The organism is Thermanaeromonas toyohensis ToBE, assembly GCF_900176005.1.
Taxonomy (GTDB): Bacteria; Bacillota; DSM-521; order Neomoorellales; family Neomoorellaceae; genus Thermanaeromonas; species Thermanaeromonas toyohensis.
Genome location: NZ_LT838272.1, coordinates 1,706,437 through 1,763,872 on the forward strand (window position 1 = coordinate 1,706,437; position 57,436 = coordinate 1,763,872).

Annotated in this window: 56 protein-coding genes and 2 pseudogenes (2 of these 58 running past the window's edge); 49 read left to right on the forward strand and 9 right to left on the reverse strand. The window is 51.8% G+C overall.

The window, feature by feature from the left end; all coding sequences use genetic code 11:
- The 8 genes from B9A14_RS08830 to B9A14_RS08860 form a co-directional block, all read left to right on the forward strand.
- Positions 1–701, forward strand: the 3' portion of a protein-coding gene (locus B9A14_RS08830; protein ID WP_231967666.1) for a GGDEF domain-containing protein. The gene continues 265 nt to the left of window position 1, outside the view; the window shows 701 of its 966 coding nt (coding positions 266–966); its start codon lies off the left edge, out of view; its stop codon occupies positions 699–701.
- Positions 702–880: 179 nt separating this feature from the next.
- Positions 881–1,174 (forward strand): hypothetical protein, encoded by a 294-nt coding sequence (locus B9A14_RS08835; protein ID WP_084665349.1) that lies wholly within the window; start codon positions 881–883, stop codon positions 1,172–1,174.
- Positions 1,175–1,296: 122 nt separating this feature from the next.
- A complete protein-coding gene (locus B9A14_RS08840) occupies positions 1,297–2,259 on the forward strand; it encodes an ADP-ribosylglycohydrolase family protein (RefSeq protein ID WP_084665350.1) in 963 nt (320 codons plus the stop codon).
- Between the two features lie 94 nt (positions 2,260–2,353).
- Positions 2,354–2,530, forward strand: coding sequence for a hypothetical protein (locus B9A14_RS17160; protein WP_157109889.1), 177 nt, complete (start codon positions 2,354–2,356; stop codon positions 2,528–2,530).
- A gap of 26 nt (positions 2,531–2,556) precedes the next feature.
- Positions 2,557–2,736, forward strand: a complete 180-nt coding sequence (locus B9A14_RS08845; RefSeq protein ID WP_084665351.1) for a hypothetical protein — start codon at positions 2,557–2,559, stop codon at positions 2,734–2,736.
- A gap of 233 nt (positions 2,737–2,969) precedes the next feature.
- The gene (locus B9A14_RS08850; RefSeq protein WP_084665352.1) at positions 2,970–3,629 is read left to right on the forward strand and encodes an IS607 family transposase; all 660 of its coding nucleotides are present in this window, start codon (positions 2,970–2,972) and stop codon (positions 3,627–3,629) included.
- Between the two features lie 31 nt (positions 3,630–3,660).
- Entirely contained in the window at positions 3,661–5,121 is a 1,461-nt protein-coding gene (locus B9A14_RS08855; RefSeq protein ID WP_231967668.1) for a transposase, read from the forward strand.
- A gap of 508 nt (positions 5,122–5,629) precedes the next feature.
- On the forward strand, positions 5,630–6,745 hold the full coding sequence (locus B9A14_RS08860) for a radical SAM protein (protein WP_084665354.1): 1,116 nt from the start codon (positions 5,630–5,632) through the stop codon (positions 6,743–6,745).
- A gap of 353 nt (positions 6,746–7,098) precedes the next feature.
- Here B9A14_RS08860 and B9A14_RS08865 read toward each other — a convergent pair whose 3' ends face one another.
- From B9A14_RS08865 to B9A14_RS08880, 3 genes are all read right to left on the reverse strand, one after another.
- Entirely contained in the window at positions 7,099–7,929 is an 831-nt protein-coding gene (locus B9A14_RS08865) for a polysaccharide deacetylase family protein (RefSeq protein WP_172839118.1), read from the reverse strand.
- Between the two features lie 609 nt (positions 7,930–8,538).
- A complete protein-coding gene (locus tag B9A14_RS08870) occupies positions 8,539–8,724 on the reverse strand; it encodes a hypothetical protein (protein ID WP_084665356.1) in 186 nt (61 codons plus the stop codon).
- Between the two features lie 772 nt (positions 8,725–9,496).
- Complete coding sequence (locus tag B9A14_RS08880; RefSeq protein WP_084665358.1) at positions 9,497–10,135, reverse strand: PspA/IM30 family protein; 639 nt, start codon at positions 10,133–10,135, stop codon at positions 9,497–9,499.
- Between the two features lie 78 nt (positions 10,136–10,213).
- On the opposite strand from B9A14_RS08880, the gene B9A14_RS17980 reads away from it, so the two are divergent.
- On the forward strand, positions 10,214–10,348 hold the full coding sequence (locus tag B9A14_RS17980; RefSeq protein WP_269456731.1) for a hypothetical protein: 135 nt from the start codon (positions 10,214–10,216) through the stop codon (positions 10,346–10,348).
- An 80-nt stretch (positions 10,349–10,428) separates the two neighbouring features.
- Here the strand turns inward: B9A14_RS17980 and B9A14_RS18380 are convergent, their stop codons facing one another.
- Positions 10,429–10,575 (reverse strand): hypothetical protein, encoded by a 147-nt coding sequence (locus B9A14_RS18380; protein ID WP_487251165.1) that lies wholly within the window; start codon positions 10,573–10,575, stop codon positions 10,429–10,431.
- A gap of 205 nt (positions 10,576–10,780) precedes the next feature.
- Here B9A14_RS18380 and B9A14_RS08890 point away from each other — a divergent pair, with 205 nt between their 5' ends.
- The 6 genes from B9A14_RS08890 to B9A14_RS08915 all read left to right on the forward strand — a co-directional run bounded on the left by B9A14_RS08890 (position 10,781) and on the right by B9A14_RS08915 (position 18,142).
- Positions 10,781–11,275, forward strand: a complete 495-nt coding sequence (locus B9A14_RS08890) for a hypothetical protein (RefSeq protein ID WP_084665360.1) — start codon at positions 10,781–10,783, stop codon at positions 11,273–11,275.
- A complete protein-coding gene (locus B9A14_RS08895; RefSeq protein WP_084665361.1) occupies positions 11,242–11,517 on the forward strand; it encodes a retropepsin-like aspartic protease in 276 nt (91 codons plus the stop codon). Before B9A14_RS08890 ends, B9A14_RS08895 begins: the two co-directional genes overlap by 34 nt.
- Positions 11,518–11,538: 21 nt before the next feature.
- Positions 11,539–12,777, forward strand: coding sequence for an RNA-guided endonuclease InsQ/TnpB family protein (locus tag B9A14_RS08900; protein WP_084665362.1), 1,239 nt, complete (start codon positions 11,539–11,541; stop codon positions 12,775–12,777).
- A gap of 359 nt (positions 12,778–13,136) precedes the next feature.
- Positions 13,137–13,349, forward strand: a complete 213-nt coding sequence (locus tag B9A14_RS08905; protein WP_084665363.1) for a hypothetical protein — start codon at positions 13,137–13,139, stop codon at positions 13,347–13,349.
- Between the two features lie 62 nt (positions 13,350–13,411).
- Complete coding sequence (locus B9A14_RS08910; protein WP_084665364.1) at positions 13,412–14,386, forward strand: hypothetical protein; 975 nt, start codon at positions 13,412–13,414, stop codon at positions 14,384–14,386.
- A gap of 51 nt (positions 14,387–14,437) precedes the next feature.
- Positions 14,438–18,142: a helix-turn-helix domain-containing protein gene (locus tag B9A14_RS08915; protein ID WP_084665365.1), complete on the forward strand. Its 3,705-nt coding sequence runs from the start codon at positions 14,438–14,440 to the stop codon at positions 18,140–18,142.
- Here B9A14_RS08915 and B9A14_RS08920 read toward each other — a convergent pair.
- Genes B9A14_RS08920 through B9A14_RS08925 form a run of 3 tightly spaced genes read right to left on the reverse strand, consistent with a single transcriptional unit; the run spans position 18,051 to position 21,909 of the window.
- Entirely contained in the window at positions 18,051–21,185 is a 3,135-nt protein-coding gene (locus B9A14_RS08920; RefSeq protein ID WP_084665366.1) for a DNA polymerase III subunit alpha, read from the reverse strand. The two genes, B9A14_RS08915 and B9A14_RS08920, sit on opposite strands and share 92 nt — an antisense overlap.
- 21 nt (positions 21,186–21,206) lie before the next feature.
- On the reverse strand, positions 21,207–21,362 hold the full coding sequence (locus B9A14_RS17165) for a hypothetical protein (protein WP_157109890.1): 156 nt from the start codon (positions 21,360–21,362) through the stop codon (positions 21,207–21,209).
- Between the two features lie 22 nt (positions 21,363–21,384).
- Positions 21,385–21,909, reverse strand: a complete 525-nt coding sequence (locus B9A14_RS08925) for a hypothetical protein (RefSeq protein WP_172839119.1) — start codon at positions 21,907–21,909, stop codon at positions 21,385–21,387.
- A gap of 205 nt (positions 21,910–22,114) precedes the next feature.
- Here B9A14_RS08925 and B9A14_RS18280 point away from each other — a divergent pair.
- The 9 genes and pseudogenes from B9A14_RS18280 to B9A14_RS08960 all read left to right on the forward strand — a co-directional run.
- Positions 22,115–22,273, forward strand: a pseudogene (locus B9A14_RS18280) (helix-turn-helix domain-containing protein); the annotation flags it as partial.
- Positions 22,274–22,303: 30 nt separating this feature from the next.
- The gene (locus tag B9A14_RS08930) at positions 22,304–22,861 is read left to right on the forward strand and encodes a LexA family protein (RefSeq protein ID WP_172839120.1); all 558 of its coding nucleotides are present in this window, start codon (positions 22,304–22,306) and stop codon (positions 22,859–22,861) included.
- Between the two features lie 12 nt (positions 22,862–22,873).
- A complete protein-coding gene (locus B9A14_RS08935; protein ID WP_084665368.1) occupies positions 22,874–23,659 on the forward strand; it encodes a DUF72 domain-containing protein in 786 nt (261 codons plus the stop codon).
- A 453-nt stretch (positions 23,660–24,112) separates the two neighbouring features.
- Positions 24,113–24,778: a homing endonuclease associated repeat-containing protein gene (locus B9A14_RS08940; RefSeq protein WP_084665369.1), complete on the forward strand. Its 666-nt coding sequence runs from the start codon at positions 24,113–24,115 to the stop codon at positions 24,776–24,778.
- A gap of 120 nt (positions 24,779–24,898) precedes the next feature.
- Positions 24,899–27,166 carry a DEAD/DEAH box helicase gene (locus tag B9A14_RS08945; protein WP_172839121.1) on the forward strand — a complete coding sequence of 756 codons (2,268 nt, stop codon included), beginning with the start codon at positions 24,899–24,901 and terminating at the stop codon, positions 27,164–27,166.
- A gap of 135 nt (positions 27,167–27,301) precedes the next feature.
- Positions 27,302–27,754: a homing endonuclease associated repeat-containing protein gene (locus B9A14_RS18285; RefSeq protein ID WP_422938474.1), complete on the forward strand. Its 453-nt coding sequence runs from the start codon at positions 27,302–27,304 to the stop codon at positions 27,752–27,754.
- Complete coding sequence (locus B9A14_RS17170; protein WP_157109891.1) at positions 27,691–27,903, forward strand: hypothetical protein; 213 nt, start codon at positions 27,691–27,693, stop codon at positions 27,901–27,903. The genes B9A14_RS18285 and B9A14_RS17170 overlap by 64 nt, the downstream gene beginning before the upstream one ends.
- A gap of 267 nt (positions 27,904–28,170) precedes the next feature.
- Positions 28,171–29,733 carry an RNA-guided endonuclease IscB gene (gene iscB, locus B9A14_RS08955; RefSeq protein ID WP_084665372.1) on the forward strand — a complete coding sequence of 521 codons (1,563 nt, stop codon included), beginning with the start codon at positions 28,171–28,173 and terminating at the stop codon, positions 29,731–29,733.
- A 211-nt stretch (positions 29,734–29,944) separates the two neighbouring features.
- Complete coding sequence (locus B9A14_RS08960) at positions 29,945–30,667, forward strand: hypothetical protein (protein ID WP_084665373.1); 723 nt, start codon at positions 29,945–29,947, stop codon at positions 30,665–30,667.
- Here the strand turns inward: B9A14_RS08960 and B9A14_RS08965 are convergent.
- A complete protein-coding gene (locus tag B9A14_RS08965; RefSeq protein ID WP_197686498.1) occupies positions 30,664–31,533 on the reverse strand; it encodes a tyrosine-type recombinase/integrase in 870 nt (289 codons plus the stop codon). The genes B9A14_RS08960 and B9A14_RS08965 overlap by 4 nt on opposite strands.
- Before the next feature lie 305 nt (positions 31,534–31,838).
- Here B9A14_RS08965 and B9A14_RS08970 point away from each other — a divergent pair, with 305 nt between their 5' ends.
- The 14 genes and pseudogenes from B9A14_RS08970 (at position 31,839) to B9A14_RS09040 (ending at position 46,310) form a co-directional block, all read left to right on the forward strand.
- Complete coding sequence (locus B9A14_RS08970) at positions 31,839–32,087, forward strand: hypothetical protein (RefSeq protein WP_084665374.1); 249 nt, start codon at positions 31,839–31,841, stop codon at positions 32,085–32,087.
- Positions 32,026–33,726 (forward strand): recombinase family protein, encoded by a 1,701-nt coding sequence (locus B9A14_RS17580; RefSeq protein ID WP_157109892.1) that lies wholly within the window; start codon positions 32,026–32,028, stop codon positions 33,724–33,726. The genes B9A14_RS08970 and B9A14_RS17580 overlap by 62 nt, the downstream gene beginning before the upstream one ends.
- Positions 33,727–33,767: 41 nt before the next feature.
- Positions 33,768–34,133: pseudogene (locus B9A14_RS17180) on the forward strand (ClpP family protease); the annotation flags it as partial.
- 170 nt (positions 34,134–34,303) lie between these two features.
- Positions 34,304–34,528 carry a YlzJ-like family protein gene (locus B9A14_RS08990; RefSeq protein WP_084665375.1) on the forward strand — a complete coding sequence of 75 codons (225 nt, stop codon included), beginning with the start codon at positions 34,304–34,306 and terminating at the stop codon, positions 34,526–34,528.
- A 134-nt stretch (positions 34,529–34,662) separates the two neighbouring features.
- Entirely contained in the window at positions 34,663–36,936 is a 2,274-nt protein-coding gene (locus B9A14_RS08995; protein WP_084665376.1) for a DNA translocase FtsK, read from the forward strand.
- 99 nt (positions 36,937–37,035) lie between these two features.
- On the forward strand, positions 37,036–37,809 hold the full coding sequence (locus B9A14_RS09000; protein WP_157109893.1) for a helix-turn-helix domain-containing protein: 774 nt from the start codon (positions 37,036–37,038) through the stop codon (positions 37,807–37,809).
- Positions 37,810–37,858: 49 nt separating this feature from the next.
- On the forward strand, positions 37,859–39,199 hold the full coding sequence (gene rimO / locus B9A14_RS09005) for a 30S ribosomal protein S12 methylthiotransferase RimO (RefSeq protein WP_157109894.1): 1,341 nt from the start codon (positions 37,859–37,861) through the stop codon (positions 39,197–39,199).
- A 136-nt stretch (positions 39,200–39,335) separates the two neighbouring features.
- Positions 39,336–39,884, forward strand: a complete 549-nt coding sequence (locus tag B9A14_RS09010) for a hypothetical protein (protein WP_084665379.1) — start codon at positions 39,336–39,338, stop codon at positions 39,882–39,884.
- Complete coding sequence (locus tag B9A14_RS09015) at positions 39,877–41,433, forward strand: AAA family ATPase (protein WP_231967670.1); 1,557 nt, start codon at positions 39,877–39,879, stop codon at positions 41,431–41,433. Before B9A14_RS09010 ends, B9A14_RS09015 begins: the two co-directional genes overlap by 8 nt.
- Entirely contained in the window at positions 41,366–41,914 is a 549-nt protein-coding gene (gene thpR, locus B9A14_RS09020) for an RNA 2',3'-cyclic phosphodiesterase (RefSeq protein ID WP_084665380.1), read from the forward strand. The genes B9A14_RS09015 and thpR overlap by 68 nt, the downstream gene beginning before the upstream one ends.
- Before the next feature lie 77 nt (positions 41,915–41,991).
- Positions 41,992–43,011, forward strand: a complete 1,020-nt coding sequence (recA, locus tag B9A14_RS09025) for a recombinase RecA (RefSeq protein WP_084667095.1) — start codon at positions 41,992–41,994, stop codon at positions 43,009–43,011.
- A 291-nt stretch (positions 43,012–43,302) separates the two neighbouring features.
- On the forward strand, positions 43,303–44,835 hold the full coding sequence (gene rny, locus B9A14_RS09030) for a ribonuclease Y (RefSeq protein ID WP_084665381.1): 1,533 nt from the start codon (positions 43,303–43,305) through the stop codon (positions 44,833–44,835).
- Between the two features lie 108 nt (positions 44,836–44,943).
- Positions 44,944–45,462 carry a hypothetical protein gene (locus B9A14_RS09035; RefSeq protein ID WP_084665382.1) on the forward strand — a complete coding sequence of 173 codons (519 nt, stop codon included), beginning with the start codon at positions 44,944–44,946 and terminating at the stop codon, positions 45,460–45,462.
- Positions 45,459–46,310 (forward strand): PHP domain-containing protein, encoded by an 852-nt coding sequence (locus tag B9A14_RS09040; RefSeq protein WP_084665383.1) that lies wholly within the window; start codon positions 45,459–45,461, stop codon positions 46,308–46,310. The genes B9A14_RS09035 and B9A14_RS09040 overlap by 4 nt, the downstream gene beginning before the upstream one ends.
- Positions 46,311–46,316: 6 nt before the next feature.
- Here the strand turns inward: B9A14_RS09040 and B9A14_RS17985 are convergent, their stop codons facing one another.
- Complete coding sequence (locus B9A14_RS17985) at positions 46,317–46,448, reverse strand: hypothetical protein (RefSeq protein WP_269456733.1); 132 nt, start codon at positions 46,446–46,448, stop codon at positions 46,317–46,319.
- A gap of 170 nt (positions 46,449–46,618) precedes the next feature.
- On the opposite strand from B9A14_RS17985, the gene thiS reads away from it, so the two are divergent.
- The 11 genes from thiS to B9A14_RS09095 all read left to right on the forward strand — a co-directional run.
- Positions 46,619–46,819 (forward strand): sulfur carrier protein ThiS, encoded by a 201-nt coding sequence (gene thiS, locus B9A14_RS09045; RefSeq protein ID WP_084665384.1) that lies wholly within the window; start codon positions 46,619–46,621, stop codon positions 46,817–46,819.
- Positions 46,820–46,836: 17 nt separating this feature from the next.
- Positions 46,837–47,328 (forward strand): 4Fe-4S dicluster domain-containing protein, encoded by a 492-nt coding sequence (locus B9A14_RS09050; RefSeq protein ID WP_084665385.1) that lies wholly within the window; start codon positions 46,837–46,839, stop codon positions 47,326–47,328.
- On the forward strand, positions 47,316–49,136 hold the full coding sequence (locus B9A14_RS09055; protein WP_084665386.1) for an aldehyde ferredoxin oxidoreductase family protein: 1,821 nt from the start codon (positions 47,316–47,318) through the stop codon (positions 49,134–49,136). Before B9A14_RS09050 ends, B9A14_RS09055 begins: the two co-directional genes overlap by 13 nt.
- Before the next feature lie 88 nt (positions 49,137–49,224).
- Positions 49,225–49,989: an IclR family transcriptional regulator gene (locus B9A14_RS09060; RefSeq protein ID WP_172839122.1), complete on the forward strand. Its 765-nt coding sequence runs from the start codon at positions 49,225–49,227 to the stop codon at positions 49,987–49,989.
- Positions 49,990–50,058: 69 nt separating this feature from the next.
- Positions 50,059–51,438 (forward strand): Na+/H+ antiporter NhaC family protein, encoded by a 1,380-nt coding sequence (locus tag B9A14_RS09065; RefSeq protein ID WP_084665388.1) that lies wholly within the window; start codon positions 50,059–50,061, stop codon positions 51,436–51,438.
- A 114-nt stretch (positions 51,439–51,552) separates the two neighbouring features.
- Entirely contained in the window at positions 51,553–52,830 is a 1,278-nt protein-coding gene (locus B9A14_RS09070) for a nickel-dependent lactate racemase family protein (RefSeq protein ID WP_084665389.1), read from the forward strand.
- Positions 52,831–52,953: 123 nt separating this feature from the next.
- Positions 52,954–53,967: a tripartite tricarboxylate transporter substrate binding protein gene (locus B9A14_RS09075; protein ID WP_084665390.1), complete on the forward strand. Its 1,014-nt coding sequence runs from the start codon at positions 52,954–52,956 to the stop codon at positions 53,965–53,967.
- Between the two features lie 89 nt (positions 53,968–54,056).
- On the forward strand, positions 54,057–55,031 hold the full coding sequence (locus B9A14_RS09080; RefSeq protein WP_084665391.1) for a phosphoglycerate dehydrogenase: 975 nt from the start codon (positions 54,057–54,059) through the stop codon (positions 55,029–55,031).
- 6 nt (positions 55,032–55,037) lie between these two features.
- Positions 55,038–55,529 carry a tripartite tricarboxylate transporter TctB family protein gene (locus B9A14_RS09085; protein ID WP_084665392.1) on the forward strand — a complete coding sequence of 164 codons (492 nt, stop codon included), beginning with the start codon at positions 55,038–55,040 and terminating at the stop codon, positions 55,527–55,529.
- 16 nt (positions 55,530–55,545) lie between these two features.
- Positions 55,546–57,057, forward strand: a complete 1,512-nt coding sequence (locus tag B9A14_RS09090) for a tripartite tricarboxylate transporter permease (RefSeq protein ID WP_084665393.1) — start codon at positions 55,546–55,548, stop codon at positions 57,055–57,057.
- A gap of 51 nt (positions 57,058–57,108) precedes the next feature.
- Positions 57,109–57,436: the start of a dihydrodipicolinate synthase family protein gene (locus B9A14_RS09095; protein ID WP_172839123.1), read on the forward strand. It continues 569 nt past the right edge of the window; the window shows 328 of its 897 coding nt (coding positions 1–328); the start codon lies at positions 57,109–57,111; its stop codon lies off the right edge, out of view.

Sequence of the window (57,436 nt, forward strand, 5' to 3'; positions counted from 1 at the left end):
GGGCCCTAGCCGACAGTTTGGGTGAGAACCAGGTGCAGGCAGCAAATATTTTAGATGTACATACCAGGGCCTTCCGGGAAGTAATGGGCGTCAGGCGGGACAGCGATTCCATCCAGTGGATATATATCGAACGTGCTACGGAGTTCCTGGCCCAAATGCTGGTAGTCGTTGATGCGTTTTTCTTGCAGCTCAAAGACCGGCTGGAACACGACGGGCTTACAGGGCTGTATAGCAGGTTTGCTTTGTACCCTGTGTTAGGCTCTCTGCTCAAGGAGGCACGGAGAAAGGGAAAACCTCTAGTAGTGGCCATGCTGGACCTGGACGACTTTAAAGCTATCAACGACCAGTTTGGTCACCAGGCGGGCGATGAAGTGTTACGTGCCGCGGCTGGTATCATTAAAAAAGGAGTGAGAACTACTGACAAGGTAATCCGGTACGGTGGAGAAGAGTTTGTCATCATATTTCCCGATACCGATATGAATAACGCTTATACTGCGTTAGAGCGGATAAGGTCTCAAATAGAAGCGCACCGCTTTTTACCCGATGCCAATGTACGTCTGACTGTGAGTATAGGCGCCATCGAATTCAGCGGCAAAGGGGCTCCTTCGGCGAACGACCTCATAGCCAGGGCTGACGAAGCCATGTACAGGGCGAAAAGGGAAGGGAAAAATAGGGTGGTATGCGAAAAGTCTAAATATTAATCAGTAAAGAGACTGATGGACGGAACCATTTTTATTTCATCGGCATCATTGTCAAGCGTCCGTATTAACCGGGGCGGGTGTCTGGAAAAGAAAACTGGGGCAATCTGCCATAGCCGGAGGTGTCCGCACTGTCTTCCGGCAGCAAGACTATAGTGTGGTACCTTACGGGGGGCGCTTGGGTGCTCTATACCCGCGATGCGGCGGTAGCGGAGGCCGCGAACAAGGTCGGCCTGCTGAGGATGGCTGAGTACTACAACCTGAGAGAAGAGGGGAAGCTGGTCGGCTGGCAGTTCGTGGGGCCGAGGGAGAAAGTCTTGACCGTAGCCGGGGGCACTGCACTTCCCCGCGTTGGAGAAGACGAAGATGGACCCGGGGTAGTGGAAGCAGGCAAAGTGACTGATGGCATGACGCGCAAGCAGCGCAGGGAAGAGGGCGAAGACGGCGGCGAACCAGAGCAGCTCCGGCTGTTTTGAGCCAGCAAAACGGCTCTAAGAATAGCTAGCTGTAATTCCTTCTCCAGCACGAATCTTTTTAGCCGGTCATTTTTGGTACTCGTTTTCGCGTGTGGGTACCTGAGATAAGGAGGGCTAACTGCATGCCTTTTCAGCCCGGTTCCCGTGATAGAGTCATTGGTGCCTTTTTGGGAACATTTGTAGGAGATGCCTTAGGCATGCCCGTTGAGGGCTGGACTGCTGAAGAAATTTGTGCACATTACGGCGAAGTGCGGGAAATGCTCCCGGGCCGGCTGAGGGCGGGGACGTATACCGATGATACGGAAATGATGATCGGCCTTGCCGAGTCGCTTCTCCGCTGCCAGGGTATCGATGGGGACGACTTAGCCCGGACTTTCTGCCGTAACTTCAATACTAGACGCGGGTATGGTCCTGGGACAGCGGCTGTACTTGATTTGATCAGTCAAGGCAAACCGTGGGAAGAAGCTTCGCAGATGGTTTTTCCGGGCGGGTCTTACGGGAACGGCGCGGCTATGCGGGTGGCGCCCGTAGCCTGTTTTTATGCCCGGGAGCCAGCTCAACTGAGACGGGCAGCCATTGTTTCTGCCCGGGTGACCCATGCTCACCCTCTAGCGATGGAAGGTGCGGCGCTTCAGGCTTATGCGATATCGTTGAGCTTGAGTTCCACGGGTCCCATAGATGCTTTCAAGTTCGTGGAGAAATTAAGGGATTTTTTGTCTCCGGAGGGGGAGGAATACAGGAAAAAGCTTGGTTGTGTGGAGGAACTGCTCCGGTCGACACCATCCCGCGATGAGGTTATCGCCCGGCTGGGCAACGATTCTCGGGCCACCCACTCCGTTTGCACCGCCATATACGCTTTTCTACGGCATCTGGAAAGTTTTGAGGAAGCCCTGGTATACGCGGTAAACCTGGGCGGCGATACAGACACCATCGGAGCGATGACCGGAGCCATCAGCGGCGCCTATCACGGCAAGGACGGAATTCCACCGAGATGGTTAGACAAGTTAGAAAACGGGTCCAAAGGCAGACGTTACGTGGAAGAACTCGCGGCGGAATTGTGGAAGGTTGTGTATCTGGCTGGATAAGAAAAAGTAAGAAAAAGGAAGAACATCCCGATACCGGCCCGGGTTGGCCGAAAGAGTGCAAAGTAGAATCGAGGTCTTCCGGAGGCGGAAGCACATGGCGGTCGTCCGGAAAATAATGTATAAAGCGAACGGCTGGTGGAACTCCGGGTGCCGCAAAGGGCTGATGCTCCTAGTTCGGTACTTCAACAAAATGTGCGAGCAGCGCCGGGGTCATCCCGATTTTGAACCTGTGGGCCTGTCGAGCCCGGGTTGGGCTAGCCGGAAGCGGTAGGCACTTGGGGAAGGCTGGGATGGGGAATGAAGGAGTTTCAGAGCAGGCGTGGCCCAGTCCGGGAGCAGCCTGAAGAGCATGCAGGGGAAGGCCGCACGTTTGGAGACAGACCCGGCCGGCTGGTCGAAGAAAGGGACAGATGGCTGGTGGAACAAATGCGACAGGCGCTCGAAAAGAAAAAGAAGCGTTGGTGGAAGTTCTGGTAGGGGTGGGTACAATATCTCCTGGAGGGAAACTCATCTAATGGACGGCTAAGAGTAGCAGTCAAGCTCAGAAGGGGGAAGTAGTAATTACCACTGATTTGGTCAAGTTACCATGGGGAAGCTCAGCTTTACGGATAAGAGGAGGGTCCTTTATCCTCCCGCAGGGTTGCCAGCAGTTTACGGGTTAAGTAGACAAAGATAGACAGAAAGTAATGTTGGCGGTTATAATATAGCTTATGGAGAAACTTTACTCCTTACACGAGGCAAGCAGGATTCTGGGGGTATGCACGAAAACGTTACAGCGCTGGGACAAAGCGGGTAAGATAAAGGTGGTCAGGACACCTGGTGGCAGGAGGAGAATTCCCGAGTCGGAGGTGAGAAGACTAACTGGGGACACGGAATTGCGCACTTCGCCCTCCCGGGTGTTAGTTATCTACGCCCGCGTGTCGTCCCATGAGCAGAAGGCGAAGGGTGACCTGGACAGGCAGGTAGAGCGGGTAAGGTCCAAATTCGACCTGAGACTGTTTGATGAGATAAAAGTAATAACTGACGTGTCGTCGGGACTGAACGACAGGCGGAAGGGCCTGATGAGGGTGATGGACCTGGCCAGGGAAGGCAAGATTACCGATGTAGCCGTCAGCTACCGGGACAGGCTGACCCGGTTCGGGTTTAACTACCTCAGGGCGTATTTTGAGAGCCACGGCGTAAAGGTGCATGTAGTAAGCGGCGAAGAAGACAGGAAGACAGCCCGACAGGAACTGGTAGAGGACCTGCTAAGTATCGTCACCAGCTTTGCGGGCAGGCTTTACGGCACAAGGAGCAAGAGGAAGGAGGAAGTAATTCAAAGGGTGAGGGAGGTGATTTCATCTGCTGGCGACATACCAGACGCGGATTGAAGACCAGGGCGCTTATCCCTACTTTGAGGCCATGGGGGAACTCTTCGGCCGTTTAGAGAGGAAGCTCTACGTAGATACACACATAAGAAAAGTATCTGTTTCGGAGCTGAAGAAGCGGTATACGCGGAAGTACGGCATTACTGCCCGCCAGTTCAACTCCATATACAACAGCCTCTCCGGGAAATTGAAATCGGTACAGGAGAGCCTGCGCTACTTAGAGCGCGACCTGCTGGGGCGCATAGAGTCCGTCGAGCGGGCCATAAAGAGGAAGGAGAGGGAGCGCGAAAGCATTCTGAAATCCCTGGAGAAGCTGGAACCCCGGACGGAAAAGTGGCAGAAAAAGATTGACAGGCTGAAGAAGGTGAAATTCACTCTCCACCAGAAGAAGCGGCGGCTGAGGAACCTGCGGCAGAGGCTGGAGAACCTGCGGAGAGACATAGAAGAAGGGATAATCCGCCTCTGCTTTGGCTCGCGAAAGCTCTTCAAAGCCCAGCACAACCTGGGAGCCAACGGCTACCGGGACCACGGCGAATGGCTCAAAGCTTGGCGGCAGGCGAGGTCGGGCAGTTTTCTGGTGGTGGGGTCAAAGGATGAGACGTGCGGCAACCAGACCTGCACCTATACGAAGCGCAACACCCTGCGCATCCGGGTAGCGGATCAATTTGAGGGGCGGTTTGGGAAGTACATTGTGCTGAAGGGCGTTGCCTTCCCCTACGGCCAGGAGCACCTGGACAAAGCGAAGGAGCCCGTGCGGTTAAAGAAGGGAAAGAAGGAATACAGGGCCATAATTTACCGCTTTATGCGGCGCAAGGGCTACTGGTACCTACATGCCACTGTGGAGAGGGACGACCCGGCTCCGGCGACCAGCCCGTGGAACGGTGCGGTGGGCATCGACCTGAACGACGGCTTCCTCCAGGTGGGCGACGTTGACCGCTTTGGGAACCCGGTGCGTGAGTTTAGACTCCCTGTCCCGATGAGGGACAGGAGCAGGGGGCAGGTGGCCGCTGCTCTGGGTGAGGCGGTGAAGAAGGCGGTGCTGTATGCGAAGGCGCAGGGTAAGCCGGTGGCGATAGAAAATCTCGACTTTGCGGCGAAGAAGCGCGCGTTAAGGGAGCTTGCTCCCCGGCAGCGGCGGGTGCTCTCGGGTCTTCTCTACAAGAAGTTCCGCTCGATGGTCGAGCCGTGTGCGGCCCGTGAGGGCGTGGGAATATTGAAGCCCGATGGCAAGAACGTTGACCCCTTTGCCACCTCGGTTATTGGACAGTTAAAGTTCATGGCCCGGTATGGGCTGAGCCCGCACGGTGCGGCGGCGTGCGTGATAGCGCGGCGGGGTCTGGGGTTTGGCCTGGAGAGGGCGGGGAGGGCGCCTGCTTTAAGGCTTCCCGAGAGGAAGAGGACGGCGAGGAGGAGCTACTGGCAGCGGGTCTGTACCGTTCTGAAGAGAATAGACTACAGGGACCGTATAGGTCTCTTATATGCCGGCGGCTTTTAGCCGGTCGGTTCCTGCACCGGTGCGGGTGGGGTGAGGGCAGCGGCAACGCCTCCCGGGGACCCGTGAGGATGCCCGGGACCACGTACCACTCCCCTATGGGCCGCGCTTGCGCCGGTGCAAGGTCACGGGCGGCCCCTAACAGGGGCAGGAGGGCGGGAGGGGATAGACCCTCCTATCCTTTCAGGCACCGGTGGAGGGCTGTGCCTTGGGCACAGTCTGATGAGGCACGGCCCTGGATGTGATTGGGTACGATGAAGTCCGCCACGGTTTTACCTGGGCGGCACTGATGCTCCGGCTCTCCTTCCGGGGTGGGAGTCCCCGGCGCCAACTGTGGGGAACGCCGTTCGCCCCGCGTCGGTCGGAGAAAGCAGGCGTCGGCCTTGAGATGTGGCGAGCGCTTAACGAAACTCCGGCCGGAGGTTGAGCTGATCGCCTCGGGTGCGGCAGGCATGCGTACTTCTGGGTACGTATGTCTACGTGCGTAGGGACGGTAAGGAGTCGCAACGAAATGCGCAGAAAAAAATGGGTAGAGTGCCGACACTGTAATTCAGGGCGCCCGGCAGCCCGGGTTCTGGGGTACCTTTGTGGCGGATGTCTGAAGCAAAAATTCCGCCTGGCGGAAGAAGTTGCAGAAGCTGCCCACAGGCGCAGTCGTATCTTCCCTCCTTTCTCACCTCCACGTACCCCGAGAGGGGTTATCTGCGTCTTTTGCGGCAACCGGTGCCAGTTAGGTGAAGGTGAAGATGGTTTCTGCCGCCTGCGTTATTGTAGCGACGGCAAGCTTGTTTCTAGGGCCGGGACTGCTCGAATCGGTCTAGGGAGTTTTTATTTCGATCCCCTTCCCACCAATTGCGTAGCTGAATGGGTTTGCCCGGGGGGTACTGGTGCAGGCTACCCTAAGTACGCCTACCGGCCGGGACCCGAAGTGGGCTACCAAAATTTAGCTGTATTTTTAGGAGCGTGTTCTTTCGATTGCCTTTACTGCCAAAATAGCACCTACCGCGAAATGGCTAAGAAGGGAGAGCCCCTCCTAACCGTAGAGGATCTTGTAAACTCCCTGGACGAAAGGACAGCTTGCATTTGTTTTTTTGGCGGCGATCCATCACCCCAGATGCCTTTCACCCTGGCGGTAGCCCGCCGGGCTCTCAAGAAGGCGGAGGGTAGGATAATGCGCGTCTGCTGGGAAACCAACGGCAACCTGCACCCTCGCTACCTCGAACCCATGGTGGAACTGGCCCTGGCTTCGGGCGGAGTGATCAAGTTTGATATTAAGGCTTGGGATGACGACCTCCACCGCTTTCTCACAGGCGTAAGCAACCAGCAGACTCTGGCTAATTTTCGGTATCTTTCCCGGTACTTTGACCAGCGCCCTGACCCTCCCCTCTTGGTGGCCAGCACCCTCCTGGTACCGGGCTACGTAGGTAAGCGAGTGGTTGCCGGTATAGCCCGTTTCTTAGCCGACCTCAACCCTTCTATTCCTTACACTCTGCTGGCCTTTGCTCCCTGCCATCTTTTGGACGATCTGCCTTTGGTAACCCGGGAAGAGGCAGAAGAATGCTATCATGTGGCCCGGGAGGCAGGCCTCACTCGGGTTCGCCTGGCTAACCTCCACCTGCTTCGCTAGCCAGCTTTGGCTTTTGTGACATGTTAGAACAGAGCTCCCGCAGGGTCCAAACTGAGTTGCACCCCATGGCTGAATATGAAGGCCGGACCTTCAGCGGCCGGTTTTTCGGTAAAGTTTCTTCACTTTTTCGACTGAGTTCCAGGGCTTTTTCTACCCCCGCTCCCTAAAGTCCTCAGTCTTTACCCCTTTTTCTTTACTTATCCTTTCTTAAGCGTTCGCTCGAGGCCTCCCTGTTTGGAGTCAACTTTTGTTGTAGAACTTTTTCCTACCGCTTCTGCCCGTGCCTTTCCGTAGGTCTTACCGTCCTGTACTCCCAGATCATTCCCCTGTTTGTATCCTTGCCTTTGACCCTTTTACTGCCCCTGGCGACGAGTATTCTGAGATTTGCGGGTTTCTGCAGTTTGGGTGTCCCCGGTTACCGCTGTTGCCCGTCGGAGAAGTAAGTCAAGCTCGGCAGCGGTAACTCTGGGCGACCCCACATTAATGCGCGGCAAATTCAAAGGATTGCTCTGACGTGTAATTACCCCATAGTGGGTAGTAAATATAAGCTTAAAGCCCAAACGGGCTGCTATGTCCCGCGCTTTGCTGCAAGCTCGGCCGTAAGGCCAGGCTAGCGCATAGGCGGGGCGGGCCAGATTACTTTCTAAATCCCGTTTAGCTGCTGTAAGATCTTGAAAAACCCGCTTCTCGAAGTCCTGTTCTGTCTCCTCCTCTAAGGGGCCTTCCAAGAAGGGACGCCGCACGCCGTCTTTTCCCCGCCCGAAATGGTGCTGGTTATAAGTGTGTGACTGGATGGCTATCCCGTGAGCATTCATTTCTCTGGCTTCCGGCCAACCGAAGTAGCGCAAGCCATTTATCGTTTTTCCCATGTAAGCCCCAATTACAAACACTACTGCGGGCATCCCACGGTGCCTTAACTCAGGGAAAGCTACCTCGTAAACACTGCTGTAACCGTCATCTATCGTTATGAGCACAGCATTAGGCGGAAGGGGACGTCCCTCAAAAAACCCAGCGAGATCCTCCAGGCCGATAACCCGGTACCCTTTGTTCGTCAAAAGCTCCAAGTGGCTAGCTAAACGCTCGCGGGAAATGGTGATATCGCTCTCTGGCGAAGCAAAGTGGTGGTATATTAAGACCACTACCTTGTCCCGATAAAGGACCGGATGTTCTGCGGTATTTGTCACTTGTCTACGAGATTCCGTGCCCTCAGGGGGTCCAATAGGAACAACATCTTGATCTCCGGCCGGAATGGAATGTGCTGGGTGGCTTCGGTCATGAGCTGTTGGGCGTTCTCCGCTAGGGTGGCGGTTGGTTAATACTTGATATTGTGCTGTTAACACCATAGAAACTATGACACAGAATATTAAGACGACATAATGCCTTTTCATCCTGGTTTCTCTATTCCCCCTCAGGTTAGATTCCTTTCCATGTAATAAACTGAAGCCTTCGAATTCTGCGTGTTGGTGAGCTTCCTGCCGGTGACAGCGGCTATCGCTACACAAACTGAAAGGTTAAACCGGGTCAATCGTAACCCATCGAATGGTGACCCGGTTTTAGAAACGAGGAAAGGAGGGGGTAGATGGGTCCGGCGTGTGCGCCAAATTATTGAGCCGGTTTTTCGGTGGCCGAAAGAGTCAGCATTACTTCCCTTGGTGACGCAGGAGGCACGCCAGAAGTGAACCTCCGCTAGGATGATGGGGGCGAAGGTTCATAGCCTGTATGCCATATCCTAGCCAGTCCAGAGTGCGTTGTACCGGGCACAGAAAGAACATGTTCAAAAGAAGGACTGGCCCTTACTTTAGGATCCCTATTTCCCTCTGGAGTTCGGTGTTGACCCAGATCCCTTCGAAACCCGAAGGGTCAGGGTCGGATACTGCTACGTAAATCCACTTCCCCCTTACTTCGGTTACGACGCCATCGAAACCCTGATCCTCCCCATCCCTGCGGATAAACACCCGTTTACCTTGGAGCCATTCCATTGTTTCTACCTCCCTTCAGAATTCATAGCGGAGAACCTGCGCTCAGGTAACATTCGAAGAGTGGCTCGTTTAGAATTGCGCTCTTGCATTCGGGAGCTCCTGCCTGGACACTTCGGAAGTCACGCCAAGCGTATCATTGGTAGATATTACTTCTGCCCCTTAACAGCCGGGATAAAAACATGATCCCTATGGCCAATAAAAGGAAGAGAATTATCCAGGTCAAGAACCGCGGAGCATAATAGTGGTAGCCCCACGGTGTGTAATAATAGTCGGGAGTAAAAAAGAGGTGATAATACCAGGGCAAGCTCCAGTAGTAATTGTGATAATAGTAGGGCGGATGTGGCGGCGAGCCATATACACGCACCTGGGGTTTCTCAGGATATTTGTCATTTGTTCCGGCCGTTGAGCGGTTCCAGGTCCCTGTATAAGAGGGCTGACTGGTAGTGAAGGAGGTCCTGGGGCTGCTGAAACTTTTACGGCCGGTGGTATAGTCCTGCTGTAGGCTAGGCGGGCTGCTCGGCCGGGGCGTAACAAAAGACCTGCCACCAGAGCTACCTTTAAAACTGGCAGAGCCGGACGAGGGGGCAGGAGCGACACGGCTAAAATTGGTAGAGAAGCTGCGGCCCCCTCCGAAGCTGGAGAAGCTCCTGCCCCCAGAGAAACCACCACCTTTAGCCCAAACCGGCGCCGGCCAGAGGGAAAGGATTAATATTACACAGGTAAGCACCGCCAGTATTCGCTTTGTGCGATGCATATCTTTGCGGAACATATTTTATTCCCTCTTTCCAGTTTCCACGTTAACAGTTTGCATTTTAAGGCGACCTAGTTCATCCTCGATGGCCTGGTTTGAGGGTATCTGCCTGGTAGCTAGGAATTTCGCTGCCTCGGCTTCGGCTGCAGCCTGAAGCCACTTGTCTTCCAGGAAATCCAGAACCGTGCCTTCTAGGGCTTCAGCCGCTTCTTTTACGGCTTGGGCGGCTTGGATGTGTCCCAAAAGTCGCTCCTTCTCCGCCTGGAGCCTGTTGAACTTTTCTTCCAGGATGCGGTAGGTTTCCCTCATCTCTTGGAGCATTTTTTGCTGTGCCGCCAGCCTAGATTCATATTCTACCAAATTTCTTTCGGCTAAGTACTTATGTTCTAGGGCTATCCTAGCCATGTCGTCCCGGCCTCTAGTTATCGCTGCCTTGGCTTGCTTGCTCCACGAATCAACTTCTGTGCGGCAGGCTTCTAGTTTCTGCCGCAGGCGCAATTCCTCGGCCACTGCCTCGTTTATCCTTAAGTTAAGTATTTTTAGCTTTTCTGCGGCTTTTTTCAGGTAGAGGTCTATTACTTCCTTCGGTTCCTCTTCCTGAGGTGCTGGAACTTGGAGCCCTTTCCGCAGTAGGCTTTTGAGTTTTTTGAACCATTCCATACAGCATTGACCCCTTCTCTCTTAGGGACCTGTCGGTGGCGCAGTCTAAACCTAAAAAAGCCATACCCGGACTGGGAAGTGCCTGTGGGCCACTCGTCAGGAGATGCTGGTGCCTATGAGGTAGCTGAAGGCTACAGAAAAAGCCGCAGACATGAAGCCCACGGCTACGTTGCCCTGGACGAACCTCCTCTTCGCATCCAGGTGGGGGGGTAAGCCGTTCGGAGACAAGGTATATCAGCATTGGCAAGGCCAGCCCTACCATACCCGAAAAGATAACATCGAAGGCTTTGTTGTTAGTGGTTATGGCAAAACGCATATATTAGCCACCCCAAATACCTTTCACCAAGCGCCAGGGCAGTACCTAGGTTACCTTTAGCAACTTCTTCCCAATCGTTGTATTTAGCTAGCCTGGTAAACAGGAATAAGGTTAAGGGAATTATTAAGGAGCAGACAACAAGGCAAATTACGGCAGATACCAGCCGGGTCAATAGGCCGGGCAATTTTATCCTCTCCCATCTTTGTAAATCTCTGACTGCATCAGCCTGCTCGATTCTATTATACCTTGACCAGGCAAGGTAGAGAGTTATAGGCCAACGGTCGACTGGATGGTATAATGAGATTAGAAGCGATACTGGGGGCGTAAGTATGGGCTTGACGTACGTCACGGTAAAGATCAGTACGCTTAGCGAGAAAACAGACACGGGACAAGTTGAGAGCTACGAAGACAACTTCCTGGTGGACACTGGCGCTACTGACACTGTAGCTCCCTCCGATAAGCTCCGGGAAGCGGGGATTAAACCCGTTGGTAGAATGGTTTTTGAATTGACTGACGGTCGCTTAGAGGAGTATGAGTACGGGCTTGCGCGGATAGAGTTTATGGGGGAGATTACGGCCGGGAGGGTAGTATTTGGTCCTCCTGGGTGCGAGCCGCTGCTTGGAGTGACGGCTCTGGAGTCCGTGGGGATTTTGGTGGACCCCGTTAATAAGACCCTGAAACGTCTACCTGCAATTCCTCTTAAGGGGATCAAAGCTTTTCGACCCAGTAGGAGCTGCTGTAAAATAACCTTATACAATGGCAACCAACAGGAAACGGGAGTGGTCACCGGATGGGGCTTGTTTACATTGAGGGGAAGGCGATAGGTCCGACTGGAATAAGTCGGGAAGTCCGGTTTCTCGTCAACAGCGGGGCAACCCATTCACTACTCCCGCCGGACGTCTGGCAGGCCATTCAGCTTGAACCCAAGCGCAGGGCGACCTTCGTTCTCGCTGATGGGACCAGTATTGATAGGAACATATCAGAATGTTACAGAGCCGCCGCGGGAAGGCCCTACCCCTTTAGGGGTAGGGATGAAAGCGGCGGATGTGGAGGAATAAAGCTGTAAAACTCGAAAGGCGACGTGGACATGACTAAGGCAGAAAAGATAAAGAACACCATTCGTGAGACAAAGGAACGGCGGAAAACTTTAGTTCCCACTGTGTGCCAGCTCAAGCTCCAGAACCTGTCCAGGAAAAAGGAAGAACTGTTAAAGCGGGCCTTCTTGGAAGCCAAATGGCTGTACAACTGGTTGGTAGCAGATTTGGGAAGGCTTGATTTGCCGACCAATGAGGTAAACGAAGTAGAAGTCAAGGTGGGAGAAGTTTTTGAGAAGAGGGAGCTCAACGTCCTCGGTTCCCAGGTCAAGCAGGAGATAGCCGACCGGCTAAAGGACAACCTGCGGGCACTGGCACGGCTGAAGGAAAGCGGCCATAGGGTGGGGAGGCTTAAATTCAAGAAGTTCGTAAACTCAATCCCTTTAAAGCAGTACGGCGTGACTTACAGTCTGGATTTTGGCCGGAACAGGGTGAGGATACAGAAGCTGGGGGATTTTCGCGTCTTGGGGCTCCACCAGATACCTTCCGATGGGGAAATAGCGAATGCGGTGCTGGTGTGGAAGCCGAGCGGGTACTACGTTCACGTGACCTGCTACCTTCCGGAGGAGTACTTCTGCTATCCCTACAAGCTGGGCAGGGCTGTGGGGGTGGACTCCGGTGTCAACCCCAAATTAACGCTGTCCAATGGGATAAGGATAGACTTCGAGGTGAGCGAGACGCCCAGGCTGAAGAAGCTCCAGAAGAGGCTTGCGAGGGCGGAGAAGGGCTCCAGGAACAGGGAGAAGATCCGGCGTCTTTTGAGAAGGGAATATGAAAAGCTGAACAACAGGCGGAGGGACGCGCAGAACAAGGTCCTGGCCTTTCTCAGGCTGTACGGTGTGGTGGTGTTCCAGGAGGACTGCGTGAAGGGGTGGGAAGCGCTCTTTGGCCGGCAGGTTCACTCTTCGGGGATAGGGGGACTGATGACGAGGTTGAGAGACAGCCTTGCGACCCCTGTTTCTGTGGGGAGGTTCGAACCCACCAGTCAGGAGTGCTTTGCCTGCGGGAAGAGGCACCGGCTTTCTCTGTCTGACAGGACGATTGAGTGTGATTGTGGGTGGAAGTGCGACAGGAACCTGAATGCTGCTCTAGTTATTTTGAGGAAGGGGCTTGGCCTGGGCCCTGACCGGGCCGTAGGGCTGGACCGGCCCGAACTGACGCCCCTGGAGAGGAAGGCCGCTGCGCGGATACTGGGGAGCAATCCCTATATCCGCGTAAGCTTTCTTCTGTGAAAGGGGAAGCCCTACACCTTCAGGTGTAGGGAGGAGGTCACCCGGACCCTGCAACCTATGAAGATGATGCTGGTTTAAGAAAGCCCTATGAAGGCGGTGCTTTCTGTTGTTCCGAGACGTTAAGGCAAGGTTGTACCTGATGGAAAATTTAACATGAACCGAAGTTTCTGGGGGAAAACCAGTATGCCCCGAATGGGAAAAATCATGCACAAGGGGAGCGCGTGGTGGAAGCACGGGCGCCGGAAGGGCCTGACTCTAATTGCTCAGTACTTTAACAGAATGAGAGAAGGGCGGCGAAATCGCTCTGATTTTGAGCCCCTGGACCTTTCGCGGCCCGACTGGTCGAGGCGGAAAAGATGATGGCCGAAAACCTTGGTACAGGAGAAACTGTGCAGCGAATGGTAGGTCCGCCTGGAAAATTTAGCGTGTCAGAACCTGGCCGGTGGCCTGAAGGAGGACTACGCGGGTCTGGCAGTGCGCCCGACCGCCTGGCAGAGGAAAGGGGCAGGTGGGTGGTGGAACAAATGCGACTGGGGTTCCAGAAGAAGAAACCGCGGTGGAAATCCTGGTAGCGATAGGTTACAATGTTAGCTGAGAAGAAAGTCTTACGGCCAGCAAGAAAGGAGAGAACTCTTTGCTTACTTACGGGCTTTTTGATGGCGTGGCGCGGCGTGACCACCTGGTGGTTGCTGCCGTCTTGGGGCTCGATGACTATAAGGAAATCTATGGGAAGGGCACTGAAGATTACCTGGACTACCTTATCGAATTAGAAGATGCTCTTTTAACGGTTGATCCGCCTGCGAAGGTAGTAAGGGTGCCCTTCCATAGAGAAATGTACAGGAAATGGCTTGAAGGCTCCTCCTGGCGGGATGGTCCTGAAGCGCGTTCTGCCTGGGCGCTTGAGGTGGTCCAGAATGCGGAGTTATTCGAGCGGCTACGTGCAGAGCGGCCGGTGCTGCCGCGGGCTCCGGAAGAGGAAAGGGAAGTAATTGAGACCCTGTACCTCCCCTGCCCTTTGGTATGCGAAGAAGAGGCGGATGTTCAGAGGTTGGCGCACCAGCTGGACCCCGAGGTGCTGGCGAAATTTCACGGTTCTATTCTGAAACACATGCCTGCGGTGCCTCCGTACAGAAAATTGTCTAAACTGCGAGCCCAGGGCGTGGCATTAATGTTAGGTGATCGTCTGATTGAACCCATAAATGCTTATGAGGTGGAGGATCACTTTGATTCGGCCTTTCTAGGGGACATCAGTACGGCTATAGTGAAAGTTCCTCGGCATTTCCGCATTAAGCCTCCGGAGCTGGAAATAGAGGTTTATCCGGTGCTAGTCGCAGTGTTATTGCCGGTTGTGCTGCGTGGTGCAGAAGAAGACGTTGAGTTTCTGGGGGAATGGCTTGAAGGAGAGTTCGGGCCGGAAAGCGTCCTTGTTAAGGAAGCGAGGGAATTTCTGAGGGCGGCAGGTTGGCATGGAGAGAAGGCGGGTCCGCCCGGGCCCATTCTTACCGCTAGACAGGTGCCGCATTATCTGGAGGCACTGTTTGAGGATGAAGAGGAAGAGCCGCCGGACGACCCGGGTAGGCGCGGGAGAACGCTTAAACGTGTAAAATAGACCTCCGGAAGCCCGTAGAGGCCGGATTGTGCTGGAGGTTGTGGTCACATAATGAGCGGTGCGGAAGAGGGTTTGAAAAGGAAGCCTACCGGGAGGCGCGGAAGGCCCGACGCAGAATACCTGGAAGGTATACGCAGGCTTGCCGAAATGTTGGGTGGCCGGAAGCCGAAGGCAGAGGACTTTTACAGCCCTTTGGCTATCAAAGCCGGTGCACCGTCGATTGGGACCATTTACGCCAGATTTGGGGGCCTTGAAAAGGCGTTGGAACTTGCTGGAGTGGCAGAACTGCCCCCGGTGCGGGCCCAAGAAATAGAGGAAAGGGAGAAAAGGTTTCAGGAAGCTTTGCGGCGGTTTGAGGGCAGGCTGTACGCCTTTTTTGATGAGCTGGCAGGTTTGGGGGTAAACAGCCGCCGTTTGGCCAACGAGCTGAAGAGGCGTGGCGTTGTGGTTTTGCGCCGGCTCAATATTCCGTATCTGGAAGAAGCCCTGGCTGTGTACTATGGAAATGATGCTGAAAGCAAAAGAGAAATGCGGGAAGTCATGGGGGAGAAGGCCTATGAAATGTTTGCGAGGTTTGCGCGCGGTGAGGTGCTCGGGTGCGTCGCACGCGATTTGGGGTACGGCAGCCGTACCGGGGCGGTTTCCCTGCTGAGGCGGAAATTCCGGCGGATGTTCCAGAAGGAGGACGGTAAGAAGAGCGAGCGGAATTACTTACTCGCTAGGCGGGACGGCAGCGGCCGGGCGCTGATAAGAATGTTGCGGCGCCAACGGGGGATGTCCCAGGTGGACCTGGCCCGCTGTGCCGGTGTCACAGCATTTACGGTGAACCGTGCGGAGCGCGGCGGCCGTGTGTCACCTCAGACTGCAGAAAAGCTAGTGCAGGCCCTTGGGGTTTCTCTTGAGGAGTGCTTCTGCCCTGCTGGCAGCGATGCATGTGAAGTAATTGCAAGCGCTAAAGGGGCGGCATGCGAGACTACAGTAAACTCAGATACCTATGAAGCAGAGGGACGACAACGGAGCAGGAGAGGCGAGGGGGAGCAGACGCGCCAGGATGAGGATATTGAAGATGTTCTGCGCAAGTTCGAAGGTCGGGCATATGTGTTTCTCGACGAACTCAGTGGACTAGGAGCAAGCACAGAGCATGTTAAAACTGAGCTTGAGCAGCGGGGGATCATTGTTTTGCGTCGGCTCAAAATCCCGTACCTGGAAGAAGCCCTTAGAGTGTATTATGGAGATGGCACAGCAGGCCGGGAGCGGATGCGAAAGTTCATGGGTGACGAGGCTTACGAGATGTTTGCATCCCTGGCTCATGGAGAGCCGTTAACTCAAATTGCCCGCAGGTTTGGCTACAAGAAGGGCGGCGTGCTGTACAGTATAGTAGGTAAGAGGCTGCAATGGTTTTTCGAAGGAAGGCGTGCTCAGAGGCAGGAGTATGTTGCCCGGCCAGATGAAGGTGGGGGCACAGCGATTCTAGCATTAAGACACCATAAGAAGATGTCGCAGGCCGAACTGGCGGAAAAAGCAGGACTATCGCTGGACGCGGTGCACCGCGCGGAGAGAGGCTTGCCTGTCACGGGCAGCACTGCGGAGCGGCTCGCTGAGGCTTTAGGGGCTTCTCTCCAGGACTGCTTCTATTCACTCCGCAGCAACACGTCCAACGTGGGTTATACCAGAGCACAGCTAATGCAGGGCATAGATAAAGACGACGTTGGCTGGGGTTTCGGACAGCCTGGAAGGTATAAGAGGAGAAAGGAGCGTCGCCTAACTGACGAGGAATGCCTTGAGAGCATACGGAGGCTGGCCAGACTCTTGGGGAATCGCCGGCCACGGTCAAGGGACTTCAACAGCGACCTGGCGAGAGAGGCACGGGCGCCATGTTTTGCAACGATTCTGAAGCGATTTGGCACTCTGGCCCGGGCGCTGGAACTGGCAGGGGTAGCCGACCTTCCGGTGGGGAATTGTCGGGTTGTAATGCACAGGAAGAGCCTCGAGCTAGAGCAGGCAATTCAGGGATTGGCTTCCAAACCCTATGTGTTTGCAGACGAGCTGCGCAAATACGGGAGGAAGCAAAAATTAGTGAAAGAAGAACTGCGCAAGCGTGGAATAGCTGTGTTGCAGCGCATTAATGTACCTGCCATAGAGCGTATTCTTAATTTATTCTTCGGGAGTGAAGCTCAAGGACTTACCCGTAATGAAATGCGGCAGATCATGGGCGAGCGGGCGTACGAATGGTTTTCAAGGTACGCTGCGGGGGATTCCCCCAAAAAGATCGCGCTCAGCGCCGGGTGCTCCCGGCAGTGGGTGCATGATACCATAAGGCGCGGCTTAAAGCGCCTGCTTCTACGGTTACGACAGTCGGAAAACCTATCAGGAGCCAGCAAGGCATTTAAGGCCAGCACTGGAGGTGAAAATAATATGAATATGGATGGCCTTGAGAGCATGAACATTCGCAGCGGAGTGGCAGGGCAGGGCGCGCCTGCACTCCACATAGTGGAAGAATGGGACAACTATCCGGTGAAGGGCCACTTGTGGGCAATAGGAGCCGGTGCGGGCGGGTGGTTTTTCTACCGCGGGCCGAGAAACGGGCTGCAGCTAGAAAGGCCGGAAACAGGTGTCGGGCAGTGGGAGTGGCGTTCGAGCGAAGAAGAGGCACGAATCGCCCGCGAGGAAGGTTTGAGAACGCTGAAAACCGTCGGCAACCGGCGACTGGTGCCCGGAATTGGCCGCGCTGCCATCGCTTACAACGTTCTTCGCGGTACCAATAGCCTGGCCCTTAGCATTGCTGTACCGCATGCCGGTGTCCTGGAACTGGTGCTCTTGCAGAGTGGCCCCGGGTTAAGAGATGCTCACCTGAGCCATGAGTACCTTCAAGAACTGGCCGACAGGTCTGGCTTAGAGTTGGACAGTGTCTATTCGGATCTGGCGGCGGCAGTAGTAGAAGCTGTGGAAGAAAGCGGCTTCCCGCTACCCGGTGTGCTGGAATGGGAAAGGTCAGAAGACGGAGTAAGGTGGAAGGGAGATTTTGCGGGTTACTTGGGTCCGCAAGGTGCTTTGCTGGAGTTTGCAGGGCCCCTGACCAGTGTGCTTACCCTGGAAGAAGTGGCACGCTTGTGGAGGGTGCCAGCGCGGAGAGTGGCCAAGGTACTGGGGCGTGGAGAGTTTCCCGGCGGCTTCAGAAGATCCGGAGGCACATGGCTGCTCGAGTGGGATGCCGTATGGGAGGTTTTTGGCCCGCCGTTAGGGCGGAAACGTAAAGACAGCGGTGCGTACTTTAGAGTGCAGGTTGGAAGCATGGAGCTGGAGTATAAGGGGGCAGAAGAAGTCATCAGAGGTATTGCCGGGCCTGTCGTAGAAAAGGTGCTTAAAAGTGTTGCCAGCGCGGTAGGGGCCGGAAATCCTGTACAGAGCGTGCCACAGACCGCGGAGGAAGCGCGGCTTAGCGAGATCGAAGCGGTGCGGTGCGTTGCGGACCGGAAGGAATTCAGGGGTCACAGTGCTGCTTTGATTGCGCTGTATTTTATCGGGACGCCTGCCTCCCCTTCCCAGATTTTTGAGTGGATCACGGCAGCGGGGTTTCAGTGCACGATGCCCTCGGTTTATTCTTATTTGACTACCCTTAAGGGTAGGGAACTTGTCAAGAAGACCACGTCAGGGCGATATATGCTTACTGCCCGTGGCCGTGCGGAAGCTGCAGAGCTGATTCAGGATGCGGTGCGGCTGGCGCGTATTCTAAAGGGGAAAGCTCCTGCGCAATAAAGGAAGTGTTTCCTCTCCTGTGCTGCACTGTGCCCACTACCTTTAGGGGGCCCAGTTCTGGCCCAAAAAGGAACTGGCCGTACTTATTATAGACGTCTTCAAACACTGTGACGTCCAGCAGCCCTGTTTCGTCTTCCAGCGAAAAGAACACAACTATTTTGCCGCTCCTGGTGGGTGGCCGGTGCGGCCTTACGGGCAGCCCGGCCACCTTTGCGCACCTTCCGTCCGGTAACTTCTTCGCCTGGTCGGCAGTCAGATACCCCTCCTTTGCCAGTTTGTCCCTGAAAAAGCTCATGAAGTGGGCATCCGCGCTCATCCCCAGTATTTCATACTCCAAAAGGCACTTTTCTGCCGCGGTAAAGTCCTTTATGCCTGTGGGCGGCCCCAGTTCCAGGGCGGGCTGTATGGGGGACGCGGAAACCACTTCCGGCACCCAGGCCAGCAGGGCCTTCCTGTTGGGGTGGAGGGGATCGAAGGCCCCGCAGAGGATGAGGTTTTCCAGGGTGTCTCTCTCGGTCTGCGTCCTGACATAGAAGTCCCGTAGCGAGCAGAAAGGACCCTTCCGGCGCGCTTCCAGAATTCTGGCCAGCGTATTCTGCCTCATCCCCTTTACCCGGCTCAAGGGGATGCGGATGGCCGCACCCCCCTCCACGGTGAACCTGTCCGTGCTTGCGTTCACGTCCACCGGGAGGAACTTTATCCCCCTGGTGCGGGCCTCATTGGCTAGGGTTGCCGGAGAGTAGTATCCCATCGGCTGGCAGTTCAACAGTGCCGCAAAGAAATAGGCGGGATAGTGGGCGGACAGGTAGGCCGTCCAGTAGGCGGTGGTAGCGAAGGCCGCCGCATGGGCTTCGCAGAAGCCGTAGGAGGCGTATCCCTCCAGGCAGGAAAAGATATCCCGGGCGGTCTTTTCGTCGATGCCCTTTGCTACGGCCCGCCGCACGAATTCTTCCCCTATCTCCCGCATCTCTCTGAGCGAGCGCGCGTGGGTCATGAGCCTGCGCAGGCGGTCCGCCTCTCCGGGAGTGAACCCTGCAACCTCACTTGCGATGGCTATGACCTGCTCCTGGAAGAGCACCACGCCGTAGGTCTTCTCCAGAATGGGCTTAAGGGACGGGTGCAGGTAGGAGATCGGCTCCAATCCCCGGCGCCGGGCAATAAAAGGCTCCACCATGTTTCCTTTTATGGGTCCGGGACGTATGAGCGCCAGGCTGGCCACCACGTCCTCTATATTTTCGGCTTTAAGCCTGGCCTGCAGAGCCCTTTGCGCCGGGCTCTCCAACTGAAACACTCCTACCGTTTGAGCGTTGTTGAGCAACCGGTAGGTTTCAGCGTCATCCAGGGGTATGCCTTCGTAGCGGAAGCCCGGATTTACTCTGGAAATACCCCCGGCAGCCTCTTCCAGAACGCTGAGAGCCTTCAGAGAAAGGAGGTCGAGCTTGACCAGGCCCAGCTCTTCAACGTCATTGCGGTCAAACTGGCAGATTTTTATCCCCTTAGCGGCCACCTGCAAGGGGGAAATCTCTACCACCGGGGGGCCGGTGACCACCAGGCCGCCGAGGTGGGTGCCCAGGTGGCGGGGAAAGCCCGCGATGCGGCCGCAGAACCCGAAAAGGCGGCGGTATTTCTCTTCTTTCCAGGGGCCGCAACGGAGTTCAGGGAAGCGCTCCAGAGCGTCAAAAATCTGGTCTGCTGGTATGTGGGGCATGCTTTTGGCTAGACTGTCTATTTCTTCCTCGGAATATCCGAACACCTTACCGAGGTCCCTTACTGCGGACCGGGCCTGGTAGGTCACATACGTAGCGACTGCTGCTACGTGGTCTTCTCCGTATTTCTTATACACATAGGCGGCGATAAGGTCCCTGTAGCGGGAATCAAAGTCGATATCAATGTCGGGCTTTTCAGCGCGTTCCAGGCTCATGAAGCGCTCAAACACGAGGTGCCGGCTGATGGGGTCGACTTCCGTGAGCCCCAGGGAGTAGGCCACGGCGCTGGCCCCGGCAGAGCCGCGCCCCGCACACCGTATGCCCCGGGCACGGGCATAATTGACTATATCCCAGGTGATGAGGAAGTAGTCGGCGAAGCCCAGGCGTGATATGACGTTCAGCTCTTTTTCCAGCCTTTCTTCGACCCCCGGAGTGATGCGGCCGTAGCGTTCTGCGGCTCCCTTGTAGACCAGCTCCCGGAGAAATGCGTTGGCGCTCTGGCCGGGCGGTAAAGGAAACCTGGGGGAGAAATTTTGCCTCTCGTCGAGAGGAGGCTGGCACATTTCAACTATGCGGATAGTGTTGTGCAGGGCCTGGGGGCAGAAAGCAAAGATGCGCGCCATTTCTGCCGGTGACTTCAAGTAGTTTTCGTCGTTCAGAGGTCTTTCCGGGTGAACATCCTCCAGCTTTATGCCCAGGCGGACGCAGGTGAGGACGTCGTGTACGGGAAAGTCCTTTCTGCAAGTATAGTGCACGTTATTTGTTGCCACGACGGGTATATTTAGAGCCTCCCCCAGTTTAACCAACGCCTGGTTTAAAGCTTTATTCCCAGGTAGAAGAGTATCCTGGAGTTCTAGATAAAAGTTGCTGCCCCAAAGGGCTTTATAGCGCTGGGCTGCCTCTTTTGCCCTGGCATATTGCCTCCGCAGTATGAGAGAGGGTATTTCTCCCCTGCGGCAACCGGACAAAGCTATCAGACCCTGAGTATGCTCCTCCAGGTCGGCCCAAGAACACTGTGGGTTACCCCTGGGGTTTGATAGATGCGCGCGCGTAAGGAGGCGGCAAAGGTTGGCGTAGCCACGGAAACCGATAGCCAATAGGGTGAGATGATACCCACCTTCGAGGGTCACTTCTGCCCCCAGAATGGGCTTGATACCTGCCTCTTTTGCAGCGCGGTAAAACCGTACGGCGCCAGAAACATTGAAATGGTCCGTGAGGGCTATGGCCGGCATTTCCAGTTCTGCGGCCTTTTTAACCAGCTCCTCCGGGGAAGCCGACCCGTCGAGGAAGGAAAAATATGAATGGACGTGGAGGTGAGCGAAGGCGGGTGCTTGCATGCTTTCAGGTTCCCTCCTTGCTCAGTCGTACCGCCTGTAAAAGAACCAGCGACCGTCTGGAAGGTCGCGGTAAAGCTCCCACACACCGCTGTCGGTCAGGAACCTCACGAACAGCTTCGGGGTCTCTCCGTTCCACCACTCCCCCGTGTCCTTCCACCTGTCCAGGACTTCCCTCACCGTATGCCACTGCCCTTTGCAGTTAAACTGCAGGGTTTTTCCCTGTCTGCGCCAGAGAACCCGGTGCACCCGTGTCACGGATAGAGCTCCTCCACGGGTCGTAAAAGGAGAGCATGAGCTCCCTGCGTGAGGGGGCGAGGTCGGAAGCCCTGGTCAGGATTCCACTGTGGGCACGGGAGGCCGCGGCGACCGCCTTGCGGAGGCGGTCCTCCCTTTCAGTGTCTTTACCGTCAAAGATGGCCAGCTGGCTCACGGGGGCCTGGCCCAACCAGTCCAGCGTTACTGAGATTTTTTCTACGGGTGAAGCCGCTTGGATGCCGGAAATAATCCTCTGCAGGTGAAGGCAGATGTTTTCAGGCGGCTGTGCCCGGGTAAATTCGCGGGAAACTGAGATAGGCCGCTCCTCCGTGTCCAGGCAGACGGTGATGCGCTGCCATACTAGGTTCCGTTCCTTCAGCCAGGAGGAAAGGCGCCTCGACAGGATGCGGCAGGCGTACAGAAGAGCTTCGAGAGAAGTGGCGCTCCCCAAATATATGTCGGCAGCCACGGGCTCCATGTCATAAACACCTCCGGCAGGTACGCTGGAGTAGACCGGGACGAAAAGCTCTTTTCACGAAAAGTAAACAGCAGTATAATTAGGGTAGGTGGTGTAGCCAGTTGTATGAAGCAGGAAGGCAATACCTAGTGTACACTATCCGTAGACAAGAGTCAAGGGGGGATATCATCTGGAGAAAGACACTGGGAGCCAGGCGCTGGGCCAGTACCTGGCGGCCAGGAGGGCGGCGCGCGGTCTCACCCTGCGCAAGCTTTCAGCACTCATAGGCCGCGCTCCTTCTACCATCCAGGCCTGGGAGCAGGGCAGGCGGATGCCATCGCTGGAGGACCTGGTGGTCCTGGCCCGCGTCCTCGAGGCGGACGTGGAAAAGCTGGTGTACCTGGCTGTGCCAACTGAGAGCGATGCCCGCAGGGAACTGAAACAGGCGCAGGCAGCGGGCGGCAAGGAGGGTGAGCGGCAGGCGGTCAGGCTGCGCCAGCTCCTCGCCGCCAGGCGGGAAGCCCGGAGGCGGAAGGCTTTGGAACTGCTGAGGCCGGTACCCTCTCTGCGCCGGGTTCCCTTCGCTGGCGATGTTGCCGCGGGACCGCCGAAGCTGGCCATCGAGCAGCCCGGTGAATACACTGACGTCCTTGATGCGGCGGTAGACTACGCCCTGGTGGTCAGAGGGGATAGTATGGTTGGGGCCGGCATAGAGGACGGTGATACCGTGTGGGTGAGGCGTGATGAGGCGGCCAAGCACGGGGACACCGTGGTGGCGCTTATTGACGGTGAGGAAATAACCGTCAAACACCTGGTGGAAGAAAACGGGCACTGGTTGCTCCGGGCCAACAACCCGTATAAGGATTATCCGGATATACCCCTCGGGCCGCGAGACGAGATTATCGGGGTGGTGAAATGGGTAGTTAAAGCGCCCGGCCCCCCGCCGGTACGGCCGGTGAAATGAGGAGCGAGAGGTATGGCGCAGGTCTACGTTGGCACGTCAGGTTACAGCTACCGGGACTGGGTGGGGCCTTTTTACCCTTACGGCATCCGACAGGAACAGATGCTGGCCTTCTACGCTGAAGAATTTTCATTCACGGAAATAAACTCGACCTTCTACCGCCTGCCGCCGGCCAAAATGTTCGAGAGCATGCTGAAAAAGGTGCCCCAGAATTTCCTGTTTACGGTAAAAGCTTTCCAGGGCCTCACGCACCAGCGTGGCGAAACAGTAAGGGAAGAAGCGGCTAAGATGGCAGAAGCCATCAAACCGCTGGTGAATGAAGGCAGGCTGGGAGCACTGATCTTCCAGTTTCCTTATTCCTTTAAGGCGAAACCTGAAAACAGGGACTACCTCGAGCGTTTGCGGGAATTCTTCCCTGACGCTCCTCTGGTAGTGGAATTTCGGCACTACAGCTGGCTTAACAGCGAAACGTGGTCGGCCCTGCGGGCCCTGGGTATGGGCTACGTGTGCGTGGACGCCCCCAGGTTAAGGGGGCTGCCAGGTGGTGCGGTGCAGGCGACTTCCCCGGTCGCCTATGTGCGGTTTCACGGGCGGAACGCCGCAATGTGGTGGGAGCACGAAGAGGCCTGGCAGAGGTACGATTATCTCTATACGGAAGAGGAACTCTGCGAATGGGTTCCGAAAATCAAATTTCTTGAGCGCAACTCCGAGCGGGTTTTCATCGCGTTTAACAACCATTTTGGTGCCCAGGCCGTTTTCAATGCGCGGATGCTTAGAAAGCTCCTCGGCGTGGATTACTGAATTTAGGTAAGCAAGTGTATGATCGCCGGCAATCGGTCAAGCGCTGCGCGTTGGGGCGGAAACCGAGGAGGTTTTTGAGCGCGGTCAGATACCACATCTGGTATCGGTCGAAACACCCGCGTTTATTGAGAAGGGCGAGCAGCAGGCGGCCTATGCTTTCTCCCCGGAACCGCCTCTTTCGCGGCCTGTTGTGGGTTACCTTGCAGCCAAGGGCCGCCGGCTCTACCGCTACCAAGTGGAAGTGCGTGGGAAAATTAGGGAGGAATTGTTGTGATGGGTGGCGAAAATCAAATCTCTAGACCGTCATTTGTAGCGGGTGTCTTTGGCATTTGATAAGCATTTTCGTGCCGAGGGTGGTTTCAATACCCAGATACTGAGACAGCTCCTCACTAGAGTTTGACAAATTCGTGCTGAATAACCGGAAATTGCCGGTTATGGGTGAGGACGCGGACTATGGAAAAGAGAGCAAGAGGCTGGACGAAAGAAGAATGTGTGGCTGCTCTAAAAAGGCTTTCGGCCGCACTTAGCGGGTGTCGCCCCACAACCAGCGACTTGGTGGGTAGAGTGGGTCGAGAGGTGGGGTGTCCTCCGGAGTGGGTGATACATGAACTGTTCGGTTCCTGGAAGGTAGCGATCAGGGAAGCGGGTCTCGAAAGTCTGCCGACGGTAAGGGAGCAGGCGCGGCAGGCAGCGGTAGAAGAGCTTCGTTTGTACTTTGATAGGGTGTTGGAAGGAAAATCCTTCCTGTTTCGTGGCGAAGCACATGAGATTGTAAAAAAAGCGCCCGGGAAGCTTTATGTACAGAGCAAACGGCGGATGCTGAGAGGAGCGTGCCGGGAAAAAGGGATACGCTTGCTGAACCTGCCCTATGACCGGGATATTCGCGCTGTGGTGTCGTGGCTGCTGGGATGCCCTGCGGAAGGGGTCCTGCCCGAGAAAGAGAAGGTGGAGGAGGCCCTGGGTGAGGCTGCGCTACGGGTACTGAGAAGGATTATGGAGGTCGGGAACTTAAAGGCTGCAGCGCAGGCGGAGGGCTTGAAGGTTTTTCAGGCCCGGCGCATGCTCGTAGAGGCGTGCAGGAGGGCAGTAAGGTTCCTGGCACGGACTCGGCATGGGTAATGTTTGGTCGCGGCTGCTGGGCCTCTGCAGGCGGACGGGAGGTTTGTAGTAGGTAAAGCCAGTTACTAATCCACTAGAGAATTGCGTGCAGCTAACGGAAGCGGGCGGAAGGGATGTCTATTGAGTTCCAAAATAAAGCAGTTTCTGAGCGCCGTCAGGTACCAGCAATGGTACCGTGGGCAAATATACGCAGTTGTTGAAGAACCCGGCCGGGAGGCGGTCTACGCCTCTCTGGAACCCCCTCTCCCAAAGCCGATTGAGCGATACCTTTCGGCGAAAGGTATCCAGTTGTACAGGCACCAGGCGGAAGTGTGCGAGAAGGTAAGGCAGGGCCTAAATGTTGTCCTTACCACTCCCACAGCCAGCGGAAAATCCCTCGCTTTCAGCTTGCCCGTGTTAGAGGCCCTCCTTTCCGACATGGCGGCCACAGCTCTCTACCTATATCCCTTGAAGGCTCTTGCTTACGACCAGCTCAAAACCTTGCGTGCACTGGAGGATGGCACAGGTATCAGGCTCCACTCAGCGGTGTACGATGGCGACACTCCCAAAGAGGAGCGGGCAACTATTCGTCGCCGTTCCCGCCTGATTCTTAGCAACCCCCACGCCTTCCACCAGTACCTGAGCTGGCACAAGCTGTGGAAGCAATTTCTGCGCAACCTGAGGTTTGTTATTATAGATGAAGCCCACTGGTACCGGGGTGTGTATGGGTCTAACGTGGCGTTTTTCATTCGTCGGTTGCGGCGGGTGCTCGACTACTACGGTTCGGACCCTCAGTTTATTCTGGCGTCAGCCACCATGGCGGATCCGCTCGAGCACGCCCGGAAGTTGGTCGGCAAAGACTTCGTGCTGATCAGTGCGGACGGCAGCTCGCGCGGAAAGAAGACCTATGTCCTCTGGGATGCCGGTGCACACCCGTCACGTTCGGAACACCGCCAGGCTGCTGACCTTTTTGCCTTCTGTGTCTCTCAGGGCTTCCAGACCCTCTGTTTCACTGCTTCGCGCAAAATGGCCGAACTGACTGCCAGGTGGGCTGGTGCGGAGGTTGAGGGCGTAGCGGCGTACAGAGCGGGGTACCTGCCGGAAGAGCGCCGCAGGCTTGAGCGTGATCTCAAGCAGTGCCACCTGAAGGGGATAGCAGCTACGAATGCCCTGGAGCTGGGAGTAGATATCGGCGGTCTGGACGCTGTGGTGATAGCAGGGTGGCCTGGAACGGTGGCATCTTTCCGCCAGCAGTCGGGCAGGGCCGGAAGGTCCGGGCAGGAATCTCTTGTAGTCCAGGTGTTCTTCAACAGCCCGCTGGACGGCTACCTGCTGAGGAACTACCGGTACATTTTTGACGCGCCATCTGAGCAGGCGGTCATCAGTTTGGACAACGAACACATCCTCAAGAACCACCTCAAGTGCGCCGCAGAAGAATTACCGCTGACACAGGTGGACGAAAAGTGGTTTGGCCCTGCCTACGCTAGCGCTGTTAAGGCGCTTGTTGGAGAGGGCGAGCTTACAGTTGTCAGGACTGGCACGGGCAGTCACCAGAAAACGAGCAATGCAGAGATTTATGTGCGGCCGAGGGGGAGCGCCGCCCAGGAAGTAAAGCTGTCGCCCTTCGAAGAGGGTGAGTTCAAGGTAGTGTGCGACGGAGAAATACTTGAAGTAATCGACCGCAGGCGCGCCCTGCTCGAAGCGCACCCGGGCGCCATATTCCTTCACCAGGCAGAACCGTACAGAATAAAGGAACTGGATCTAACCCGGGGAATCGTGCTTGTGGAGCCAGCGCCGGGGGACCTGTATACTACGACGCTATCGGAAACCGAAGTGGTAGTAAAAGAAGTGCTTGGGTGCAGACATCTGGGCCGTGTCGAACTGGCCTGGGGAAAGGTTGCTGTTTCCGAAAAGGTATACGCCTATCTGGTAAAGCGCTTCGACCGGGTGGTGGCAAAGGAGGATGTACGCGGGATTCCCCCAATAGAGTTTGAGACAATTGCAGTATGGTGCCGTATAGTCGTACCCCCGAGTCTTGGCGGTTCTCTTGCAGGAGGCCTGCACGCTGCCGAGCACGCGCTGATTGCGGTCACTCCCCTTATGGCCATGTGCGACAGGTGGGACGTAGGCGGGTACTCCACAGCACACGGGCCCGGAGGGAAACCGAACATATTTATATACGACGGATTTTCCGGCGGTACGGGGATAGCCGAAAGGCTGTACCGGTGCTATGGCGAACTGGCGGCTCGTGCGCTGGAACTGGTCTCGGGTTGTAACTGCCAGGACGGCTGCCCGCGCTGCATCATGTCGCCGAAATGTGGGAACAACAATGAGCCGCTGGACAAAAAAATGTGCCTTCATCTGCTCGGCATCGTGAGCAGGGACGCTGCTGGACCCAGAGAGAGCTAGACCCTGTAGTGCAGGATGAAAGAGTTTGGTGCGTGAGGAAGAACATACTGGCGTAAACATGGCGCAGCTGCAATCTAAAGCATGATAGGGGGAAAGAAGGTGTACACCGCCGGAAGCGCTCCACGTGAAGCACGCATGTCCTCACCCTTGAGACCTGCGGAAAGCCCAGGGCAGAAGGCGTGGACGAAAGAAGAAAGCCTGGCTGCATTAAGAAGGCTATCGGAAATGCTGGGCGGAACACGCTCCATAGTGTGCGATGTGCGGGGGAAGCTCGGGCGTCAAGCCGGGTGCGCCTCAATAGAAGCAATTCGGAGGCTTTTTGGCTCTTGGGAGACAGCACTGGAGAAAGCTGGCTTAGCAGGATTACCGACAAGAAAATCACCCGAGAGAGACATTGCCCTTAGAAGCCTCCGGGAGTATTTTGAGCATCTGCTACACGACAGAACATTTCTTTTCTATGGCGAAGGAGCAGATATGGTAAAAAAGCTCCGGGTGTTGTTCCCGTTCAAACTCGTCGACAAGTATTGGCCGAGATATGCAAGAAGCAAGGGATACGGGTGTTTGGCCTGCCCGCCAGCAACGACGTAGGTACGGTGGTATCATGGCTGCTGGGACGTCCGGCTGAGGGGATATTGCCAGATGCGGAAGAAATAGCAAAAGGCCTGCAGCCCGATGCTTTACGGCTTTTTAGGCGTGCCGTCGAAACTGGTAGTGTCAACTACCCCCTACTGAAGTAGGGGGCATGCGGCGAAGAGCCGTGTGAGCCGGTGCTGTCCCTATGGGGCAGCAATCCGGCGGTGTTGACACGCTCCCGATGAACTCCGGGAGGCACGCAGGCCTACAAGAATGGTGTTAGTCCCAGCCGGTTCGCGGCACTGCTGTGCCCGGTCCTTCCGGTTTACGGGGGGCCGGCCGTTCCCGGGGGGAGGTGCACGGGGCGGGCGGTTTTACCGCCGGCAACCCGCCGCAAGGCGGAGTATCCCCTATGATGGGGGTGTTATATCATGATGGTCTTAGTCCAGAACAAAGACGGCAGTCCTTTATCACCATGCCACCCTGCGAGGGCGAGGATAATGCTCAAGAAGGGCAAGGCCAAGGTAGTATGCACGTATCCGTTTACCATCAAGCTAACCTACAAGGTAGAAAACCCCGTGTTTGCTCCTACCAGGGCAGTATTGGATGACGGCAAGACGTGCGGCCTGGGCGTGGTACAGGAGAACAGGACCCACAACCTGGCCCTGTGCAAGGCTGAGATGGAGACCCGCGGGGAGGAGATAAGCGACAACCTTAAGAGGCGGAAGGAGCTGCGGGCGCAGAGGCGGAGGCGGCGGAACAAAAAGCGCGGCCGGGAAGGCAGGATCAAGATAAGGTACCGGAAGGGGCAGGAGTACCCACAGAGCATTGTAGCGGACGTCCAGGCCAAAGTGAATGCCGTAAAACGCTTGATGAAGATGTACCCCATTACCGAAATTGTCCTGGAGCCGGTGAAGCTGGACATAGTAAAAGAACTCAACCCGGGTGTCAGGGGCAAAGATTACCAGCGCGGGCTTTCTTATGGCATTGAGGCGGACACCCGGAACCAGAAGCGGCGGTTGGCGATATTGAGGAGGGACGGCTACAGGTGCTTATACTGCGGGAGGGAAGTGACCGAAGAGACGGCCAGGATACACCACTTTGTGCAGCGCAAGCACGGGGGCACCAAACGCTACGACATACTGGGGACCCTGTGCGAGGAGTGCCACACGTCGGTGTCCACCGGTGAACTGGCCCTGGCATTTGACCTGGAGAGCTATCCCAACATTCGTGCGGCGGGGCGGTGCATGCACGGGCGGCATCTCCTGGAGAGGGAGCTGAGGAAGCTCGGGGTGCCTGTTGTAGTGAAGTACGGGTATGAGGCGCAGAAGTTACGGGAGAGGTACGGGTTCCCGAAGTCTCACGGGAACGACGCTGTGGTTCTGGGGTGCAACCCTGAGAAGGGGTTAATTGACCGGTCTACCGTGTATAAGGTTAAGCTCCACGCCCGGCATGGCGGGAGGAAGCTATTTGATGCCAATCCGGGGGTAGCGGCGTACCGGGGGCAGGCGGACCGTCAGCCGCATGTAGACTGGGCCAGGATGGTGGTAGACGACCACAATCACGAATGGAACCGGAAGAACCGCAGCTACAGGAGGCACGTGAGGAACAAGTACTACAAGAAGCTGAAGGAGGAGGGGAAGTTCAACTACGACCTTCTGCCCGGGAGAAAGCACCTTAACGAGATATTCACCGTGAACCGGGCCATGCTTTTGACGGAGGGCGGTCCGGTGCTGGTGAAGAACCAGCGGATCAGGGAGTGGAGGTACCCGCACCCGTGGCCTGATAGGAGGAGGGTGATAGAGCGGTACGACCTGGTGCGGACGCAGAAGGGGGGCGTTGGCATCGTCACGTCTATTATGAGCGACTGCACGGTGAGGGTTGATTTTGTAAAGAAGCGCGAGGGGTACAAGACGGACTTTAGTTTTTACAGGCCGGAGGCTCTGGAGATTATCCAGAAGGGAAGTAGTCAGACGTGGGTGATACAGGAGTAGTCGCCTTTCATCCCCCGAATGAATTCGGGGGAATTCCCGGCGGCGATTCTTAAAAGGCGCAGCACGGCTGGAAGGGCTCAGCGAGCGGCGAGCCGGAAGAATACTTTTAGATGCGTCTACAAGAGCGGTAGAACAGGTGGTTCGGAATGCAAATGGGAATACGTGAGAAAAAGTCAAACTAAAGTGTAACATAGGGGAAGGAGACTTTGCAGTGGTTGATAGCCGCGTTGTGATGTTTCCCCTGCCGGAGCGGAAACCACTTACTCGGGTGCTGGACGCTTTTCTTGATGAGAGGGAGAAAACATTGAGCCGGCGTACTGCCGCCAAGTACGGGCGGCTTGTTTCGTTATGGCAACGTTACCTGGACCACCATGGATATTGCCACTTGCTACCCGTCGAAAAAGTTCTATGGAAGAGGCTCCGGAAGGCTGGGACAGAAATTACGGAAACGTTCGGAGCTCAACTGTTGGTCCGCAGTTCCGTGCCGTTTCTCGGCGAGTACTTTCTAAGGAAAGTGGGTTCCGACCTCGAATTGGTGGAATATGCAGGAACTATCGTACGAAAACTTGCGAGGTGGCTGGCGCAGGAAGGTTTTGTTTCTTCCCGGGCCGCTAGCCTATTATGGGACGTGGGGAACGCGGCAAGGCGCCAGTTGGTACCCGCGTTCCTTGCCCAGGCGTCAATTAATATACAGTACGATGTCTGGTACGAAATACCGGTATATAGGGCGAGAGGCGAACTGTACGAAATCCTTCCTGGGATTCTCAGGTTTAGGGTAAAAAATGCAAGAGTAGAGGTAGCGCTTCCGGAATGTGTTACCGAATACTGCCGCCCCGGATGGGTTTTTACGCTCAGGTTGCTTCCCAAAGAGCACACCTTTGGGGTAGTTGGTTGCGATAACGTAAACATTTTTGGCTGGGCGAATACCCCTTAATCGTCATCCGTTTCTACTGCCCCGGCAAGTTCTTCGAAGGTCGGCCTGGTATACTGGGCGGTGGTGTTCAGGTTTTCGTGCCCCAACAGGGCGGCCACCTTCACAAGGTCTACCCCCTTGTTAAGCAGGTTAGTGGCACATGTATGCCTCAGCACATGGGGCGTCAGGTGTCCTATTCTGGCCCAGTAAGCGTACTTTTTTAGTATCTGTTGGACACCGCGAGCAGTGAGCGGTCCCCTCTGGCCTAGAAAGAGGGGGCCGCTTTTTCTTTCCCCAAGGTATTCCCTCAAGGCACGCCTCACGTTTGACGGTACCGGAACTTCACGGTACTTGTCGCCTTTACCCTTCACAGCGAGCCTTCCGACTCGCTCTTTAATTTCCAGGTCCTCGACCCTGAGTTTGACCAGTTCCCCTACCCTCAGCCCGCAGAACAAAAGCACATATACCAGCGCCTTGTCTCTTGCGTTACCGCTGCGCTCAACGGCACGCAGGAGAGCGTTTTGTTCCTTCCGGTTCAGGGCTCTTGGAGCGAGCTTTTCCTGCCTGACGCGCTTGGGTAGGCGCGGGAGGCGGCCAATTTGCCCAGTATCCTGGGCCCAGGAGAGCCATTTTTTAAGCGCCGCCAGCCGGCGGTTGACCGTACTCGGCTTCATGCACCGCATCAGGTACTGGCGGTATTCTGCCAGATCCAACTCGGTCACCAGCTCCGGCCGGGGGGATTCGCCGGTGGTCTGCAGGTACCACTGCGCGAAGTCCTGGAGGTCGAAGTAATAGGCCTCCATAGTGTTTTCCGAGAGGTGCTGGCTGACGAGGAAGTCCAGAAAGGGGGCAAAAACGTTATGCGAACAGTTTCTTTGCTGATCCACAGGTGTGCTGGCTCCTTCCCTTAGAAAGAGTGGGGATACCCGAAGACCTTGGGGCTCAATGCGAATCGAGGTCTTGGGATAATTTGGGGTCCACCGCCAGTTTAGCTCTTTTTTAGCCGATTTTCAAGACATAATCGTCTTTATGCGCTTAGATTATGCGAAGAACACCTGTCTATATCGGTCCATAAGGGAAAAACACGACCGCCTGATACGGAGACCCGGGCCGGGTACGATACCCGGCTTTTTGTATAAGAGCGGAAATCAACCGGAAACCTATTCTCAGGTGTATGGAAGGGGGTGCCATTGTGAACTGCTCAGGTTCGGGATATATTAAAAAGGAAGGGAAAGATCACGTGGTTTACGTCCGCAACTACGGGGAAATTACGGTGGAAAACAAGTTTCCCCGGAACGCCCCGGACGCGGAGGAAAGGCTGGAGGCCTTCCGGCGCCTTGCCGCCCAGATGCTGTGGGAACAAACTGGAGGAACAAGCGATGCGCGCAGCAGCTCTCTACCGGGTGAGCACCAAGAAACAGGTGAAAGCCGAAGAGGATAGTATACCCGTCCAGCAGCACCTGCTGCGGGAATACGCGGCTGAGCGCGGCTGGGAGCTTGTCGCCGAATATATAGAGCCAGGAGTATCGGCCTACAAGCTGTCATCCCTGGAGCGGGACATCCTACAGGATGCCCTGCGTGATGCTGAAGCCGGAAAGTATGACGTGCTCCTCATTTTCAAAGCCGACCGGCTCAGCCGCAACAGCTTTGAGTACCCCATGGTGCTGTGGCGCCTGCACCAGGCAGGAGTAGAGGTAATTGCCGTGGCCGATGCGCCCGGCGGCCGGAAGCTCAACGTTGACGACCAGATGGAGAAGCTCCTCCGCTTTATCGAGGGGTGGCAGGCGGAGACGGAAAGCAAGAACACCTCAATCCGCGTTTCCCAGGCGATGCTCGACCTGGCCCGCCAGGGCAAGTGGAGCGGCGGCAGGCCGCCTTACGGCTTCCGGCTGTCTTCCAGTAAAAACGGGCTGCCCCTGGAAATAGACCCGAAGGAAGCTGAAGTCCTGAAGGAAATGGTCCGCCTCTATTTGGAAGAAGGGGTAGGGAGCAAAAAAATAGCGCGGATACTTAATAACCGCGGTATAAGGACAAGAGAAGGTAAACTATGGCGGGATGAGCGGGTAAGGGATGTGCTGCAAAACCCTATTATAGCCGGGTTACCCGCCTATAACCGTACCAGGCCCGGCAATACCCCTACATCACGGTGTCGAGTTAGAGACCGGTACGACCTCAATAACCCGGAGATAATCATCCCCAGGGACGAGAATGGTAACCCCAAGCCAGTTAAAGAGTATGTTATAATTCCCCTCGAAACCTGGCTTAAAGTGATGCAAAAGATGAAAGCCTCAGCCCAGAATCAGGAGCCTGATGCCAGGGCCCTGGATAGCCCGGCGTTGCTTACTGGTTTCCTCAAGTGTGGCTATTGCGGGCGGGGTTTTATTTCTAGTAAGAAGAATAGGGCAAAGGTAAGCAGGCCTAATGGTAAGACCTATGTCTATGAGCGTGCCTGTTACCGCTGCATAACCCACGCCAGGATAGGCAAGGAATTTTGCCCCGGACAGGGAAGTTACTCCCAGAAGAAGATAGATTCCATCTTTTTGAGTGAACTCAGGACGTTTCTGTCCAGCCTTGACCTGGGCAACCTGGAGAAATATATCGACAGCCGCCAGCAATTTACTGTTATGAGGCTCCAGAAGCAGATAAGCCAACTTGAGGCCGAGCTGGAAAAGGCCAACCGGCGGTTAAAGAACTGGGTGGAGCGACTGAATCAATATTTTGCTGATCCTGCTAGAAGCCTTTACAGTGAGGAGCTCATGGCAGGTGAAATAAAAAGAGCACAGGAGGAGATAGCGCTGCTGGAAAAGCAAATAGCCGAGGCGAAGGCCGAACTGAATGCCTGTACTTACGAGCGAGAGAAGCTGCAGCAGTTCGCCAGGATGGCTCCACGGTGGTTCGAAATTTTTGTTGAGGCCCCTGTTCCAGTCCAGAAAAGAATGCTCGCCCAGATAATTGATAAGGTTACACTCTGGAAGGACAGGCTGGAGATAAGCTACAGAGTGGACCTTACTCAGTTTGCCCGGACGACTGGAGAAGAAGGCCACGGAACAGTTGAACTCCGTGTGGCAGTGTCTCTATAGCCTTATTATACCAACCTTGAAGAGTTTGTAGCTACTTGGGTGCGATAGGGGTGCCCATCGCCGTAGCAGCAAACCATTCCTTTATTGCCGCAACGGCTACCATGACCATACATCCCATTCGCCTTACAGGCCTGGTGATAGGTGTGCCGCAGACCTATGAATACCTAGATAAAATGCAGGACCGGGTAGTTCGGTTTGTTACCGAGCATTCCCGGATTTCGGAGGCCAAATTCCGGGAGCTCATGTTCCGGACTGGCGAATTGGCCCGGGATATAGGAACAGTGCTGGTAGGGCGAGATGCTGTAGAAGTAGGATTGATCGATGAAGTGGGGGGAATCTCCCAGGCAGTAAACTACCTGCGTAAGCTTATTGCTGAAGGTGCTCCAGGGCCAGGCGGTTTACATTAGAGTGGGGTCTACATTTTATGGTAGTTTGCTGTTACACCATAAAAGAAACGGTTCATCAGTAGCTGCATAACCGGGTATAAGTAAATCCCTCGTAGTGCTGCTTTATTAGGGAAAAACAGGGAGATTTTAGGCACATATCTACATTATTAGTGGTAGGAGGTTTCTAACGCATGATTCTATATAGCCCTATGGTCCCGGAACTGGTTTGGGAAGGGGCTGAGGAATACCACCCCGTATTTCAAGAGGTTAAGGTCGGGCACATAACTTTAGTGGTGGAACCCTTAACCTTTGCTCAAGCCCGGGTAGTACGGCTTATAAGTACCGACCCGGCTGATTACCTATATAGCCCTTACCAGCCGGGTAAGATTTTAGAATTTACTCCTAGAGCAACCTAAAATCTATAAAGTTGTTCTAACACACTTAAGGCTCCTCTTAGGCAGCTTGCTTATACGGGCTGCCTTTTTGATGTAGGGAGGGACAAGGAATTTTCTTTACAATGTAGAAATAGTAGCTGCTGGGGTGATGGAAAATGCCACCTACCAGGCCAGTCACCAACAAGGTTAAAAATGAAATTCTAGGGGTCGCTTTACTGGCCCTGGCCCTTCTTTTTTCTGCAGGGATTTATGCTACTGCCACAGGATGGATGAACCCCAGCGCAACTATAGGGGCATTGGGTAATCTTATGGTAAAGGTTTTAGAAGGGTTAACCGGCCAGGGAAAGTTTATGGTGCCTTTGTTTTTGACCCTATGGGGGTTAAGGCTTATTGTTGGCGCACCAGGGAGAGGGCTAAAGCCGCGCTTGTGGGGTTCTATACTATTTTTGTTAGTACTTTTGACCGGCCTGCACCAGCCTCTGGTGCCTGGACATAAAGCTAAGGAGCTCCTAGCCTTAGGCTTGACTGGCCAGGGGGGCGGGGTGGTAGGGGGCTTAATGTCTGTTATCTTTATGGCTATCTTTGGCCGGGTGGGAACTTGGATCGTATTGGGGGCTACAGGGGTTATAGCTTTCCTTCTTTTTACTGGTATCTCCCTCCAAGATATTTTAACTTCCTTAGTTTTAAAATTTAGCCGTCTAGGAGGCGCAATTAAACAAGGACTGGTAAATTTTCTTTATACAGAAGTAGAAGTAGCCGAAGAGGAAGAAGAGAAAAAAATACCACCAGCCAATACTTCAGGGCATGAAGCAGTACCGGTTATTGTGGAAACCCCTACTCCGGCGCCATTCACTGCAGTAATTAAGGAAGAGCCAGTCCAAGCTAAAGTTTATCCAGAAACCCCTCTACCACCTGTAGAAGAAGAAAGCAGGCGTCGGCGCCGTTCCCGGGTGGCCCTTCCGCCAGTACAAGAGCCTCTGGAAGAAGAAGGGTTGGATAATTATGTTTTACCGCCCTTGTCGTTATTACATAAGCCAGCTAAAATTAAGAATCCGCGACTGGAGAAAGATATAGGTGAGCGAATTAAAATCCTAGAAGATACCTTGGAAAGCTTTGGAGTTAAAGTTAAGGTAACCCAGGTTAGCTGTGGACCAGCAGTTACCCGGTATGAAGTTCAGCCGGCTCCTGGTATTAAAGTTAGCCGGATAGTTAGTCTGGCTGATGATATTGCCTTAAGTCTAGCAGCCCCTCAGGTGAGAATAGAAGCACCTATACCAGGCAAGGCTGCCATAGGTATAGAAGTACCTAATAAAGAAGTTGCAATAGTTCACTTAAGGGAAGTCCTGGAGACCCCCGCCTTTACTGAGGCTACTAGCAAGCTGACCCTAGCCTTAGGCAAAGATATTGCCGGGAATCCTGTAATTGCGGATCTGGCCAAGATGCCCCACCTCCTAATTGCGGGAGCTACAGGTTCAGGAAAGAGCGTGTGCCTTAACGCTTTGATTTGTAGTATGCTCTTTAAAGCCAAGCCTCACGAATTAAAGTTCCTCATGATAGATCCTAAAATGGTGGAACTTACCCAATATAACGGTATCCCCCATCTTTTAGCTCCGGTGGTAAGCCACCCTAAAAAAGCGGCAGCCGCTTTACATTGGATGGTAAATGAAATGGAAAAACGCTACGAGCTCTTCGCTGCTGCTGGAGTGAAGGATATAAACCGGTATAACCGTTGGGTACAGAGGGAAAATGTTGGTAGGGAATTTCTACCCCTTGTGGTAGTAGTCATAGACGAATTGGCTGATCTTATGATGGTGGCACCGGCCGATGTAGAAGATGCTATCTGTAGGTTGGCTCAGATGGCCCGGGCGGCTGGTATTCATTTGGTGGTGGCTACCCAGCGTCCTTCTGTGGACGTGATTACTGGGCTTATCAAGGCTAATATCTCTGCCCGGATCGCCTTTGCCGTCTCCTCTCAGATTGACTCCCGCACTATTTTAGATATGGCAGGAGCAGAGAAGCTTTTAGGTCGTGGGGATATGCTCTTTTTACCTACAGGAGCTACCAAGCCCATCCGGGTCCAAGGAGCTTATGTTTCGGATCGCGAGGTAGAAGATTTGGTTACCTACATTAAACAGCAAGGTCGACCAGAATATAATCTCAACTTTTTAAAGGAAGAGGAAACTGTCCTTACCGATGAAGAAGAGGACGAGTTATTGCCGGCTGCAGTACGGGTGGTCTTGGAGACCGGCCAAGCTTCTATCTCTATGTTACAAAGGCGTTTACGTGTAGGATACGCTCGAGCCGCCCGGCTGATGGATATGATGGAAGCCCGGGGGTTTGTAGGCGGCCCAGAAGGAACCAAGCCTAGAGCTATATTAATTAATTGGGAGGAATACCGGCGCCTTTTTGGGGAAGCTGGGGAATCTTGACAAAACAGATAGGCCGATTTTCAAGGAAGGATTCTTAAGGTACAATGTAGAAGGTGGTTGCGGGAAGATGTTTAAGGATGCATTTTAGGGGTGTACTTTATGGGAAGAATAGGCGAGGCGCTCCGTAAAGCTCGTGAAGAAAAAGGTATAACCTTAAGGCAGGCTGAAGAAGCCACGAAGATCCGCCTTAAATACCTAGATGCTCTAGAACGGGAAGAGTTTACCCAACTTCCAGGGCGGGTATATGCTATAGGTTTTTTGCGTAATTATGCCCGGTATTTGGGCCTTAATTGGCAAGAATTGGTGGACGAGCTCAAAGCCCAGTGGCCTCCTGAAGAAGAGATTAAACCGACTCCCTCTTCCACTATCCAGGAAAAAAGGCCTAAAAAAGGTTTCCTTACCCGGTGGTTAGGTATCCTCCTGGTATTAGTGTTGTTATGGGCGGTAAATCAAGGGTACAACCGTTACCGCCTGACTTTGGGAAGCAGTACTTCTTTTCCTCCGGTAGAAGAAAAACCGTCTCAGGTCGTATCCCCGCCGCCCAGCCCTGCTCCGCCACCTCCCTCCCTACCTAAAGTGAGCGGCGTAGAAGTTAAAATATACATTAAAGAAAAGCAATGCTGGATAAGCGTTAAGGTGGACGGTAGGGAGGTCTTTGCGGGAATTTTAAAAGGTGGGGAGAGCCGTACTTTCCGCGGAGAACGCGAGATCACCCTCACCTTAGGGAATGCTGGGGTAGCAGAAGTTACAGTGAATAATGAGATCTTACCTCCTCTAGGTAAGGTAGGAGAAGTGGTTACCCGTACCTTTACTACTTCAGGGGCAACAAGCGAAAAAGTAGATAATACCGGAAGAGTAAGTAGTACCCGCTAATAGAATATTTCTAGTTAAGATGGATAACGGTTGCGGAGGATGGCTAAGAATGGCTAAAGTAGCTTTGCTCACCTTGGGTTGTGCTAAAAATCAAGTAGATAGTGAGTACATGATGGGGGTGCTGGAAGAGAGCGACCACGAGCTAGTAGACAGCCTGGATAAGGCTGAAGTAGTGATAGTAAACACTTGTAGTTTTATTACTCCTGCTAAAGAAGAGGCTCTGGAGGTCATCCTGGAGGTGGCCCAGGCCAGGAAGGGCCTATATCCCTATATAATTGTTGCCGGGTGTCTAGCCCAGCAGCATGCCCGTGAATTGTTCAGTGAGCTTCCAGAGGTTAGCGCCTTTATAGGTCCAGGAGCCATTCCCCGTCTAGCCCATATCATTGGAGAGGTGCTCCGGGGTAAACGGGTATTGGATGTTCCCCTTGCTGGAGAAGAAAACTATAGGGGGCTTCCCCGTACTCGCTTACGCATAGGGCCTACGGCCTATCTTAAGATAGCTGAGGGTTGCAATAATAAGTGTAGCTACTGCACTATCCCGCAGATTAAGGGACCCTACCGGAGCCGGCCCTTGGAAGACCTTTTGACTGAAGCCCGCTTTCTCATCTCCCGGGGAGCCCAGGAACTGGTACTCGTTGCCCAGGATACTACCGCCTATGGCCTGGACCTATACGGTTCCTTAGCTCTTCCCGTTCTACTGCGGGAACTTGCCCACCTACCGGGGGTCAAATGGTTGCGCCTCCTGTATGCTTATCCTACCCGTATAACCCCTGAACTTATAGAGGTCATGGCCGAGGAAGATAAAATCTGCCGTTACCTGGACTTACCCCTCCAGCATGCCCATCCAGAGATATTGCAGGCCATGGGGCGGCCTGGGACATTGGAGGCGGCGCGCAAGGCCTTAAGTAGGCTGAAAGCTACCTTACCAGAAATAGCCCTGCGTTCTACCTTCATTGTGGGGTTTCCAGGAGAAAGGGAAACCCATTTTCGTGAGTTACTCAACTTTTTAGAAGAAATCCGTTTTGACTGGGTAGGGGCTTTTATTTTTTCCCCAGAAGAAGGGACCCCGGCTAGTCGTCTTCCAGGGCAAGTACCGGAAGAAATTAAAAAAGCGCGGTATGAGCGTCTCCTTTCGCACCAGCAGCATATTACAGAAGAAAAAAACTTGGCCTGGGTGGGCCGTGAGACAGAAGTTTTGATAGAGGGTAGAGCCTCCCTGGAAGAGGGGGAAGTGCTGGTGGGCCGTAGTTTCCGCCAGGCCCCCGAAGTGGATGGTGTTATTTACCTTAAAGTAGAGAAGTCCTTAGGAGTGAGGCCTGGAGAACTAGTAAAGGCTAAGCTTTTAGCAGTTAAAAATATTTATGATCTTTGGGGACAGGTGCTTTTCTGAGGGTTTTTGCTTCTATAAAGGATTAGGCGCAAAGGCTTTAGTATCTATAACCCACTAAAACCAAGTAATTACTAAGGCTTCTAATTTAGACTTCTGGTATAATGGAAGGTGCTATCCCTAACAAGGAGGTTTTCCCTTGTTCGGGCAAGGTTGGCGCCTTCATTATGTGATTTTGGCTTGCTTTCTTAGCCTAACCCTTTTAGGGGGAGGCCATCTTTTATATCAAAGGTTCTTATGGGAGAAATCTTTAGAGAAGAGATTACAAAGCATCCCCCAAGTAGAGGGTGTGACCCTAAAAAGAGAGAAAGACAGGATAGAGGTAGAGCTAGGTCCCACACCTGATCTAAAGCAAACTTATCTCCAAGTAGAGGAAGCCTTGCGTGATTTTTATCGTCAAAACCCCCCACAATTGGTGATACGGGATCGGCGCTCGGCTAGCCTAGTTAAGGTGTGGGAAGAGGCCCAGTTCGTGGTATATGAAGCTGCTGTCCGAGGGACTTTTACGGACATGGCTCGAGAAGTAGAAGAGAAGGCCCGGATACGTGGGGCGGAAGCTAGGTTAGCAGTAGATGGGAAGAGAATTTATGTAGCCTTATATAAGGATTCCTATTTTTTGTATGAGATTATACCCCTTGCACCCCTTCGGGTTCCCGAGGAAAGGGAAGTGAGGGAGCGCGGTGTGTAAAGCCTTGAAAGAGCTAATAGTAGGGAGCGTAATAGGCCTGCTGCTTTTTTTAATTTTACAGGGCTATGACGTGATGCCTCTCCTTTTACTAGGCGCTATGTTTTGGGGATTATATTGGCTACTAGATAAAAGGGGGCTTTTTATGGCCCGCCGTTACCGGGCCTACTATTCCCAGGAGAGCATAACTTTTGAGAATATTGGTGGACAAACTTTAGCCATTCAGGAGCTTAAAGAAGCTTTGGAATTCCTAAAGCGGAGCGAAGAAGTTAAAGCCATGGGTATTAGGCCCCTCAAAGGCATTTTATTGAGCGGGCCTCCTGGTACGGGTAAGACACTCCTCGCTAAAGCCGCTGCCTCTTACACAGATGCTGTATTCTTAGCCGCTAGCGGTAGTGAATTTATAGAAGTATACGCTGGTGTGGGAGCCCAGAGGATAAGGGAGCTTTTTAACCAAGCTAGGACTCTAGCTCGCCGGGTAGGTAAGAGCAAAGCCATAATCTTTATCGATGAGCTAGAAATACTAGGGGGAAAACGGGGTACCCACTCCTCCCACCTAGAGTATGATCAAACCTTAAACCAGCTTTTAGTAGAAATGGACGGCCTGGAAAGCAGCGCTCCACCTTATATTTTGGTGATCGGGGCAACAAATAGGCCCGATCTTTTAGATCCTGCCTTGCTACGGCCTGGACGTTTTGATCGGCATGTACGGGTGGAACTTCCAGATCGAGAGGGACGCTTGCAGATTCTTAAACTTCACACAGCCAATAAACCCTTAGGCCCAGATGTGGATTTAGAAGCTATAGCCCGGGAAACCTTCGGTTTTTCAGGAGCCCATCTAGAAAGTGTGGCTAATGAAGCGGCTATTTTAGCCCTGCGCTCCCGCTCACCTGTTATACGTCAGGTTCATCTGCGGGAGGCGGTGGACAAAGTGATGCTGGGAGAAAAATTGCCTAGGAAACCCAGGCGAGAAGAGCTATTCCGCCTTTCGGTACATGAAGCAGGACACGCGTTGATGAGCGAGCTGCTAAACCCAAAGTCTGTCACCCAAATTACTATCATGTCTCGAGGTCAGGCCCTGGGTTATACCCGCCAAAAACCCCAGGACGATATATATCTTTATACCCGGGAGCACTTGGAAGCCCAGATCTGTATTTGCCTGGCCGGTTCTGTAGCAGAAGTTTTGCTTTTGGGAAGCAAGAGCACAGGTTCGGTAAACGATTTTAAAGAAGCTGTACGACTAGCCAAACTTATGGTAACCTCGGGGCTGTCTGAGTGGGGGGTGGTAGACGAAGAAAGTTTAACACCTGCCCAGTTGCACCGGGCTATTAAAGGTATTATTACAGGCCTAGAAAAACGAACGAAGGAAGTTTTAACCCCCTATCGGGCCTTACTAGAACAGATTGCTCAAAAACTTACGCGGGAGGAAACCATGAGCGGGGATACTTTGCGCTCCTTCCTCCCTCAAGCGGGAGAGAGGAAATATGCGGCTGTTTATCGCCCTAACCTTTTCTCCGGAGCTGGTCGAGAAGCTTTCAGCTGCCCAAGATGAACTTCGCCAGTGCCGAGTAGATGTAAAATGGGTAGAGAAAGAAAATCTGCACTTAACCCTAAAATTCCTAGGCGAAGTCCCTCCGGAAACAGCTAGGGAGGTTATTGCTGCCCTTAGCCGGGGAGTCCAAGGTATAGGGAAATTGGAGTTAGAGGTTAAAGGGGCGGGGGTTTTTCCTAACTGGGCCCGGCCGCGGGTGATCTGGGTCGGCCTTACCCCTCACCCTGGGCTGCGGGAGTTACACCGTTCCCTAGAACAAGAGTTGGTAACCTTGGGTTTTCCTCCGGAAAGTTTTAGCCCCCATATTACCTTGGGGCGGATGAAATCTACAGCTAATTGGCCGGCGTTAAAAGAGAACCTCCTTAGGTGGCAGCACAAAGTATGGGGGGAGGAGAAGGTAGATAAAGTAGTATTAATGCAAAGCCATCTTACTCCCCGAGGCCCCCGTTACCAGGTCATGGAGACTTTTCCCTTGACGTAAACCTATACTATTTTCTAAAATGGAACTAGCAACCTATAGGAGGTAACTCCTACGTGTCATTAACGGATAAGCAGAAGATGTTAGAACATACCGTAAGCCTCATCGAGAGGCATTTCGGTAAAGGTTCCATAATGAAATTAGGCGAAGCCGGGGCGCGGCTTAATGTAGAAGTTATACCTACTGGTGCCCTGACCTTAGATATAGCTTTAGGAGTCGGTGGGGTGCCGCGGGGTAGGATAGTGGAGATCTTTGGACCGGAGTCTTCAGGTAAGACTACTGTAGCTTTACATATAATTGCTGAAGCCCAAAAACAGGGTGGTACCGCAGCTTTTATTGATGCAGAACACGCTCTAGATCCTTTTTATGCCCGTAAGGTAGGGGTAGATATAGATAACCTGCTAGTTTCACAGCCCGATACTGGAGAGCAGGCCCTGGAAATAGCCGAGATACTGGTGAAAAGCGGGGCTGTGGATGTGGTAGTAATTGATTCCGTGGCCGCCTTAGTACCCAGGGCGGAATTAGAAGGCCAAATAGGAGATGCCTTTGTAGGCCTCCAGGCTCGGCTAATGTCCCAAGCTTTACGGAAATTAGCAGGAGTGGTTTCCAAGTCCCGTACTGTGGCTATCTTTATAAACCAGTTGCGCGAAAAAGTAGGGGTTCCGGCCTACGTTAACCCTGAAACCACTCCAGGCGGTAGGGCTTTAAAATTTTACGCTTCTGTCCGGCTAGACGTGCGCAAGGTAGACAACATAAAGCAAGGTGCAGAGATCCTCGGCAGCCGTACTCGGGTGAAGGTAGTGAAAAACAAGGTAGCCCCACCTTTTCGCCAGGCAGAATTTGACATAATTTATGGCCGTGGTATTGATAATGAAGGGTGTCTTGTAGACTTAGGGGTGGAACTGGGTTTAATCAAGAAGAGCGGTACGTGGTACTCTTTTGGAGACGAACGTCTGGGACAAGGCAGAGAGGCAGCCAAGGAATATCTGCGCCAGCACCCGGAGCTGGCTTCCACCTTGACTGAGAGAATTAAACAGAAGGTGGTAAGCGGGGCAGGCTCCCTTAAACTTATAGCTACTGATGTTACCTTGGAAGAGTAAGCTTTCTTACAGGTTTTGTATCCTTGACAGTGTCTAAACCACATACTACAATACCATCGAGGGAAACTGGGTGTTAGGCTGACTACCAAGTCCTTGAAATAGATGCACTGGCAGGAAGTTTTTGGTTTGGTATTAAAGTAAGGGACCAAGGGGGTTTCCTGCTTTTTTAGCAGGGGGCAGTAAGCAAGGAGGGTGCATTTAGGCATCCTTCAAGGAAAAAATTGGTAGGATACCTTGCCGGAAGCCGGGTTTCTGCTCGGCTTTATTTTATGTTAAGGGGGTGAGAAGGATTTGGGTGGAATTATAAAGCTGATTTTAGCCTTAATAGTTAGCGCAGCTTTAGGCTATGCCCTTCGCAAATATTTGGTGGAAGTTAAAATAGCCTCTGCCCAAAAGACGGCAGCGGCTATTATTGAAGAAGCTAAGAAAGAAGCCGAAGCCAAAAAACGGGAGGCCTTGCTGGAAGCTAAAGAAGAGGCTCATCGCTTGCGCCATGAGCTAGAGCGAGAAAACAGGGAAAGGAGAAATGAGCTTCAGCGTCTTGAACGCCGCCTTTTGCAAAAAGAAGAGATGCTGGAACGTAAGGCGGAAAGTCTAGAAAGAAAGGAAGCTAGTCTTCACCGGCAAGAAGAGGAAATTCAGCGGATAAAACAGAATCTGGAGGAGCTTAAGCATAAGCAGGTGGCTGAGCTTGAACGATTGTCGGGCTTATCCACCGAAGAAGCTAAGGCTTTACTCCTTAAAAATGTAGAAGAAGAAATCCGTCATGAAGCAGCTATGCTTATTAAGCAGATAGAAACCGAAGCTAAGGAGGAGGCGGATAAGCGAGCTAAAGAGATTATTACCTTGGCTATCCAGCGCTGTGCCCCAGAGGTGGTAACTGAGACCACCGTTTCGGTAGTTAACCTACCTAGCGACGAAATGAAGGGCCGGATTATAGGGCGAGAAGGCCGTAACATCCGGACTTTAGAGACCCTAACAGGGGTAGATCTAATTATCGATGATACCCCAGAGGCTGTTATCTTATCTGCTTTTGATCCTATCCGACGAGAGGTAGCCCGTATTGCACTGGAGAAGCTTATAGCCGATGGTCGTATTCATCCAGCCCGTATAGAAGAGATGGTAGAGAAGGCTCAAAAGGAAATCGAACAGAGAATCCGGGAAGAAGGGGAAAGGGCAGCCTTTGAACTCGGCATCCATGGCCTTCATCCGGAGCTGATAAAACTTTTGGGGCGGCTTAAATATCGTACCAGTTATGGGCAGAATGTGCTTAAACATTCCATAGAGGTGGCTTTGCTAGCCGGGGCCATGGCTGCCGAACTAGGAGCCGATGTACAAGTGGCCAAGCGGGCAGGCCTGCTTCATGATATTGGCAAGGCTGTGGATTTTGAAGTGGAAGGACCCCATGTGAGCTTAGGGGTCGAACTGGCTAGAAAATATCGGGAGTCCCCTGAGGTAATCCATGCTATTGCTGCCCACCATGGCGATATTGAACCGCGGAGTATTGAAGCGGGCCTGGTCCAAGCCGCAGATGCCATTTCTGCTGCTCGGCCAGGAGCGAGAAAAGAGACCTTGGAAGCTTATATTAAGAGGTTACAGAAACTAGAGGAAATCGCAGATTCCTTTAGCGGGGTAGAAAAAGCTTATGCTATCCAGGCTGGCCGCGAGATCCGGATAATGGTGAAGCCAGATAAGATAGACGATCTAATGGCCGTACGACTAGCTAGGGATATTGTTAAAAAGATCGAGCAGGAGCTCGAATACCCAGGCCAGATCAAGGTTGTGGTTATTCGTGAGACGCGGGCTGTAGATTATGCCAAGTAAGAAGGAGGAAGAGGGTGTAGGAACTTATCCCTTAAAGCAGGATTTTTCCTTATTCATGCCGAACTTACCTTGTGGGAGGCTGTAAGCTTAAAGGTAGGTGGAGTGAGAATGGGCCTGAGATACCAATATGAGGGTGAAATTTCGGACAGCATCGGGCTTTTGATTTCTATCTTGGTCCGCTACCCCGAGGTAGGGACCATCAATTATGATCCTAGCGCCCAGGTCCTTAAGTTCTCCTTTATGCTGGCTGCCTCCTTGAAGGAAAAGGATCTTAAGGAGTTTTCCCGGCGCTTTACCCAATCCCTTTCTATTTATAACTCCCTTGAAGGGCATACCCCCCGAGTTATAAGCTTAAAGTACAATTTTTTTGATAGGTTAACGGTTTTAGAAGTACAGCGGGATGTAGAGACTCTTTCTCAAGGTGAGATCGGGTTAATAATGAGTTTAATACGCCAGGAATTTGAGGATACTTTACTTGCGGAAGCCAACGATAACTTCGGCGAAGAAGAACTAATGGTTCAAGAGGAGATAATAGATCATATGTTAGAAAGCATCAAGGGCGGGGGTGCCCAGAAAAAGCTTATCGCCTTCAGGGAAGAAGGGCGGGTGTTGGTATTTAACAAGTGAAAGGTCAAGGAGATCTCCATACCCACACCACAGCTTCAGATGGGCAGCTTAAGCCCCGGGAACTAGTCCGGCTAGCTAAAGAAAAGGGGCTAGCTGCCCTCGCTATTACGGACCATGATACTATAGATGGACTGGAGGAGGCCTTGGACGCTGGTCGGGATTACCAGGTAGAGGTCATCCCTGGTATAGAGCTGAGTACCGAGTGGGAAAACCGCGATGTTCACCTACTAGGTTATTATATTGACTTTCAAAGGGAGGAACTCCAAGAGTTTTTAATAAAATTGCAGGAAGCTAGATACCGCCGGGGCCAAGAAATGGTGGCCCGGTTACAGCGACTAGGCTATGACCTTACTTGGGAGGAAGTAACGCGCTTTGTAGGAGGGAAGGCAGTAGGGCGCCTCCATGTGGCCCAGGCTCTGGTGGATAAGGGCTTAGTTCCTTCTATAGAAATAGCTTTTGCCGAGCTTCTAGAACGGGGTCGTCCAGCGTATGTGCCTCGTTATAAGCTATCACCAGGAGAGGCTATAGGGCTTATCCGGATTTGGGGAGGTGTGGCGGTCCTAGCCCACCCTGGTCTTATTGGTTATGATGGAATAATTAAGGAGCTGGTGGGTAGGGGCCTCCAGGGGCTAGAAGTTTATTATCCCTTGCATAATGCGGAAACCACGGAACATTACTTTAACTTGGCCAAAGACTTAGGGTTACTTATTACAGGGGGCTCAGATTTCCACGGTGTACAAGATGAAGACCATGCTGAGCTAGGCGCAGTAACTGTGAGCGAAAAGGAGATAAACCTTCTTAAGGAATATGCTAGAAACACGCTAAGCACTATTCCTTTCCTAACCTAACCTGACCTACCCCCGACCAAGGGACAGAGGCCCAGGTTGGCGTCGCATGAGGTCAATGGTTCCCTCCTCTTTTGGTACCTCAGGGATGATGTTGGCAAAGGCGATATAATTGACCAGGCAGGCCCCTGGTTCGGCCATCTGGGCCGTCCTACTCTCTAGATTTTCTTGCTTTTTTACCCTTCCCGTTAAATTTTAGCTTATCTTATGCTACAATGAAGTCGAAACCCTTATGGTAAGAGGTATGACCATCTTCAAATCCAAAGGGTAAAAATTTGGTAAACAACTGAAGAAGCGGGAGGGGGTAAAATTTGCTTGAGGTTACTATAAATGGAGAGAAACTACAGGTTGAGAATGGGGTTACTTTAAAAGACTTGTTGCAACGTAAGGGTTTATTAACGCCTACAGTAACTACCATTTTAAATGGGCGTGTCTTATCCCCGAAGGAATATAGCGTAGTTCTTAAGCCGGGGGATGTTATAGATACCGCGAGTTACTTAGAAGGAGGCTAAGAGGAGAGGATTTAAGAATGAAGGTTTTAACGGTTTATCCTGAACGGTGTGTGGGTTGCCGTATTTGCGAGCAATGGTGCTCTTTTAAACATGAAGGCCAGGTTAATCCTACTAAGAGCCGTATTCATGTACTTAGGCTTCATGAGAAATATCTAAATATCCCGGTAACTTGTATGCAATGTGCTCAAAGCCCTTGTATCTCTGCCTGCCGAGAAGAAGCCTTGACTAAAGATCCTCAAACAGGGGCTATTTTAGTAAATGAAAAAAAATGTATTGGCTGCCGCAGATGTATCCGGGCTTGTCCTTATGGGGCCATTAGCTTGGATAAAATTAAAAAAGTAGTCTTGATTTGTGATCTCTGCGGAGGGGACCCCCAGTGTGTAGCCCATTGCCGAGAAAGGGCCATTGAATATATACCCTTTGCCTTGGCTGACCGTGGGTATAGGGAGGAATGTACGGAGGTTGTAGTTAGGATCATGGAGGGGGAAAGGAAGCTGTGGCAACCTTAAAGGGTCTCGCAGGACATATATTACGGGTTAATTTAACTACAGGCGATATAGCTAAAGAAGCTACTCCGGTGGAAATTTTCGCTGAATATATTGGAGGGCGTGGAGTTGGAGCCTACCTCCTGTTTAAGGAATTAAAACCCCATACTGATCCTCTAGGACCAGATAATAAGCTTATTTTTCTTACTGGCCCAGTAGAAGGCACTTTGGCCCCTGGATCCAACAAAATGACAGTAACTTTTCGTTCGCCTTTAACTGGGACTTATTCTTTTTCCCTCTGCGGGGGGCACCTGGCCCCAGAGCTTAAGTTTGCTGGGTATGACGGGATTATAATTGAGGGAAAGGCGAGCCACCCAGTTTACTTGTTTATAGACGATGATAAGGTAGAGCTAAGAGATGCTTCCCACTTATGGGGTAAGTTGACCCATGCTACTGAGGATGCCATCCGAACGGAACTAAGGGACAAGTCTATAAGGATAGCTTGTATAGGTCCGGCAGGAGAACGGTTATGCCGCTTCGCGTGTATTCAAAGCGATTATCATCGGGAATTCGGCCGGGGTGGGGCCGGGGCAGTAATGGGTGCTAAAAATCTAAAGGCTATAGCCATAAGGGGAACTAATGGGATAGAAGTAGCTGATCCAGCTTCTTTAGAAGCTTTGGTTGAAAAGTGTTATGAAATCTTAGCGAACAACCCTAAAGCCCAAGCCCGGCGTAGATACGGCACCCCAGAACTAGTGGATAGCACTAATGCCATGGGCTATTGGGGCACCCGTAACTTTACTACGGGGTATTTCGAGGCGGCAGAAAAGCTCAGCGGTAGCAGTATGGAAAAGAATATCTTTGTAGGCCATCTTTCTTGTTATGCCTGTCCTATAGCCTGCGGGAAAGTAAGCTATGTAAAATATGGGCCTTATGCTGGTACTAAAATCGAAGGCCCGGAGTTTGAATCTACAGGGCTTTTAGGAGCCAATTGTGGGGTAGATGATCTAGGGGCGTTGGTAAAGGCTGTGGAAATTTGCGATCTCTATGGCCTTGATACCATGTCTGCAGGAGCGGTAGTTTCTTTGGCTATGGAATGCTATGAAAAGGGAGTGCTTACTAAACAAGATACTGGGGGAATCGATCTTCGTTTCGGTCAGGGAGAGGCTTTAGTGGCTATTTTGGAAAAGATAGCCCAGCGCGAGGGTTTAGGTGATCTTCTGGCTGAGGGTTCTAAGAGAGCAGCAGAAAAGCTAGGGGTACCAGAGCTAGCTATGCAAGTAAAGGGTCAAGAATTTGCTACTTATGAACCCCGGGGTTTAAAAGGGATGGGATTAACCTATGCTATCTCTCCTAAAGGAGCCCATCATATGATTGCTCCTACCATGGGACCGGAGACAGCGGGAAATGGGAGTAAACGCTTAGAATATAAAGGGAAAGCAGCTTTGGTCCGTGAGATGCAGCTTCTTATGGCTATAGTAGACTCTTTGGCCCTATGCTCCTCTATGCGTTTTGCTTTAGGGCTTAAGGAACAGGTAGAGCTCTATAAAGCAGTAACGGGTAGGGATATAGATGAAAACAAGGCTTTAATATTAGCTGAGAAAATAGTGAATGTAGAGCGCCTTTTTAACTGGCGAGAAGGCTTCGATCGAAAACAGGATACTTTGCCGCCTAGGATGTTAGAAGAGCCTATGCCTTCTGGGCCTAGCCAGGGTCAAGTGGTTGAACTTGAGGCCATGCTGGATGAGTATTATGATCTTATGGGCTGGGATCGCCAGGGATATCCTACTAGAGGTAAGCTTGAAGAACTGGGTTTGGTAGGATTGCTGTGATAGTGAAAGGATGGGAGGAATTATTAAAAACCTGACGAAAACATTTCAAAAGAGAAAAGAAGGGGAATTAATAGGGAAGGGAAACGGAATGACTACTAAGGATCCTATGCCAGTTAAAACACTAGAAGTACTCGAAATATTAGCCTCGGCACGGGAAGGACTAGGGGTTACCGAGATTAGCCGTACTTTAAATTTAAGCAAAAGCACTGTTCATCGTATCCTTACGGCCCTGTCCCATAAACAATATGTATGGAAAGATGAGGTAACAAGGCGCTATAAGCTGGGGTTTAAACTTCTTCTCTTATCTAGCCAGGTTTTAGATTCCCTAGAATTAAGACAAATAGCACGTGCTGAACTGGTAGACCTGGCTAATAAAAGCCGAGAGACAGTACATTTAGTTTGGCTAGATGGAGACGAAGGAGTTTATATTGAAAAAATAGATACTCCTGAAACAATAGGGCTTTTATCCCGGATCGGTAAAAGAGCACCCCTTTATTCTACTGCTGTAGGGAAAGCCATGCTGGCCTTTATGAGTGAAGAGCGGTTAAATTCTTACTTTCGTCGTGTACCCTTAGTGCCCTTGACCCCCCATACCATTGTAGATGAAGGGAAACTAAGGGAGTATCTTTTCAGGGTGCGCGAACAAGGTTTTGCCCTTGATTGTGAGGAAAATCGTGAAGGAGTTATATGTGTAGCAGCTCCTATTTTCCAAGCTGATGGCAAAGTTATTGCCGCAGTTAGTATTTCGGGGCCTAGTTTTCGCTTTTCTGTGGAAAGGGCTAAAGAGTTGGCCCCGGTAGTAAAAGAGGCTGCTAAGAGGATTTCCAGGAAACTAGGGTTTCCGGGGGACTAGCAGGAGGATTTTAAGGGAGAAGAGTAAGAAATTTGGCCTTTAACCGGAAGTTCAGGATGTGACCCTAAAATGAATAGAGAAAATGCTCATCCCCCTACAGGTATTCAAATAGGTTTACTTTTGGTAGTTTGCTATCTGCTAATTATAGTATTTGTTTACCACCATATAAATCTGGTACCAGCGTTTTTACTTAACATTATTTTTACCATCCTATTTGGTACACGGTTAGGTTATAAATGGCATGATATAGAAAAACGGCTTGCTTATTGTGCAACGGAAGCTTTTAGTACTTTTATTATGATACTAGCTGTTGGCCTCACCATTGGCATTTGGATAGCTTCTGGAGTACTTCCTGCTCTGTTGTATTATGGTGTAACTTATATTTCACCTCAACTTTATCTAACCGAAGCCTTCATTATTTCCCTGGTAACCTCTGTAGCTCTAGGCTCGATTATTGCAGCGTTGGGTACAGCAGGGATTCTTCTTTTAAGTATCGGGGCTACGCTTAATATATCTTTAGCTCTAGCTGGAGGGGTTATTCTCTCCGGAGCCATAGCTGGTAATATTTTATCACCTTTATCGGAAATGGTAATTTTAGCTGTATCCATCGCCCAAAGTAATTTACGGAGATACTTAGTTAATACCGGTCGCATGGTAGGCATTTCCATTTTAATAGCTGTTTTACTTTATAGCGTATTAAATTTATATATTCCTCAAGTTGATATACAAAACGCTATACTCCAGAAAAAGCAGCAGATGCTTATGAATTATAATATCAACCCCCTTTTACTATTTCCTTTAGTTTTAATGTTGGCCTTAAGTATAACCCGAACGCCCCTGTTGTTAAGCCTTTTTTTAAATATAATTGTTAGTGTTTTACTAGGTTTTCTCACCCAGCCCTATTTTACTATCGACAAAATTCTAGGTGTAATTTCCGGTAGTTTTCCATTGACTGGAATAGATTTCCTAGATTCCTTGGTTTCGAGAGGCAATCTTAACAATTATATGGGTGTAAGTGTGTTGGTACTCCTGGCCGGCTCTTGGGGTATGCTTCTTAAGGAATTAGGAGTAGTGGAATGGGGTTTAGCAAGATTTTTGATAGGGGGAGGAAACTCTTGTAAAGATTTAATGTTAAGGGCTATGGGTATGGCTTTTTTGCTGGGAGTTATCACTTGTGCCGTTATCCCTAGTGTTGTTATTTCCGGCGGGTATTTTCGGGAAAAATTTAAGCAGGCCCAGGTGGATACCGCTCATCTCTCCCGCCTATTATTAGAGCAAACCTTGGTTTTAGCCCCCTTTTTCCCCTGGACTAATTTATATTTTATGATCCAGGCTGCTTTAGGAATTAACCCTATAGTAAGTGCTCCCTACTATTTTATCGGTTGGTTGGTCCCCTTGATATCTACTTGTTGGCTTTTACTGCTGCCAAGAGGTAAGTGTTTAAAATAATTCACTATGCAATTGGAATAACCGGGAAGGAATTATCCGGGTTATGTCGAATATAATTATTAAATGAGAAACGTTGTTTCATATTTGATACAAAAGGGGTTATAACTTCAAAAAATGCCTATAGTTCATTTTAGCAATCCTCTTTTTGCCTCCCTTCTAATTGATGAAAAAATTTCAGTTGAGGAGTTTTATCCCCGTGAGGCTGGTGAGTGGTGTGTAGTAGATGAAGACAGCCTTATTGCCGAAGCGTTAGATAATCCCATAGGTACTCCGGCTCTTAGTGAGAGGTTATCCCCTGATCAACAAGTATTGATTATTGTAGATGACAATACCAGAACCACACCGGTAAACCGTATTTTGCCTCACGTGTTAGATAGAATAAAAAAGGCAGGGGTACCCTCCGAACACATTAAATTTCTCGTGGCACTAGGAACCCATCGTCCTTTAAAGGAGGAGGAATTAAACCGAAAACTGGGGTCAGAGATATGCCAGAAGTATTTAGTCTATAATCATAATTGGCAGGATAGGAATTCTTTAATAAATATTGGTAGGACCCCTTCAGGTATTGATATCTGGATTAACCAGCACTTAAGGGAATCTGATTTTATAATCGGTATAGGCCATATCGTACCTCATAGGGTGGCTGGTTACAGCGGCGGAGGCAAGATTATTCAACCCGGCGTTTGCGGCCCTATCACTACGGGCCAAACCCATTGGCTTAGCGCTTATTATTCGGCTGGCGAAATTTTGGGCAGGCCAGATAATCCGGTAAGAAAGGAAATAGAAGAAGTAGCCCTAAGAGCAGGCTTAAAATTTATCCTTAATGTAGTACAAGATAAGACCGGCCGGGTAGTTGGAGCCTTCGCCGGGGATCCTATCAAAGCCCATCGGGAAGGATGTAAGTTAGCTCAGAGGATGTATGGAGTCCCTATTAAAGAAAAGGCGGACATAGTAATAGCTGAAGCCTTTCCCGCTGAATTAGAGCTGTGGCAGGCCACTAAAGCATTGCAAGCGGCAGATATGGTGGTTAAGCCAGGTGGGGTTATAATTTTGCTAGCTGAATGCCCTGAAGGTATATCTAAAAGCCATGGGGAACTGATACTAAAATACGGATTTAAATCTTTACCAGAGGTAGAAAAACTAATAGCTAATAAAGAAATAACCGATTTAAATGTAGCTTCTTATTTAGCTCGAGTAGGTAATATTGTTAACAAAGTAAAAGTTATTTTAGTAAGCAAAGGAATTTCCGCCCTCGAGGCCCGTACATTGGGATTTTATAGTGCTCCTAGCCCGCAAGAAGCTTTAGACATAGCCTTAAAATTTATCGGCAAGGGCGAGAGGATTATCGTTTTACATAATGGTAGCGAAATTTTACCACTTATTCGGAAATAAAAGGGAGGGATAGCAAGCATAATTAAGGTAAGGGGTTGAAGACAAAGTTGAAGACAAAAGAGAATAAAAGGAAATCTATTTACAAAGTAACAATTTCCCTAAAAACCGAGAGGAGGATAGAGGATGAAACGCTTGAATAAAGTAGCATTGGTTTTCTTGAGTCTTTTTGTAATATTGGGCCTTCTCATTACAGCTTGCGGGTCCAAACAACAGAGTGGTGGCCAAACTGCTTCCACTTCCAAATATCCCGAGAAAGAAATTACCTTAATTTGCCCTTGGCCCCCGGGAGGATCTAGCGACATAATATCACGAGCCATAGCTCAGGTAGCTAGCAAGTATTTGAATAAACCTATGGTAGTTGTTAATCGCGAGGGCGCCAACGGAATGATAGCTACTACCGAATTAGCTAAGACCAATCCTGACGGGTATACCATTGCCTTAGGGGCTAGCGGATTATTTGTAACCCAGCCTTTCGTGCAAAAAAATCTGGGATATAAGCAGGACGATTTCGAATTCTTGATTGGCCTTACTAATGAACCCATTTTACTTACTATAAACGCTGGTTCCCCTTATAATACGCTGGAAGATTTAATTAAAGATGCCAAAGAAAAGAATAAAGTAATACGCTATAGCAATTCGGGTATGGGGGGTATTCCTCAACTGTGCCTGGATTATTTATTCCAATTGGCTGGCGTTAAATCCCAACCTGTACCCTTCAAAGGCGGTGCTCCGGCTTTGACTGCAATCTTGGGAGGCCATGTGGATGCTGCTGCCTCCCATCCAGGTGAGGCTATACCTCATATTAAAGCAGGTAAGTTACGGCCCTTAGCTATATCTTCTACCCAAAGATTCCCTGCCTTACCTGATGTTCCTACCATGAAGGAAAAAGGCTTTGATATCGATATGGGTGTTAAGAAGTTCGTTTTTGCTCCCAAAGGCTTGCCCGAGGAAGCCCGGAAAGTGTTGATAGATGTTTTGCAAAAAGTAGCTAGCGACCCTGAATTTAAGAAAACCATGGAAGATAATAACCTAATGCTAGAAGTAATGAGCGGGAAAGAAGTTGTGGAGTACTTTAATAAACAAGCTCCGATTATGAAGAAATTAATCGAGTCCATGCCCCAGATAGAAGCCAAATAATTTTACAATTTTATGCTTGGGAGGCGGATACATTTCCGCCTTCCTTCTTACAAACAAAGTATTTTTAAATGCGATAAAGGAAGGTGGGTATGTTCAAAATTTTAATCACTGCTCGCGTATTTGGCCGTTACTCCCGTGAACCGTTCCAGATACTAGAAAGAGGTAACTGTCAAATAGTTCCCAACCCCTGGCCGGGTAAAAAACTTAAAGAGGCAGAAATGTTATCCTTAGTGGGAAATGTAGATGGGATTATCTGCGGCGAAGATGAACTCACAGAGAGAGTTATAGCTGCAGCCCCGCAGTTAAAGGTGATTTCTAAATTTGGCGTCGGCGTAGATAAAATCGATGTGGCAGCAGCTACTCGGCGTAAAATTGCTGTTTGCAATACACCAGGAGCTAATAGTGAAAGTGTAGCAGATATGACCTTTTGCTTGCTTTTAGGTGCAGCGAGAAGGATAGCCTTAGCCGACCGCCAAGTTCGCCAGGGTCTATGGGAACCCATTGTAGGCCTTGAGCTGTGGAAGAAGACCCTGGGTATTATCGGATTAGGGAAGATTGGAAAGGCAGTAGCCCGCCGGGCCAAGGGTTTCGAGATGCGGATTTTGGCTTATGATACCTGCCCTGACATAGACTTCATACAAAAAGAAGGAATCGAGTTGGTAACTTTAAAAGAACTTTTAAGCCGGGCGGACTTTATCTCCCTCCATCTACCGGCTACCCCCGAAACTAAAGGCTTAATCGGTGCGGAGGAATTGGCTCTTATAAAACCCGGAGCCATTTTAGTGAACACAGCCCGGGGTGATATTATAGATGAGGCCGCCCTTTACACTGCATTGAAGGAAGGGAAATTAAGCGGGGCCGGTTTAGATGTTTTTGCAGAAGAGCCTCCAAATCCTTCCTCTTCCTTGTTTGAACTCCCCCAGGTGGTCGTATCCCCTCATAGCGGTGCCCATACCGTAGAAGCGATTGATAGAATGGGGGTTATGGCTGCTCAAAATTTGGTCAAGGTGCTTAAAGGTGAACCTCCTTTAGCTATAGTTAATCCGGAGGTTTTAGGGGGTTAAGTGAGTATGACTAGAATATCAGGTAACATGGCCGGTGCTCTGACTATAGGAATAATAACTGCAGTTTATTTATATGAAGCGTTTAAACTACCTTTTGGCTCGGCAGCAGCACCGGGAATGGGTTTTATGCCGGTGTTGACAGGAATGAGCGTGATTTTACTCTGTCTAATGCTTCTCGCTAAAGAACTTTTATTTTCTCAAGCTCCCACTTCCTCTAGTGTCCAGGAAAGGGATTTATGGGAGGAAGAAGAGGGAGGTGAAAGTTCGGGTTATAGAAAGCCTTTAATGCTTATTATAATTCTGTTGCTTTACCCTTTGGCTCTAACTTATTTAGGCTTCATCATATCCAGTATCCTCCTATTATATACCAGTTTAAGGATAATGGAATACCGGAACTGGTTGATATGCCTGGCAGTGGCAGTGTTAACAGCTGTTGTGGCTAATATCGTTTTTTCCCATTGGTTAGGCATTTATTTCCCCAAGGGCATTCTGGGATAGGGGGGCAACTTAAGCAGTGGAAGGATTGTTACATGGTTTTGCTGTAGCTTTGACACCCACAAATCTTTTATTCGCCCTTATCGGTGCTTTTCTAGGTACCTTGGTCGGTGTTTTACCGGGAATTGGGCCTATTGGTTCTATGGCCTTACTCCTAGGGGTCACCTATGGCTTACCCCCGGCTACCGCCTTGATTATGTTTGCTGGTATTTACTATGGATCCATGTACGGTGGTTCCACCACCTCTATCTTAGTAAATATACCTGGGGAAGCCAGCTCTGTAGTCACCTGTATCGATGGCTATAAAATGGCCCGCAAAGGGAGGGCGGGAGCGGCCCTTTTTTTGGCGGCTGTAGGTTCATTTGTGGCCGGGACCATCGCTTTGGTAATATTAACCTTTCTTGCTCCTAAGCTGGCTGAAGTAGCCCTTAAATTCGGACCTCCTGAGTATTTCGCTATTGCTGTCTTCGGTTTACTAGTGTTGTCTCAATTAAGTGGCCAGGGATTATTGAAATCCCTCATCATGGTAGGCGCTGGTTTGCTTTTAGGAACCATAGGTCTAGATATTATTACAGGTCAGCCGCGCCTAACCTTCGGGTTTGTTGAGCTCCAAAAAGGGATAGATTTTGTTCCCATTGCCATGGGTTTATTTGGGATTGCCGAGGTATTGCAGGTAGCGGAAGAAAAATTAGCGGAAAAGAAAGATATTATAAAGGTCAAGCTGAGGGAACTGTTGCCCAACCGGATGGAATTCAGGCGTTCCGTTGGACCTATAATAAGGGCCTCCTTCTTGGGTTTCTTCACCGGGTTAATTCCGGGGCCTGCAGCAGTTATCTCCACTTTCTTGTCCTATACTTTAGAGCGCAAGATAAGTAAGTATCAGAAAGAGTTTGGCCACGGCGCCCCGGAAGGGGTAGCAGGGCCCGAGGCAGCAAACAATGCTGCGGCTGTAGGAGCCTTTGTTCCCCTTCTGTCCTTAGGTATCCCTTTTGCCCCGCCTACAGCCCTTTTGCTCTCGGCCATGATGATCCACGGGGTTACTCCCGGGCCGCTTCTGGTAAAGGAACACCCTGAAATCTTCTGGGGCGTAATTGCCAGTATGTATATAGGAAATTTAATGCTCTTGGTATTAAACCTTCCTTTGGTAGGCTTATTTGTTAATGTTTTACGCATCCCAAAGAATCTGTTAATGTCTATTATCCTTCTTTTATGTGTGGTAGGTGCTTTTGCAGTCAATAATTCGGTTACTGATATTTGGATTATGTTTATAGCTGGCATTGCAGGTTATATCCTACGGAAGTGGCGTTTCTCTGTGGCCCCTCTTGTTTTGGCACTGGTCATTGGGCCCATGCTGGAAGACTCTTTACGCCAGTCTTTGATGCTTTCCGGAGGGAAGTTTGGCATATTCCTGGCCAGCTCTATATCCCGCAGCCTATTTATACTGGCCGGTGCTATTGTAGTTATGCCTCCTGTAGTGAGATGGTTTAAGAAGAGGTTAAAGGGCGCTACCAGTACCAGCCTTTCTAAATAAGCCATTTTACCAGTCTTCAGAACAAAAATGATTTTTAGGAGGGATATATCTTTGAATTACAAAAAAGTAGAAGGTATTGTTGCTGCTATAGTTACACCCCTAACAGAAGATGGCAAGCTTAACACCCAAGAGCTAGTTGAGTTGACCAATTTTTTAATTGAAAAAGGGATTCATGGCATATTTCCCTGCGGTTCTACAGGAGAAGGGGTTCTTTTATCCTTGGAAGAGAGAAAGAAAGTAGCGGAGATAACAGTAAAGGAGGCGGCCGGACGGGTACCTGTTATTATCCATACAGGTTCTTTGGACTTAAATGAAGCCCTTGAACTTACCCTTCACGCGCGAGATATCGGAGCCGACGGAGCAGCGCTGATTCCCCCAT

What these genes read in the sequence shown, in the direction of transcription:
- B9A14_RS08840 (WP_084665350.1), top strand. Translation starts at nt 1,297, where the DNA reads ATGCCTTTTCAGCCCGGTTCCCGTGATAGAGTCATTGGTGCCTTTTTG.
- B9A14_RS17160 (WP_157109889.1), top strand. Translation starts at nt 2,354, where the DNA reads ATGGCGGTCGTCCGGAAAATAATGTATAAAGCGAACGGCTGGTGGAAC.
- B9A14_RS08845 (WP_084665351.1), top strand. Translation starts at nt 2,557, where the DNA reads ATGAAGGAGTTTCAGAGCAGGCGTGGCCCAGTCCGGGAGCAGCCTGAA.
- B9A14_RS08850 (WP_084665352.1), top strand. Translation starts at nt 2,970, where the DNA reads ATGGAGAAACTTTACTCCTTACACGAGGCAAGCAGGATTCTGGGGGTA.
- B9A14_RS08855 (WP_231967668.1), top strand. Translation starts at nt 3,661, where the DNA reads ATGGGGGAACTCTTCGGCCGTTTAGAGAGGAAGCTCTACGTAGATACA.
- B9A14_RS08860 (WP_084665354.1), top strand. Translation starts at nt 5,630, where the DNA reads ATGCGCAGAAAAAAATGGGTAGAGTGCCGACACTGTAATTCAGGGCGC.
- B9A14_RS08870 (WP_084665356.1), bottom strand. Translation starts at nt 8,724, where the DNA reads ATGGAATGGCTCCAAGGTAAACGGGTGTTTATCCGCAGGGATGGGGAG.
- B9A14_RS08880 (WP_084665358.1), bottom strand. Translation starts at nt 10,135, where the DNA reads ATGGAATGGTTCAAAAAACTCAAAAGCCTACTGCGGAAAGGGCTCCAA.
- B9A14_RS08890 (WP_084665360.1), top strand. Translation starts at nt 10,781, where the DNA reads ATGGGCTTGACGTACGTCACGGTAAAGATCAGTACGCTTAGCGAGAAA.
- B9A14_RS08895 (WP_084665361.1), top strand. Translation starts at nt 11,242, where the DNA reads ATGGGGCTTGTTTACATTGAGGGGAAGGCGATAGGTCCGACTGGAATA.
- B9A14_RS08900 (WP_084665362.1), top strand. Translation starts at nt 11,539, where the DNA reads ATGACTAAGGCAGAAAAGATAAAGAACACCATTCGTGAGACAAAGGAA.
- B9A14_RS08905 (WP_084665363.1), top strand. Translation starts at nt 13,137, where the DNA reads ATGGCCGAAAACCTTGGTACAGGAGAAACTGTGCAGCGAATGGTAGGT.
- B9A14_RS08915 (WP_084665365.1), top strand. Translation starts at nt 14,438, where the DNA reads ATGAGCGGTGCGGAAGAGGGTTTGAAAAGGAAGCCTACCGGGAGGCGC.
- B9A14_RS08920 (WP_084665366.1), bottom strand. Translation starts at nt 21,185, where the DNA reads ATGCAAGCACCCGCCTTCGCTCACCTCCACGTCCATTCATATTTTTCC.
- B9A14_RS08935 (WP_084665368.1), top strand. Translation starts at nt 22,874, where the DNA reads ATGGCGCAGGTCTACGTTGGCACGTCAGGTTACAGCTACCGGGACTGG.
- B9A14_RS08940 (WP_084665369.1), top strand. Translation starts at nt 24,113, where the DNA reads ATGGAAAAGAGAGCAAGAGGCTGGACGAAAGAAGAATGTGTGGCTGCT.
- B9A14_RS18285 (WP_422938474.1), top strand. Translation starts at nt 27,302, where the DNA reads ATGTCCTCACCCTTGAGACCTGCGGAAAGCCCAGGGCAGAAGGCGTGG.
- iscB (WP_084665372.1), top strand. Translation starts at nt 28,171, where the DNA reads ATGATGGTCTTAGTCCAGAACAAAGACGGCAGTCCTTTATCACCATGC.
- B9A14_RS17580 (WP_157109892.1), top strand. Translation starts at nt 32,026, where the DNA reads ATGCGCGCAGCAGCTCTCTACCGGGTGAGCACCAAGAAACAGGTGAAA.
- B9A14_RS08990 (WP_084665375.1), top strand. Translation starts at nt 34,304, where the DNA reads ATGATTCTATATAGCCCTATGGTCCCGGAACTGGTTTGGGAAGGGGCT.
- B9A14_RS08995 (WP_084665376.1), top strand. Translation starts at nt 34,663, where the DNA reads ATGCCACCTACCAGGCCAGTCACCAACAAGGTTAAAAATGAAATTCTA.
- B9A14_RS09000 (WP_157109893.1), top strand. Translation starts at nt 37,036, where the DNA reads ATGGGAAGAATAGGCGAGGCGCTCCGTAAAGCTCGTGAAGAAAAAGGT.
- rimO (WP_157109894.1), top strand. Translation starts at nt 37,859, where the DNA reads ATGGCTAAAGTAGCTTTGCTCACCTTGGGTTGTGCTAAAAATCAAGTA.
- thpR (WP_084665380.1), top strand. Translation starts at nt 41,366, where the DNA reads ATGCGGCTGTTTATCGCCCTAACCTTTTCTCCGGAGCTGGTCGAGAAG.
- recA (WP_084667095.1), top strand. Translation starts at nt 41,992, where the DNA reads ATGTTAGAACATACCGTAAGCCTCATCGAGAGGCATTTCGGTAAAGGT.
- B9A14_RS09035 (WP_084665382.1), top strand. Translation starts at nt 44,944, where the DNA reads ATGGGCCTGAGATACCAATATGAGGGTGAAATTTCGGACAGCATCGGG.
- B9A14_RS17985 (WP_269456733.1), bottom strand. Translation starts at nt 46,448, where the DNA reads ATGGCCGAACCAGGGGCCTGCCTGGTCAATTATATCGCCTTTGCCAAC.
- B9A14_RS09050 (WP_084665385.1), top strand. Translation starts at nt 46,837, where the DNA reads ATGAAGGTTTTAACGGTTTATCCTGAACGGTGTGTGGGTTGCCGTATT.
- B9A14_RS09060 (WP_172839122.1), top strand. Translation starts at nt 49,225, where the DNA reads ATGACTACTAAGGATCCTATGCCAGTTAAAACACTAGAAGTACTCGAA.
- B9A14_RS09065 (WP_084665388.1), top strand. Translation starts at nt 50,059, where the DNA reads ATGAATAGAGAAAATGCTCATCCCCCTACAGGTATTCAAATAGGTTTA.
- B9A14_RS09070 (WP_084665389.1), top strand. Translation starts at nt 51,553, where the DNA reads ATGCCTATAGTTCATTTTAGCAATCCTCTTTTTGCCTCCCTTCTAATT.
- B9A14_RS09075 (WP_084665390.1), top strand. Translation starts at nt 52,954, where the DNA reads ATGAAACGCTTGAATAAAGTAGCATTGGTTTTCTTGAGTCTTTTTGTA.
- B9A14_RS09080 (WP_084665391.1), top strand. Translation starts at nt 54,057, where the DNA reads ATGTTCAAAATTTTAATCACTGCTCGCGTATTTGGCCGTTACTCCCGT.
- B9A14_RS09085 (WP_084665392.1), top strand. Translation starts at nt 55,038, where the DNA reads ATGACTAGAATATCAGGTAACATGGCCGGTGCTCTGACTATAGGAATA.